The organism is Paenibacillus sp. 01T47 (genome assembly GCF_056398245.1).
Genome location: NZ_JBFTPA010000013.1, coordinates 1 through 57671, shown reverse-complemented (window position 1 = coordinate 57671; position 57671 = coordinate 1). Strand labels below are relative to the sequence as shown.

At 44.7% G+C, this 57671-nt stretch carries 40 protein-coding genes (1 of these 40 running past the window's edge); 8 read left to right on the top strand and 32 right to left on the bottom strand.

The features are described 5' to 3' along the window. From AC1DOV_RS22710 to AC1DOV_RS22680, 7 genes are all read right to left on the bottom strand, one after another. Positions 1-2865: the 5' portion of a beta-galactosidase gene (locus AC1DOV_RS22710; RefSeq protein WP_477551153.1), read on the bottom strand. It extends 267 nt beyond the left edge of the window; the window shows 2865 of its 3132 coding nt (coding positions 1-2865); it begins with the start codon at positions 2863-2865; the stop codon falls past the left edge of the window. After that, positions 2862-4181 (bottom strand): glycoside hydrolase family 125 protein, encoded by a 1320-nt coding sequence (locus AC1DOV_RS22705; protein ID WP_076269715.1) that lies wholly within the window; start codon positions 4179-4181, stop codon positions 2862-2864. The genes AC1DOV_RS22710 and AC1DOV_RS22705 overlap by 4 nt, the downstream gene beginning before the upstream one ends. A 32-nt stretch (positions 4182-4213) precedes the next feature. Next, positions 4214-5128 (bottom strand): carbohydrate ABC transporter permease, encoded by a 915-nt coding sequence (locus AC1DOV_RS22700; RefSeq protein WP_076269714.1) that lies wholly within the window; start codon positions 5126-5128, stop codon positions 4214-4216. 50 nt (positions 5129-5178) lie between these two features. Continuing rightward, positions 5179-6117, bottom strand: a complete 939-nt coding sequence (locus tag AC1DOV_RS22695; RefSeq protein ID WP_179089866.1) for an ABC transporter permease — start codon at positions 6115-6117, stop codon at positions 5179-5181. An 80-nt stretch (positions 6118-6197) separates the two neighbouring features. Continuing rightward, complete coding sequence (locus tag AC1DOV_RS22690; protein WP_441877191.1) at positions 6198-7664, bottom strand: ABC transporter substrate-binding protein; 1467 nt, start codon at positions 7662-7664, stop codon at positions 6198-6200. Between the two features lie 195 nt (positions 7665-7859). Continuing rightward, on the bottom strand, positions 7860-9380 hold the full coding sequence (locus AC1DOV_RS22685) for a response regulator (RefSeq protein WP_441877194.1): 1521 nt from the start codon (positions 9378-9380) through the stop codon (positions 7860-7862). Beyond that, positions 9373-11292 (bottom strand): sensor histidine kinase, encoded by a 1920-nt coding sequence (locus tag AC1DOV_RS22680; RefSeq protein ID WP_441877197.1) that lies wholly within the window; start codon positions 11290-11292, stop codon positions 9373-9375. The genes AC1DOV_RS22685 and AC1DOV_RS22680 overlap by 8 nt, the downstream gene beginning before the upstream one ends. A gap of 106 nt (positions 11293-11398) precedes the next feature. On the opposite strand from AC1DOV_RS22680, the gene AC1DOV_RS22675 reads away from it, so the two are divergent. The 4 genes from AC1DOV_RS22675 to AC1DOV_RS22660 all read left to right on the top strand — a co-directional run bounded on the left by AC1DOV_RS22675 (position 11399) and on the right by AC1DOV_RS22660 (position 13983). Next, on the top strand, positions 11399-11641 hold the full coding sequence (locus tag AC1DOV_RS22675; RefSeq protein ID WP_339207313.1) for a hypothetical protein: 243 nt from the start codon (positions 11399-11401) through the stop codon (positions 11639-11641). 150 nt (positions 11642-11791) lie between these two features. Further along, on the top strand, positions 11792-12100 hold the full coding sequence (locus AC1DOV_RS22670; protein ID WP_441877200.1) for a hypothetical protein: 309 nt from the start codon (positions 11792-11794) through the stop codon (positions 12098-12100). A gap of 144 nt (positions 12101-12244) precedes the next feature. Next, positions 12245-13078: a non-homologous end joining protein Ku gene (gene ku / locus AC1DOV_RS22665; protein ID WP_441877203.1), complete on the top strand. Its 834-nt coding sequence runs from the start codon at positions 12245-12247 to the stop codon at positions 13076-13078. After that, entirely contained in the window at positions 13078-13983 is a 906-nt protein-coding gene (locus tag AC1DOV_RS22660) for an ATP-dependent DNA ligase (protein ID WP_475446736.1), read from the top strand. The genes ku and AC1DOV_RS22660 overlap by 1 nt, the downstream gene beginning before the upstream one ends. A gap of 276 nt (positions 13984-14259) precedes the next feature. Here AC1DOV_RS22660 and AC1DOV_RS22655 read toward each other — a convergent pair whose 3' ends face one another. From AC1DOV_RS22655 to AC1DOV_RS22630, 6 genes are read right to left on the bottom strand one after another with little or no spacing between them, the layout of a single operon-like run. Then, positions 14260-15297: a glycoside hydrolase family 18 protein gene (locus AC1DOV_RS22655; protein ID WP_441877209.1), complete on the bottom strand. Its 1038-nt coding sequence runs from the start codon at positions 15295-15297 to the stop codon at positions 14260-14262. Next, positions 15297-17942 (bottom strand): transglutaminase-like domain-containing protein, encoded by a 2646-nt coding sequence (locus AC1DOV_RS22650; protein WP_477551152.1) that lies wholly within the window; start codon positions 17940-17942, stop codon positions 15297-15299. Before AC1DOV_RS22650 ends, AC1DOV_RS22655 begins: the two co-directional genes overlap by 1 nt. A gap of 6 nt (positions 17943-17948) precedes the next feature. Beyond that, positions 17949-18974, bottom strand: a complete 1026-nt coding sequence (locus AC1DOV_RS22645) for a carbohydrate-binding family 9-like protein (RefSeq protein WP_441877214.1) — start codon at positions 18972-18974, stop codon at positions 17949-17951. A gap of 51 nt (positions 18975-19025) precedes the next feature. Then, entirely contained in the window at positions 19026-19904 is an 879-nt protein-coding gene (locus AC1DOV_RS22640; protein ID WP_477551151.1) for a sugar phosphate isomerase/epimerase family protein, read from the bottom strand. Between the two features lie 33 nt (positions 19905-19937). Then, complete coding sequence (locus tag AC1DOV_RS22635; RefSeq protein WP_477551150.1) at positions 19938-21224, bottom strand: alpha-L-fucosidase; 1287 nt, start codon at positions 21222-21224, stop codon at positions 19938-19940. Between the two features lie 19 nt (positions 21225-21243). Next, positions 21244-22629, bottom strand: coding sequence for an alpha-L-fucosidase (locus AC1DOV_RS22630; RefSeq protein ID WP_477551149.1), 1386 nt, complete (start codon positions 22627-22629; stop codon positions 21244-21246). A gap of 135 nt (positions 22630-22764) precedes the next feature. Between AC1DOV_RS22630 and AC1DOV_RS22625 the strand changes: the two genes are divergently transcribed. After that, positions 22765-25065 (top strand): helix-turn-helix domain-containing protein, encoded by a 2301-nt coding sequence (locus tag AC1DOV_RS22625; RefSeq protein WP_477551148.1) that lies wholly within the window; start codon positions 22765-22767, stop codon positions 25063-25065. Positions 25066-25149: 84 nt separating this feature from the next. Here AC1DOV_RS22625 and AC1DOV_RS22620 read toward each other — a convergent pair whose 3' ends face one another. From AC1DOV_RS22620 to AC1DOV_RS22560, 13 genes are all read right to left on the bottom strand, one after another. After that, positions 25150-26763 (bottom strand): extracellular solute-binding protein, encoded by a 1614-nt coding sequence (locus AC1DOV_RS22620; RefSeq protein WP_441877229.1) that lies wholly within the window; start codon positions 26761-26763, stop codon positions 25150-25152. Positions 26764-26804: 41 nt separating this feature from the next. Then, positions 26805-27713, bottom strand: a complete 909-nt coding sequence (locus AC1DOV_RS22615; RefSeq protein ID WP_477551147.1) for a carbohydrate ABC transporter permease — start codon at positions 27711-27713, stop codon at positions 26805-26807. Between the two features lie 18 nt (positions 27714-27731). Continuing rightward, positions 27732-28661 (bottom strand): ABC transporter permease, encoded by a 930-nt coding sequence (locus AC1DOV_RS22610; protein ID WP_372239018.1) that lies wholly within the window; start codon positions 28659-28661, stop codon positions 27732-27734. A 501-nt stretch (positions 28662-29162) separates the two neighbouring features. Further along, positions 29163-30593 carry a glycosyltransferase family 2 protein gene (locus tag AC1DOV_RS22605; RefSeq protein WP_477551146.1) on the bottom strand — a complete coding sequence of 477 codons (1431 nt, stop codon included), beginning with the start codon at positions 30591-30593 and terminating at the stop codon, positions 29163-29165. Between the two features lie 36 nt (positions 30594-30629). Next, positions 30630-31679: a HEAT repeat domain-containing protein gene (locus tag AC1DOV_RS22600; protein WP_076269696.1), complete on the bottom strand. Its 1050-nt coding sequence runs from the start codon at positions 31677-31679 to the stop codon at positions 30630-30632. After that, entirely contained in the window at positions 31676-34834 is a 3159-nt protein-coding gene (locus AC1DOV_RS22595; RefSeq protein ID WP_477551145.1) for a hypothetical protein, read from the bottom strand. The genes AC1DOV_RS22600 and AC1DOV_RS22595 overlap by 4 nt, the downstream gene beginning before the upstream one ends. Before the next feature lie 25 nt (positions 34835-34859). Then, on the bottom strand, positions 34860-37052 hold the full coding sequence (locus AC1DOV_RS22590) for a family 2 glycosyl transferase (RefSeq protein ID WP_477551144.1): 2193 nt from the start codon (positions 37050-37052) through the stop codon (positions 34860-34862). Between the two features lie 193 nt (positions 37053-37245). Then, positions 37246-38301, bottom strand: coding sequence for a glycoside hydrolase family 88 protein (locus AC1DOV_RS22585; protein ID WP_477551143.1), 1056 nt, complete (start codon positions 38299-38301; stop codon positions 37246-37248). Between the two features lie 52 nt (positions 38302-38353). Then, positions 38354-39958, bottom strand: a complete 1605-nt coding sequence (locus tag AC1DOV_RS22580; protein ID WP_441910689.1) for a type 2 periplasmic-binding domain-containing protein — start codon at positions 39956-39958, stop codon at positions 38354-38356. A 117-nt stretch (positions 39959-40075) separates the two neighbouring features. Beyond that, positions 40076-40945 (bottom strand): carbohydrate ABC transporter permease, encoded by an 870-nt coding sequence (locus AC1DOV_RS22575; RefSeq protein ID WP_441910687.1) that lies wholly within the window; start codon positions 40943-40945, stop codon positions 40076-40078. A gap of 13 nt (positions 40946-40958) precedes the next feature. Further along, entirely contained in the window at positions 40959-41879 is a 921-nt protein-coding gene (locus AC1DOV_RS22570; protein ID WP_477551207.1) for an ABC transporter permease, read from the bottom strand. Positions 41880-42008: 129 nt separating this feature from the next. Beyond that, positions 42009-43802: a cache domain-containing sensor histidine kinase gene (locus AC1DOV_RS22565; RefSeq protein WP_477551142.1), complete on the bottom strand. Its 1794-nt coding sequence runs from the start codon at positions 43800-43802 to the stop codon at positions 42009-42011. Further along, positions 43803-44822, bottom strand: coding sequence for a response regulator transcription factor (locus tag AC1DOV_RS22560; protein ID WP_477551141.1), 1020 nt, complete (start codon positions 44820-44822; stop codon positions 43803-43805). It lies immediately after the preceding gene. 249 nt (positions 44823-45071) lie between these two features. Here AC1DOV_RS22560 and AC1DOV_RS22555 point away from each other — a divergent pair, with 249 nt between their 5' ends. Continuing rightward, positions 45072-47204 carry a heavy metal translocating P-type ATPase gene (locus AC1DOV_RS22555; protein WP_441877247.1) on the top strand — a complete coding sequence of 711 codons (2133 nt, stop codon included), beginning with the start codon at positions 45072-45074 and terminating at the stop codon, positions 47202-47204. A gap of 60 nt (positions 47205-47264) precedes the next feature. Here AC1DOV_RS22555 and AC1DOV_RS22550 read toward each other — a convergent pair whose 3' ends face one another. Genes AC1DOV_RS22550 through AC1DOV_RS22540 form a run of 3 tightly spaced genes read right to left on the bottom strand, consistent with a single transcriptional unit; the run spans position 47265 to position 49555 of the window. Beyond that, complete coding sequence (locus tag AC1DOV_RS22550) at positions 47265-47447, bottom strand: twin-arginine translocase TatA/TatE family subunit (protein WP_076269692.1); 183 nt, start codon at positions 47445-47447, stop codon at positions 47265-47267. Positions 47448-47473: 26 nt separating this feature from the next. Further along, positions 47474-48673, bottom strand: coding sequence for a ZIP family metal transporter (locus AC1DOV_RS22545; protein WP_477551140.1), 1200 nt, complete (start codon positions 48671-48673; stop codon positions 47474-47476). An 18-nt stretch (positions 48674-48691) separates the two neighbouring features. Next, complete coding sequence (locus AC1DOV_RS22540; protein ID WP_477551206.1) at positions 48692-49555, bottom strand: multicopper oxidase domain-containing protein; 864 nt, start codon at positions 49553-49555, stop codon at positions 48692-48694. A gap of 533 nt (positions 49556-50088) precedes the next feature. On the opposite strand from AC1DOV_RS22540, the gene AC1DOV_RS22535 reads away from it, so the two are divergent. Then, positions 50089-50814: a hypothetical protein gene (locus AC1DOV_RS22535; protein ID WP_477510272.1), complete on the top strand. Its 726-nt coding sequence runs from the start codon at positions 50089-50091 to the stop codon at positions 50812-50814. Positions 50815-50828: 14 nt separating this feature from the next. On the opposite strand, the gene AC1DOV_RS22530 is transcribed toward AC1DOV_RS22535, so the two are convergent. Continuing rightward, positions 50829-53147, bottom strand: a complete 2319-nt coding sequence (locus AC1DOV_RS22530) for a glycoside hydrolase (protein ID WP_477551139.1) — start codon at positions 53145-53147, stop codon at positions 50829-50831. A gap of 88 nt (positions 53148-53235) precedes the next feature. Further along, positions 53236-54648 (bottom strand): aminotransferase-like domain-containing protein, encoded by a 1413-nt coding sequence (locus AC1DOV_RS22525; protein WP_477551138.1) that lies wholly within the window; start codon positions 54646-54648, stop codon positions 53236-53238. A 151-nt stretch (positions 54649-54799) separates the two neighbouring features. Between AC1DOV_RS22525 and AC1DOV_RS22520 the strand changes: the two genes are divergently transcribed. After that, a complete protein-coding gene (locus tag AC1DOV_RS22520; protein ID WP_477551137.1) occupies positions 54800-55705 on the top strand; it encodes a DMT family transporter in 906 nt (301 codons plus the stop codon). A gap of 109 nt (positions 55706-55814) precedes the next feature. Here the strand turns inward: AC1DOV_RS22520 and AC1DOV_RS22515 are convergent, their stop codons facing one another. Further along, the gene (locus tag AC1DOV_RS22515) at positions 55815-57269 is read right to left on the bottom strand and encodes a DHA2 family efflux MFS transporter permease subunit (protein ID WP_477551205.1); all 1455 of its coding nucleotides are present in this window, start codon (positions 57267-57269) and stop codon (positions 55815-55817) included. Positions 57270-57671: the final 402 nt, after the last annotated feature.

The following is a 57671-nucleotide window of genomic DNA, read 5'->3' as shown; positions in this document are numbered from 1 at the left end:
CACGCTGCAGCCTGCATAGGTGAGCGCAAACTCATAAATGGCTGAGATCGGCTCAATACGATCATTCAGCTCTACTGGCAGCGGACACCAAAGGATGTTTCCTTTGCCGTGCGATAGCTCGATAAGCTGATCGACTTCAGCTGCAGACGTTCCTTTTTGCGCTTCCTTCCATACCTGAGCAATTCTCCGATTGCCATAAGAAACAGGCAGCAAACGATCACCGATGCGAAGCAGTTCTTCGCGGCGTACATTGACAAGCTCTCTTGATCCAAACAACTCAGCATGACGATCGACTTGACGCCAGTATGCATCAAGGCTTGTTGGACCCGTCAGCAGCAAAGTTGCTCCTGTACGTTCAACGTAACTAAGCAGCTGGTTCATTGCAGCATCTTCTATATTATGGGCACTTGGTACAATAACAAGCTTAACCGGATTTGCTTCCAGCTCGTCCAGGTGATATTCCGAAGCGCCGCGGAATGGCTTGTTCAGCTCATAAGCCAGCACTCGCGTTGCTTTAGTTGTTGCATCAAATGCCAGCTTGCGATTGGAGAAATCATTGGAATAAGGGAAAACAACTGCGGTATCCTCAAGCTCCCGCCCTCTGAACAAATCTCTGATTTCACCCATGAAGCGTCCGAAATCATACGATACATTTGCCTCAGGTTTCTCCGTGCCATCTGCACGAAGTGCGCCAATGTGCGATTCATTCGCATTGTCCATATAGAAATTCGTATTCCAAATCCATTGCACCGCACCTGCGCCACCTGTTGCAAAAGCATAGGCATATTTGCGCTCAAGAATATCGCGTAGTTCTGCTTCCGAACGTTTCGCGCGTCCTTCTGGTGTTTCCACGTACATAATGCCCGTTTCCTGCACCAAATTCGGCTTGTCTGCCGTCTTAGCAAAAATACTGTCCCAAACCAAATGATCATTCAACCACCAGGAATGCACAGTTGTATAATCGACAGCCTCGCCATAGAAGAATGGTGAAGGCCTCTGCGCGCCAAGCGCTTCATCCTGTCCGACTGTAACCATATGATCTGGGCATTCTTCTTTAATGGCCTGGTACAGCTCCTGTGCCCAGCGATTGTGCATATCCATGGAGAACAATACATAATCAAGCCAGCGCGTACCCTTCTTGCCTTGATGCATATCTTGAACGTCAAAATTGATTTCCTCTGGCTCAGGCACTTTCACCGCTTCAAAGCTCGGCAGCTGCTCTGGCGTCATATTCCATAGCTTCTGCAGCTTCTCTACAGATTCGTGACGTTCCTTAAGCCAAGCTGCATAGGCCGCCTGCTCGAATGGATCGCGTGCTGATCTTGGTCCATCAGAAAAAATACGAGGAGGATCAAACATTGACGGCTCGTTAATTAAATCCCAATCAACATGCTTCGATTGTTTGTGGCGCGAAATGATCGAGCGGATAAACCGTTTCTGTGCTTCTAAACTCCGCGGATCGAGATAAGGATTTTGGCCTTCCCAAGTTTCCGGAGTGAATGAGAAGAAAGTAAAGGTTACCTGTAAGTCATGGCGTTTGGCTGTAAGCAGAAACGCATCAATGGAGCGAAGCGCCTCTTCTGATGCATGGCCATCAACCTGCATTATATTGCGATAAGCCGTCCATATGCCGGTTCTAATCCAGTTGATGCCTGCTTTGCGCATCTGCGCCATATCACGATCCCAAACCGATGCGTTTGGCAAAAATAAAAACTTGCGCGCAACATCCGATGTCATGTAGGTCATGCCGACAACTGGCATCGGTCTGCCGTCTTTTACGAAATAATCGCGTTCGCTCGTGACCGGAGTTCCCTCTGCAAGCAGCTCAGCATCAAATCCCCAGAAGCCTTGGCGAAGAATACGTACTTCTCCATCCGTTGACTCCGCGATACAGTCCACCTTGTAGTAACCGCTCACGATTGCTAGAGGAACGGGAATACGAACGATAAGCTGTTTGCTCGCTGCATCCGCATTGATGCTGCTCGTCCACCGCTCATCTGGCTTGCTTTCATGCTGGATCGTAATCGAAAAGTTCCAGCTTACAGCTGGCAAATCTGTCGCAGAAGCAGAACGGCTAAGCTTCTGTACTTGCAGCGTCAGCATCGCACGCTCATCCAGCTCGAAGGACGCATAATTAGGTTTCAGCCACAGCTCTGTTACGCCCGCTGAGCAGAATTCCGACCAGCGGCGAAGCTCGTCCGCTCCTCCGCTTTGCCAGAATAGCTCCGTTAACGGCTGATTTACGAACAACCAGCGCGCGCCTGCGAACATTCCCTTTGTGTTCTCCCATAGTACGACAGGTGCTGCAACTTCTCTTCCTTCTGCTGAAACACCCTTTAGAAGCGGGTACAATTGTGCGTCCATCGGTCCAGCAGAACCCATCTGATGCGGCAAATCACTCGTTTTGGTTACATGAGGCACTAGATTCCAAGTACTTGAAACCTCAAACATGGATTCTTTGCCTTGCAGCAGCGGAAGATCTTCCATCGCACGCAATTTCATAATCGGTGCTGCATCTACAGGCAAAGCCTCATGAATATGAAGCTCGCGGTGATAAGCGGTTTGCTCAGATTCTGGCTCCCAAACGCCAGCTTCGTTTTTTGAAACTGGTTTTTTGAATGGAACGCCGCCGATGCTGATTAAACCTCCACCGCGCTTTAAGTAGGCTAAAATTTCAGACCATGCTTGCTTAGGGAAATACGGTGCATGCATATTTATAAAGCTTCCGCCATCTGCAGCAGCGAGTGCCGCTCCAAGATTATTCGCGCGAACGACGCTGCCGATTTGCAGAAGCTGTCCTTCCGCATCCGAGCTTATGCGAGAATCGATTGGAAACGATGGATCATAGAAAATAATCATGCTCATAGAATCTCATCCTTCATCGCTTGATAGACAAGCTGTGAGAAAAGACTGTTCGACCAAGCGAACCATTTGCGCGTGAACACAGTTGGATCATCCGCATGGAAACCTTCGTGCATGTAGCCTGTGTCCGCGTCAGTCGCTTCCAGCATCGCAATCAAATCTAGCTTTTCTTCGCTGCTAGTAGCTGTAATGCCTTGCATCGACAATGCCATATGCCAGATGTAGCCTGGAGGCGTATGCGGGCTGCCGATACCTTTTGCTGCCGTTCCTTCATAGTAGAAAGGGTTATGTTTGCTTAGAGCAAACTTTCTCGTATTCACATAAATCGGATCTTCTGCATCCACATAACCAAGGTATGGGATCGAGATCAAGCCCGGAGTTCCTGCATCATCCATCAAGCAGTAGTTGCCGAAACCATCCGTTTCATAAGCATAAATAGGTCCGAATTCCGGATGCTGATAAATACCGTAAAGCTGAATGCCATGGTTGACATCCTCTTCTAGCTTTTTCAATTCTTTAAGGAAATCCATGTCACGGAATACCCATTCCGCTATTTCCTCCATTTGACGAAGCGTAACAACCGCAAACATGTTATCCGGGATGTTGTAATGGAAATCACATGCATCATCGCTTGGACGGAAGCCTGACCAAATCATACCCGTATAATTTACAGGCATGCCTAGACCAGAATTGCGAAGTGAATCAGTTGGAATGCCATTATCACGAGTAAAACGATAAGGCGATTGTTCAAAATGGCGCTGTTCTGTCTTCCAAAGCTCTACGATGCGGCGCATCGCTGCTTTAAAGCCGGAATCGAAAATATCCGTCAGCTCCGTTTCTTTCCAGTAAGCATGCGCGAGGCGCATGGAGAAACAAATGGAGTCAAGCTCGAACTTGCGCTCCCATACCCATGGAGACATATCAGTTTCATCCGTAGTATTCCAGTGCCAATCATTAGCGGACTCATTGAACGCATTCGCATAAGGGTCGATTTGAATATAGGAAATATGGCGTTTAATCAAACCACTAAGAATTCTTTGCAAATCTTTATCATGTTTTGCGAATGGAACGTAGTGCATCACTTGCTCGACGGAATCACGAAGCCACATCGCAGGGATATCGCCAGTGATTACAAATGTCGTGCCATCGTCCATCAGCTTTGTCGTTGTTTCCAGCGTATTCGGAAAGCAATTTTTGAACAATTGAAGCAGCTTCGGGCGATGTGCCAGCTTCTGCTCCGCTTCCTTCAGCACGTCTTGAATCGCCTGCGGCAGCGTTAGCTCAGGCATCGGAATTTTCGGTAATCTAAATTGCTCCATCGTATTTGCTCCTTTAGAAATATAATTCGTAATTATTCCTTAACGGCACCAACCGTCAAGCCTTGAATGAAATATCTTTGGAAGAAAGGATAAGCGAATACGATTGGGCCTGTTGCCAGCACCACCATCGCCATACGCGAAGTATCCTGCGGCATCGACTGCAGCAAACCGGTGCTGAGCGATGCATTTTGCGAGTTTTGCATAATGAATTGCATACTATTCTCGATCCGCATCAGCATCGACTGAAGCGGCACTAAATTCGGCGTGTTAATGTACAGCAAGGCGTTAAACCAATCATTCCAATAGCCTAGTGTACTGAACAAAGCGATGGTTGCAAGCCCTGGAAGCGACAAAGGCAGCACCAGCTTGAAGAAGGTTCCAAATTCTCCCGCACCATCGATTTTGCCTGATTCTATAATAGCATCTGGCACCATGGTCGAGAAGAATGTCCTTAGGATCATAATGTAGAAAGCGTTGACCGCAAGCGGTAAAATAAGCGCCCAAATGGAGTCTTTAAGTCCAAGCAGCTGTGTAACAACAATATAAGACGGCACGAGACCACCGTTAAATAGCATCGTAAAAAAGGCGAAAAATGCGAAGAAACCGCGATATTTAAAGCTTTTGCGTGAGATTGCGTAAGCGAAAAGCGCTGTACATACAACACCAATGACAGTACCAATAACGGTAACAGCTATCGTTACCCCATAAGAGCGAAGCAGTTGATCCCCCGCTTTAAATAAATAGCTGTAAGCCTCAAAGCTCCATTTTTCAGGAAAAAGCGAATAGCCGTTTTTAGCTAGCGTCGCCTCATCCGTAAACGAAATGATGGTGACGAATAAAAAAGGAAATACACATAACAATGCAAAAATACCAGCCACGGAATGGAATCCTATATTCCAAATGGGCGTCAACCTATGAAAGTCGCGGGTTTTCGTTTGAGCGGACATAGCGGTTTTCCTCCCTGCGCAATGCTTGTTCCAGCAGTATAGCCTTTAGACTAGAACAAAGCATTGTCTTTGTTGAATTTACGAACAATTCCGTTCGATGTAATAACGAGTACAAATCCAATGATCGACTGATACAAGCCTGCTGCTGTACTCATACCGATTTCACCAGTTGATTTCAATCCGCGATACACATAAGTATCGATAACATTCGTTACGCTGTAGAGTGTTCCAGAGTCCCTTGGCACTTGATAGAACAGTCCGAAATCCGCATAGAAGATTTTACCGATTGCAAGCAGCGTCAATATTGTAATGAGCGGTGTAAGCATCGGGATCGTAATGCTGCGAATTTGCTGCCATTTATTTGCGCCATCGATCATTGCCGCTTCATAAAGGGATTTATCAATACCCATGATGGCTGCCAAATAGATGACACTGTTGTAGCCGACTGATTTCCAAAGAAATACGACGACGATAATAATCGGCCAATAGGTTGGATCAGAGTACCAGTTTATCGGATCGATGCCGAACCAGTTGAACACTTGGTTCACAACGCCTTTATCCAAGCTCAGGAAGCTGAATACGAAATAACCGACGATAACCCATGATAAGAAGTATGGAAGAAACATACCTGTTTGGTATACTTTTGCTAATTTCTTGTTCGTAATCTCAGCCAGCATAATCGCCATTGCAACGGCAATGACTAGACCAAGCACGATAAAGAAGATGTTATAAACGACGGTATTGCGTGTAATGATGTAAGCATCATTGGTACTGAATAGAAATTTAAAGTTTTGCAGGCCTACCCACTTGCTCTCGATAATGCTGGCAAGAAATCCATCCCGGCTGTATCTGTACTCCTTAAACGCAATAACCATACCGGCCATCGGCAAATAAGAGAAGAAGATGAACCAGATTGTTGCTGGCAGCACCATAATCAACATCGCTTTATTTTTATTAATATCTTTGAAAAACCGTCCTATGGCTCCCACGTGATCACCTCTCAGTTGTCAGATTAATGAGCAAAGGTATGAAACGAATGCCGTGCATTCGCTTCATACCTCCCGCATGTTTACTTGTTCGCCGCTTTCCATTCGTCAAGCTGACGTTGTGCTTCAGCCATGATTTTATCAAGTCCAGCTGCTTTAAATTTCTCATTTGCACGTTTGATGTAAGTCTCAGGATCAACTGTTCCTGTCATAAGCGGTGCCCAGAACTCTTCTCTTACGTTTTGTACGGAAGCAATTTCTGTCGTTACTTTCGACGGATCGAAGTTGAAGCCAAGAAGAGGTGCTGGTGTTCCTGCATCGTTAAACTTCTTGAACTCTTCCCACTTGTTCGTAGGATCTGTTGTATTCAAGTACGTAAGCATCACGTTGCCGAGTGAGAATGTTGGCATGTCATAGTTTTTTGACTCATCAAGGTTTTCCATAACATTGTCGCCTGTTTTCTTGTAGTGAACGTTTTCGATACCGGAATCAATCATGTTGCGAAGCACAGGATCTGTGTTCAGCAAGTTTAGGAATTCCATTGCTTTTTCAGGATATTTCGAGTTAGCCGAAATAGCTTGCATCGAGCCCATAACAGACCAGTTGTAAATAAGCGCTTTGCTTGCAGGAGTTGAAACTACTGGGTAGCCATAGCTTGCAGACCATAGGTTGTCAGCGAAAGGCTGAGTTGTCGCACGGTCTGAGAACCATTTGCCAGTCGTTTGAACATCTGTCATCGAATCCATTGTTGCTGCTTCAGTTGGAATGTAGCCAGCTTTATAATATTTGTGCATTGTAGTCAAAGCTTGTTTCATTTCTGGTGTATCTAGAACGTTAACCAATTTGTAATCCTTTGTATCGAGGGAAACAGCCATTGGCAGCTTCTCGATTACATAGTCATATGGCACGTAAGGCATTTGGTTTTTATCAACCGCGAAAGGATATACGCCTTGTTCGTTTTCTTTGATCGTTTTGAGCAATGGCTCAAGGCTCTCAAGTGTGTTCACTTTTGAAATATCGATTTTGTATTTGTCCACATACTGCTTGTTAAAGCGCCATACTTCTTGTGCTGGCAGCTCTTTGTTAGCAGGGATACCATAGTTGTGGCCGTCAATTTTGGAACCTTCAAGGAAGGCAGGATCAAGTGTATCGACGATGCCTTTACCGTGCGATTTCAACAAATCATCGATTTGCATGAATGCGCCTTTTCTTGCGTTCTGCACGTAATCAAACGCCCATGAAGACGTAAACATAATGTCTACTGCTTCACCGGAAGCCGTCATAACTTGCAGCTTCTGTGAGTAATCGCCCCAGTCGATCATGCTCATTTTAACCGTAACACCAATTTTTTCTGCTGTATATTTGCTTACTTCCTGCATAACCTTGTCCACATCTTTTTGAGGCGTACCAATTGTGTACCAGAGCAGTTCTACTGGTTTCTCGGCAGTGCCTTCACCTTCGTTTTTGCTTCCGCCGCACGCGCTAAGCACGATTGACATGACCAGCATCAGCGCAAGCGCCGGCATAAATCTCTTTTTGTTTCTAATCATTGTAAGTCCTCCCTATGTCTAGTTACGAAGCACAATTCAATTGCGTAAGCATACGCTTACTTTATTGCTCTGACCTTAATTCGCGATGCGTTTTAGGGCTAACTTAAAAATAACGGATGTAACGGTTTTCAAATAGGGAACAAATTAAAGGTATGGTGTACAAATTAAAGAAAGAAAGGACAACTCCATCTTGCATTAGAGTAGTCCTTTGTAATCAGTCGGCGAAATGCCAACATATTTCTTAAATTGCTTGTAAAAATATCCAGTTTCCCAGTAGCCGACTTGAAGCGCAATTTCCTGCACCTTCAGATTCGTCTCCTTCAACATTTCCTTAGCCTTGCCTATTCGATATTTGTTTATGTACTCGGTAAAGGTTTCATTTGTCTCCTTCTGAAACAGATGTCCGAGATAAACAGGATGGATGTTGTATTGCTGGCTGAGCGATTTGAGCGACAGCGCCTGGGCGTAGTTCTCATGCACATATCCGAGCAGCAGCTGAATGATTGGGCTTTTCACGTCGCGCATAAGCGAATCCACCGTCAAGGTAGCTGCTTCTTTGACGACGGAGGAGAGCCCTTCAATCGTCTCGGCTTGCATGATTTGCGTGAAACCTGCTTTGAACAGCTCAGGCTGATCTGCCTGCTTAATTTCTTTGAGCTCCATTTTGAACCGTATCATCATCTCAATGGCCATACTTTGAATATATTCCGGCGTAACGCCGTCCAGCGTCTGATAATGCTCAAATTCAGCATCGATTGCCGCATGAAGCTGCTCTAGATCCTTCGCCTTAATCAGCTTCGAGAATAAGGACCAATTCAGCGGCTGCGACGTTACATTCTCAATGCTGTTCTTCTCCGACAACAAGCTATAGTCCAAAATAGCCGGCTCGTCGGATAATAAGAAATATTCCTGCGCTTTCTTCGCATGCGCGTAGCTTTGCGGCGCACCCTCGCCTACCGCCTCCACACTGCCAAGCGAAATACGCATCGGGCTCGGAGCGAACCGCTTCTGCATATTTTCAAGCATACTTATCGCCTTTTCCTTACCCTGCTCCTTGTCCTCCAGCATAAACACGATAACCAAGTCGCCATCAATGTCCACAAACGGCAGCATCGACGAATCTTCCATGGCAAGCCGCTGTACGGCTTCATAGGACGGCTCGAACTGACTTTCCGTTCGAATAATCGCAGTCACAAGATAAGGAGCATCCATCCGGATTTCAAGCATATCGGTACGTTCGATCAGCTCATTAGGCGCAATGCGTCCAGTCAGCCACCGATACAATATATTATCCCTAAGAATTCGAATATCATAATCACTAAATAATCGGTCAGGCCTTGTCGTGTTCAATTTGTCGATTGTATTAGCCAGCGTCTCTTGCAGCTCGTCAATATTAATCGGTTTAAGCAAATAATTTTCCACACCAAGCTTTAGCCCTGACTTGATATAGTCAAATTCGTTGAAGCCGCTCAAAATAATGACCTTCAAATCCGGCCGGAATTGCCGTGCTTCACGAATCAATGTTAAGCCGTCCATCACAGGCATTGAAATATCCGTAAGCAAAATATCAGCCGATGACTCCTTTAACGCTTCAAGCGCATCCTGGCCATTCTCCGCTGCACCGACGACTTCAAGGCCAAACGCCGCCCAATCAATAATGTCGTACAAGCCTTCTATAATAAACGGCTCGTCATCTACAAGAAATACTCTATACATGCTGCGCCTCCTCTAGCACTGGGAATTCAATCGTTACGATCGTTCCGACGCCTGGCGTGCTGTTAATTTCAACACCATATTCCGTTCCGTACAGCAGCCTCAGTCTCTCATGCACACTGCGAAGACCAAAAGAATCGCCGCTTTCCTCCAGCATGTCCATCGACTCACGAATGGACTCGAGTCGCCCAGGCGCTATACCTCTGCCATTATCCTCGACTTGAATTTGTATGCGATCCTCTATCTGCCGAACATTTATTTTCACTTGGTTATCCGGCCTGCGCGCTTCTAGACCATGTACAACGTAATTTTCAATGATCGGCTGCAGCGCCATTCGCATTATATTTTTGCTTGCCAAGCTCTGATCGCAATGAATTTCGTAAGAAAGCTTATCCTTATAACGAATCCGAAACAGCTCCAAATAGAGGCGCGAAGTTTCTAGCTCATCCTTGAGCGTGTTTTCACCTTTGGGCTGAACGAAGCTTTTGAATAACACCGATAAGCTGTATATCATTTCGCCTACGTCCTTCGCTCCTTGCGATACGGCCCGCATCCGAATCACTTCGAGCGTATTGTACAAAAAGTGCGGATTCACTCTAGCCTGCAGAGCAGCAAGCTCTGTATGCTTTTGTTTAATCTCCGCTTTATAGACGCGGTCGATATGCTTTGTCAGCTCGCCGAGCATATCGTTAAAGCTTCTGGAAATTTGCCCAAGCTCGTCCTCTTTCTCGTCTTGGATGCGTGCGGACAAGTCGCCGTTCTCCACTTTGCGCATAAATCGTATTATTTTATTCGTTCGTTTCGCGAAATTGATAACAACCAAGGTCGGAACTAGCAGCACCATAATGATACAAATGATACTAATCAATGTAATCGTGTGCTTCAAGCCTTGATAGGCAGCAGCTACCTCCGCCTTTGGCGCTACACCAACTACGGTATAACCCGCTTCGGTTTGCGTGAACATCTTGACATAAGATTCCTGCTCAAGCATCACAGTGTCATTCAAGGAATCAATTTTATCGATATAAGGGTACCGTTTACCATAAAAGTTGTCTGAGGAATCGAAGAGCACTTCCCCTGTTGGTCCGAGGACAAGAATGTAGCCCTTTAATTGCTCTTTATAGCTCTCAAGTGCTTTTTGAATCCGTTCTGAGTTGAAATAAACGAGCAGCTGCCCTAGGTTTTTCAACGTATTTTTGTCCGTAATGGGGACACGTATCGCGAATAGCTTTGGATCCTGCTGTCCAATTGCCGTTCGTACCCATGCATTCGGCAGCGTTACTTTACTTGCTTCCATCGCCATGGCATCCGGGATATAGGAATGTGCGGCATTCGTAGATATTAACTTCGTTACATGCCCCTGCTTGTATGCGTACAAAAACTGCTTTTCCGAGCTGTATAGCAGCAGGTTCTCGATATCGGCATCATTTTCAACCTTATTTTCAAAATAATCCAGCCCCTTCGGCATGTCGATATTAATAGAAGAGGCATATTGATCCAATTGATAATTGATGTAATCCTCGAACGGATTTTGAAGAAAGTAAGTAAGATGAAGAGATAAGGCTTCATTCCGATACACATCAAGCATAATGGACTCCACCGATTCAAATTTACGAGCCATGTAACTATTCACGCTATCGATCGCTTTTTTCTGATTTTCAAGCTCATTGCGTACAATCGATTCTGACATGACATTAAACATAAAATACGAAAAGGTTACGATCGTCACTGTTGTGATCAATGCAAACAACAAAATCATTTTCATGAAAAGATTATTTTTGACATAGTTGCGGTACAAGCTTTTTGCCTTCAAAATAAGCTCCTTTCCCGTGAATGATCGTTGCTCTATAGGTTGATCGGAGTTCACGATATGGGGTACAAGGTTTAATAATACTTCAGTATGATTTGCTGGCACAAGTATGCTCCTTAATAATCGGCAATTGAAGGGTACGGTTGAATGGCGCCTCGGAAGGGGCGTATAATGTAAAGGTGAGAGAATCCGCAAGATTGGAGATGAGAGCATGACAATTGGTAAAATGCTTCGAAATGTTTCCGTCGGACTGATATTCGGCATACTGGCCATTGGATTACTGCCGTTTCTGGTCATCTTTAACTGGGCGGAGATGCTCAATCTTGTCGAACTCGAAACCTCGCCATTATTTATGCTTCTTGGACGATTTATTAGACCGACCGTTCGCAAGAAAAGCATGAACAGCGTGAACAGCATGGACAGTCAGGAACACAAACAAGAGCTCAATCAATAAATAAGCAGCAGCCTAAACCGTTTGCATGAACGGAGACCCGGGAGAGCACCTTATTTTGGTGGCATTCTTCCGGGTCTTTCTTTCTCGCTTAAACGAGCGATTTATAGTAAAATGGGGCGATGCAACACTATACGATTATGAGGTGCCCTTATGTCCATTAGCTTCACAACATCCATTATCAGCCGCTTAAAAAGAGAAATCGCTGACATGCAACAGCAAACCAGCAACGATAAAAGCAAAAAAGAGAAAGCTCTCTCTAAAATAAAACAACTGCAAAAAAACATCAAAATGAGCTCTTCCCCCACCGACCTTAGCAGCAAGATGACTCAAATTACGAAATTAAACGAAGAGGTAGCCAGAATTGATGCTTCGCAGGCTGCTTTAACTAAACAATTAGCTGCAAAAAATGCAGAGCTTCGGCAGCAGCTTGCCAAAAACGAGCAAAAAAGCGAAAAATAGCTTTAGCATAGAGACCTTTCACAAGTTCAAATGAGCTTGCGAAGGGTCTTTTTGTTATCGGCTTGATATGGTGAGATTGTCCATTCCTCGTATACTTTAACCAAACGCGCGCATCCTATGGAAAAAAAGCAGGGCGGGGATTGTATGCATACAGTTTGGAAAGGTGCGATTAGCTTTGGATTGGTTCATGTGCCTGTTAAAATGTTTACAGCAACAGAAGATAAGGATATTCATTTCCGCCAAATACATAAGGTTTGCGGCATGCCTATTTCCTATGTGAAGACTTGTCCTCACTGCGATGAAGCCGTTAAACCAGAGGATATCGCTAAAGGTTTTGAATACGAGAAGGACAAGTTTGTCCTCTTTAATGAAGAGGAGCTTGAAGCGCTAAAGCCTGAATCTGCACGGGTTATTCAAATTCTCGACTTTGTCGATTTAACGGATATCGATCCTCTCTATTATCAAAAAGCATATTACCTCTCCCCCGACATGTCAGGGGCTGGAGCTTATACGCTGCTGCTTGAAGCAATCAAGCAAACAGGTAAAATCGGCATCGCCAAAATATCGATCCGCAGCAAAAGCAGCTTGGCGGCGATTCGCGTTGTCGGAAACTGCTTATGCATGGAGACAATGCATTATCCAGATGAAATTCGGCCGCTAGCAGAAGTGCCTAACCTGCCTGGGCTTTCTAATGTCAATGAAAAGGAACTGCAAATGGCCAAACAGCTCATTGAGCAGCTGTCTGAACCGTTTCATCCTGAAAAATATACCGATGATTACCGGGCTGCCATGCTTGAAGCTATTCAGCATAAAATGGCGGGCGAAAGCGTTGATATGGTTTCGGCTCCGGCTGTTGGTCGGACAAATGTCATTGACTTAATGGCAGCGCTTCAAGCTTCCCTCGAAGCGGCCAAAACACCACCTGCTGCTCCAAAGAAAAGGAAGAGCACCACTAGAAAAACGAAGGATGCCGGATAATGAACACGATGTCTTTGCTTCCTCTGCCGAAGGTGCCCATGGCGCCAGTTACTTCACCCGATATCCCTACTGGCTCGGAGTGGGGATATCAAATCAAATGGGATGGCGTTCGCACGCTCGCTCGATTAGATGGCAGCGGCGGTGTTGAACTATTTTCCAAACGAGTAGAGCCGAGAAATACCACTTTCCCTGAAATTGTAGCTCTCTTGTCTCCGCTGCGTGTTGGGCCTTGCATCCTTGATGGTGAAATCGTCTATTTTGACGGTACTCGTCCAAACTTTCAGCGCAGCCGCCTAGGTGTACAGAAAAGGTCAGGCAATGATGATCTCTTATTCGTCATGTTTGATATGCTCAATGATAACGGTGAAGATTTGCGCAGCTTTCCCTTCCGTGATCGTTACAGCAGGCTTGCTGCCAAGTTTCCTGAAAAATCGCCGCGCCTGTTCGTCACCGACTTGTTTGATGATGGTCAGTCCTTATGGGAATGGCTTATCGAGCGGGAGTGGGAAGGGCTCATATCGAAGCGTCTGGATAGTCCTTACAGCGAGGGCAAAGGCCATAAAGATTGGTTCAAGAAACGGAAGGAAGTACGAATCGTCGCGGACGTTGTTGGGGTGAAATTAAGGGATGGCCTCGTGTCGAGCCTCGTGCTGCAATATGAGAATAAATATATTGGGCATGTGTCGGGGCTCGACAACGCGTCCAAAAAACTGCTGCTCCAGTTCATGCATGACCACCCGGGAGATTGCCCCTTCCCGTCGCTTTCGCAAGGCATGAAGAAATCCGACGTAGTCTGGCTTGCCGTACATTTCCCATGCAGGGTGACCGCACTCGAGTTTACGGATACGGGCCTGCTTCGCCAGCCGAAACTGCTAGGTTTCGGTGCGGGAGACGGCGAGGTTTAGCGCTGATGAGAAGTTTGATCGGACGATTAAAGAGGAGGTTGCCCCACAAGATCATACTACTTGCGGGACAACCTCCTCTTACACTTTACCTCCCACAACCCGCCAAATACCCCACTATTCGCTGATTGAGTAAAAATAGCGCTAGAATCTAGACCTATTTTCAACAAACATGAGCTTTTCGCGGAAATAGGTCTAGAAAGTAGGCTTATTTTGAAAAACTGACTTCCTCTTGTGCTTCAGAGCCGCACCGTACCGCAAAGCAACTTCCCAATGCAGCTACTCCTTAAGTCCTTCATATATCGCGTGGAGCAAACGGTGCGTTTCATCGCAGCTGTATTCCCAGAACATTACGCCGCCAAGCTCACTCGCTTTCACATACTCACATTTATGATGCAGCGATTGTTCGTCGTCATAGGAGATAAAGCTGCTTCCGTCGTAGAGGTATGGCGCCTTCGCTTCGTCGTCCCAATATCGAACATAATTGTTTTTATTGATGTATTCCGCAGCAAGCTTGGTGAAATCTGGTCCATATCCGCCTGTGCTGCCCGCCATTTGATGAAGCCCATTCGCACGATTAGGAACGTTATGCCAAACCCGAGTATAAAACGCCGCGCCAATAACGATCTTTTCCTTCGGCACGCCTGCTCGGATGAACAAGTTAACGGATGCATCCGTACTGATGCGGAATAAATCCCCGGTTGGAGTATACAGATTCGTATGATGCCCCGTTAAAATTTGAAATCCACCGCGCATATCATAGGTCATCAGCTGAACAAAATCCAAGTATTGCTGGACTTGATCCATTTCCGTACCGTCTACGTAATATTGGTCCGCGCCTGCCGCAATCGTAAGCAAATAATGTTTTCCGTCACTTGCGCCCTTCTCGTCCAAAGCTTCGCGGATGGTTTTGAGCAGCAGAGTAAAATTGGTCTTATCATCTGGACTCGACGCTATGCCCGCTTCACCATAACAAGGATATTCCCAGTCGAGATCGACTCCATCGAATGGAAAGTTGGTTAATACACGAACCGCCGAATCTGCGAAGCGGCTCCTCCCTTCAGCGGTAGATGCAGCTTCAGAAAACCCGCCTGCGCTCCATCCGCCGACAGACAATAGAATAGTCAGCTCTGGATGCTCGTGTTTAATCTTGCGAAGAACATCAATATTTTTCAAATGCTCTGTAATAATTTCATCATTGCGCACATGGCCAAATGCCACATTCAAATGGGTAAGCTTCGTTAAATCTTCCCGCGTCATATCTGGAAGCTTCGAATCTGATGCATAACCCGCCACAATATATTTTCGACTTGCCATTACGTATCACTCCGTTTCGTTGGCTGCTGCCATATGCTAGTGAGAATCTGCAATGCTTCTTTTCCCGTACCGATCTTATATCCTGATGCTGTATAACGAATTTGATCTTGGTTATCCAGTACGAGCAGATGCGGGAAACCCGCTTCGCTAGCTGGCGGCACTGCTATAAAGTCCGGCAAAGACGCATAAGTGGAATCACGAACAAACACGGTACGCGAAGGCAATCCCTTATAACGAGAAGGATCAAAAGATGCCGTCCATTCGGAATCACCTACGACAAGCACAATCGGCGCTCCAAGCTCGGTCAAAGGCTCAGCAAGCTCGCTAAGTTCACGGAATAAATGTTTGGTAGGCTCACGTTCTGGCTCCAGCCAAGCAACAATCGCCCCATTCATACCGATAAGCTCACCAATCGATTGGTCTGAACCATCGAGCATCGTAAACGTATCGTTTCTGTTCAGCGTCCCGAGTACTGGAATACCTTGCTTCGCACTTCGGAAAGTCAACGGAATATCCATTTGTTCTCCTGCACGCAGCTCAAAATAGGAAAAGCGAACGCATGCGGTACCATCCTTTAACCGAATACCTGTGGTCAATCGATAGCTGCCTTGCGCAAGCTCGAACGGCTCATCATATACATCTGATTTACCATTAGGGTAGACCAACGTTTTATATATGCCGTTCTCCAGCCGGGCGAACGTGAAGTTCTCAGAGTATGAAGCTGCCGGAGCTTCATCGGATGACTTGTTATCTTTAAGAAGTCGCAGCTTGCCGTTTTCCTTCTGCTCCAATTGCTGCATCGCTCGATTTGCAAATAACGCATCCTGCCAGCCACCGTTAGCCATCGCCATGTATTGCGGCTTCTGCTCACTCGGATGCAAGCGTGCTGGAATGCCTATGCTGCGGCAGATCGCCACAAACATAATATCGAGAGAAGCCTGATCCCCTTTCTTGATCTTAAAGGTACCAACTGGGTTGCCTCTGCCCTTCAGATTAGGAAGGTCCTCCCACAACGACCACTCTGAATCCAGATGGCGTATAAGCTCAGCAGTATTTTGCCGGAACGATACCACTTGGGCTTCAGTAAACACCTCTTGGAAAAAATGCTTATAAGGCACGATCATTTCATATAACACTCGCGGACAAAGGATATACCGCAAGAAGATGTCTTCGGGAAGCTCGCCGCGCTGCGACAGAGAACCGATGAGATGATCGTCAAGCTCCTTGCGGAACGAATCGGAAAGATCTTTCTCGTTCAAGCTCTCCAGCAGCTTAAGCGGCCATTCTCCAAATTCAGCGGAGCGTTCCTGCAAGAAGGCTGCGATCTCGCGGCTATTTCCCCGTGCCTTACGCAGCACATCCCACACCCGCTCCTGCGGAAGACCAGCAGCCGCGGCAATATCCGACGCCTGCGCTTCGCTTAGAAATGTTTGTTCATAGCTGCTGCGGATGTTCGTGCCTTCTTCCAGGCGGCTATTATGCCGCTGAACCTTCTCCTCGGAAAGCAAATCGAGAGCTTTACCATTACGTTCAGGAGGTGGAACCATATCAAAGTCAGTTATCACTTCGGGCTGCTGCACTTGATCCAGAACGATATCGAAGCGCACACGATCACTAACTGTAATCTTCTTTTCTCCCCACTTGCCATCCATCACAGCACGAATCAACAGATCTCCGTAGCCTGTCTTAAACGCAGCCTCACCCAGCTCGTTTGTCTTCAGCTCAGCAATCGGATAAAATTCAGCCATATTGTAGAGCTCGAAATAAACATTCGCGCCGCTGACCGGTTGGTTCAGCTCATCCTTCACAGCGACAGTGATGCTTCGAGTAGGCGCATAACCTTCAAGCAAATTAATTTCTGTAAACCAATTATCCGCAAGCGTAATATCCTCAGGGCCCGGGTAATTTGCGAATACCCGAGTATTGATCAGCATTGCCCGCCGGGCTGGAGGAGTGAACCAGCCTTGATCAAGGCGAGCTTCCGGCTCACAGGCGCCGATATAGTGCCACTGCCCGTCAGCCCAAGCTTCTACCCAAGCATGGTTATCGTCACAATGTGCCCAGCGCGGGGTGTACACTTGGCGAGCAGGAATGCCAATGCTCCGAAGCGCTGCAACAGCAAGTGTCGATTCCTCACCACACCGGCCTCGAGCATTTCGAATCATCGTAAGCGGCGAGATCGTCCGCAGATCGCTGCCAATGTAGTTCGCCTTCTCATGGCACCAGTAGTTCGTCTCCAGAATCGCATCTTCCATCGACAAATGCGCGGTACGCTCCGCCAGTTCACTGTACAAGATACCGCGTGAATCCTCGATGTTCTCCGTGTTCACACGGTAGGGCAACACAAAATGCAGGAAGAGATGATCCGGCACCCGTTTCCCCCAAGGCACTTTTCCCCGAATGTCCAGCGTCTGCCGCACATGGCTTAGAAATAACGTACCGTCATAATCAGCCATATCGTTTACAGGCATATAGGCGTACAAATATTTGAGCGCCCATGTCTCTTCATCCGTCAGCGGCTGCTGAAATATATCGAACAGCTCATGCTCTCTCGCCTTAGCTAGCAGCTGCTTCTCACGAAACTTGCGTTCAATCAGCTCCATCGACGCTTGCTCTAATGAAAATACAGAGGTTTGCAATGTCATGCGTACTCACTCCTTCCATAGCTTTCCGTCTTGCCTAATGCAGAAGCTCGACTTCCCATCGCTAGACAGCGTTGTGATTTGGAACATGGAGCGGGTCGTCTCAATGACAGGCGTTATGCTCCACTGCTCCCCGCCATGCATCAACGATCCCGCATCCGCAGTAAATTCACCGTGACTTGCGAAGTAATTGCGCTCACGATAATAGAGCTTGCGCAGCTCCCACTTTATGCGTTCATCCGGCGGCTGTTCGAACGAATCCGGGCCATCTTCCCCTGCAAACATGACATAACCCCATAGCTCAGGATAATGCATATTAATAAGTCCCATCGGAGACCATACCCAGTTGTCCTCTGGATAGGATTTGCCCGTATCCGGATTGATGATCTTGCGGTATTCGCCATCCTTCACTTCAACGCGCCATTCAACGCGGGAGAAATTGACGCGCCAAAACTCGCCATTTACTGGCGCTCTGCCTTCAGGCGCGCATTCGCGCAAGCTTTTCCAAGGCATCGCTACCTCAATGCTCCACTTCCGATTCGCTGCTTCCGGCCGATTCAGCTCGCCGTCAATATGTACGGCTGTCTGAAGCCCGTTAATGTCCCAGCCGTTAATCGGCGGACCACCGTCGCGGTATGGCTTAACCAGCAGCAGGTCCCACACGGTATTCAGCGCGTTAATTTCAAACTCATAATAATTGTGGCTGTCGCCATCGGGATCAATAAATATTTCAAAATCATTATCATAAAAAATGACCGAATCCCGCTCCGTCAACGTCGCCCAAATCTCGTCTTCAATCAATTCTGCCGCAAAATAGAAATAGTCGTCATCCCACAGCATTTTCACGCGGGTCTGCTTCGCAGGTTTGGGCCGAAGATCGCCTTCAATATCTACAAAATCATCCGTCCAGTCCGCTGCTGCCCAGAACGGCTTATCTACTCGCCCGTCAAGAATTAGCGGCTCCGCCGCGCGGCGACATACATAATGTTTGGGTGCATATTCGATGTTCGGTTCCTGCAATCCGCTTAAATTCATGTTATCCCTCCGTTTGAATTGCTATGAATCTATGAAAACGATGAAGCTCGCTTAAAGTACACATTCATGCCAGAAGCGGCGCAGGTTGTCCATCGCAATGCGGGAGGCGGATTTGCACTCTTCCATGCCTTCGAATTCGATCGTCATATAACCATCGTAACCCGATTCCTTAATAAGCTTGACGATTTTACGGATCTCAATATCCCCTTGACCTACAATCGCCCCGCGCAGGTAGTTACCGTTCGAGGTCAAAAACCAATCACCGTCACCCGGATGCTGATCATATGGACGGAAGTAGAAATCTTTGAAATGGATAAGTGATGCATAAGGCAAGTTTTTCTTAACGCCGATGATCGAATTCTCATCTACGCACATAAAGTTGCCAATATCGAGAGTCGTCTTGAAATTCGGCCGGTTTACCGCATGAAGAACACGTTGAACCCGGTCGCTGGACTGTACGCTGAAGCCATGATTCTCTATCGTCGTTGTAATGCCGTATTGCGCGGCATAGTCCGCGATGAGCTGGCTGCCCTTCACCATGAGATGCAGGTTCTCCTCGAACCACTGAATCGTCATCTTCTCCGGTGGAATGGTGAAGGCGGTTACATCATGCCGCATATGATTCATGCCGAGTCGATGCACAAGATCAACATGCAGCTTGACCCGCGTGACTTCCTCTTCAAACAATTGCTCCGTATCCTGCACGAAGTTCGCCGGCATCGAATAGTTGGAGAGGGCAATGCCAACCTCCTTTGCTTTCTCACGTACAGCATCCGCCAGCTCAGGGTTGTCAACGAGCGTATAGCCATATGGAACAATCTCCATATGCTCGCCGCCGTTACCCGCTATCCAAGAGATGGCATCAAGAATGCTCATCTCTCCCGATTTTATGGCGCTTAACAAGCTGTAAGAACTTAATCCAATTTTCATCGTTTCTTCCTCCTAAGTAGACAGATCACTTGATTAGTTATGCGTTACAACTGCGCCTGAACCACCATACATATCAAGCTCCTCATCAAATTCCAGCTTAAGCACGGTCACTTGATTGTGAGTGTCTTCCGCTGTCAGATGAATCCATGTCGTCCCCGGAATATTGAACCACGGCACCCCGCCATGAATTTCATGCGTAAGCTCTTTGCCGGAATGCAGCACCGTAATCTTTTTGACCTTGTTGCATAATCCCTTTAGGCATACATTCTCTTTCGGATCATCATACACAAACAGATACAGTGACTTTTTATCTTTGGATATGGTGCTGCCGCCCAAATAATAGCGGGTCATAATGCCTTCATCCGTCCCAAACACCGCTTCTTCGTGCGTTCGAATCCATTCGCCTAATCCCAGCAAAATATCCTCTTGCCGTTTATCTACCGTTCCATCCTCCATCGGCCCGATATCAAGCAGCATGTTGCCGCCTAGGGTAATGCAATCACAGAACATTCGAATGATTTGATTTAATGATTTATATTTATCGTCCGTCGGCACATACCCCCACGAACTATTAATGGTTGTGCAAAACTCCCAAGGCCCCTCCGGCCGCGTTATCGGAATCCCTTGCTCCGGCGTCTTGTAATCCCCGTAACCTTGCAGGCGTGAGTTGATAATAATGTCTGGGTTAAACGATTGCAGATATTGCTTGAATTCGGGCAAATTCCACTGCTCAGCGCTGCGTTCCCAATCGCCGTCGAACCAAAGAAGATCAACCTTCCCATAGTTCGTTAAAACTTCCCGCAGCTGATCATTGTTAAACTTTAGAAAAGCATTCCACTTTTCTTCATCCTGAACACCATCTATCGGGCTCGAAAATTTATTAACCTTAGACAAGTCATCCGGCACCTTGCCGCCTTCAAACACAGATGGATAATCGGGATGCGACCAGTCGATAAGTGAATAATACATCCCAAGTCGAATCCCTCTTTTCGTGACGGCTTCCGCATATTCCTTGATCAGATCCCGCTTTGCCGGCGTTTTCTTCACAACGCTAAGGTCACTGTACTGTGTATCAAACAATGCTACGCCATCGTGGTGCTTGGTCGTAAGCACTGCGTACTTCGCTCCCGATTGCTCAATTAAATCAGCCCATTTGTCCGCATCGAACTTCGAAGCCGTAAAGCCGTCCAATTGTTTCATATAATCGTCATAGCTCATTCTTCCGTTATAGAACGACCATGACTCCGATACACCATCTACTGCATAAATACCATAATGTATAAAAATACCTAGCTTAGCTTCCTTAAACCATTGCTGCATAGCAGACTACCCCTCTCGATTAACGAATCCGAAACACATGCGCGATTGGTGCTTGTTCTGAGTATTCATTCACTGGCAAACGGACAATAATGCCGTTTTCTGCTTGGCTGTACTGCAAATGGTCTTGTCCACCTACGAGATCAATCTGGCTGAAAGACTTCTGTATAGGGAGGTATAATTCCTCTTTCACAGCTTCTTTTTCATCCTTGTACAAATAAAAGGCATAAACCGTATCTCCTTTTCTCGTAAAGTGGCAATTGTCAGCAGAAAAAGGCTCACAAATTCGTGTTCCATAGATTGCCTCACCATAAACCTTCAACCAATCGCCCATCCCTTTGATACGGCTAATGGCTGTAGTCGATAACCTGCCGTCAGGCTGCGGACCAACATTCAATGCCAGGTTTCCGCCTTTCGCAACGATTTCAACGAGCAGATGGATCAGCTGTCGAACCGTCTTGTACTTGTCCTCATAACGGAAGGAGAATGAGGTGCCCATCGTAATACAGCTCTCCCACGGCACATTAAGCGGACGTTCAGGCAATGTCTGCTCTGGTGTTATGACATTTTCATAAGGGCCGCCGATGGTACGATCAGCCGAGAGCAGCCAAGGCTGAATTTCCCGCGCCTTCTCAACCACCTCGCCTAATCGGATGTTTTGATCGCGGTAATCGTTAACCCATCCTGCATCGAGCCATAACATATCGATGCGGCCATATTTCGTCATCAACTCCATAATTTGCGCATGGGTGAACTGCACGAATTGCTCCCACAAATGTGGATATTGCTTCGGGTCATAGGAAGGCCCGCGCGCGGTAAACGACCCACGCTCCATGCCTGGCGCCCAGTAATATGGCGTATGCCAATCTGCCTTCGAGAAGTATGCTGATATAGCTAAGCCCTTTGCGCGGAAAGCATCAAACAGCTGCTTGCAAATATCGGCGTACTTATGCGAATGGAAAGGACAATCAGGGCTCGTAATCCGGTAATCCGTCGTATGGGTATCCCACATGCAGAAGCCATCATGATGCTTGGTTGTAAAATTTAAATACTTAAAGCCATTCTCCGCAGCAAGATTTGCCCATAGCTCAGGCTGAAAGCGAAGCGGGTTAAAGGTTTTGTTTAGCCCAAAATACTGCCGCTTCAATTCCTCTGCGTCTACATTCCAATCGATGCCATCGCGTGACCATTCCTCATCCTTGTCACTAAGCGCCCATGATTCAACTACACCTAACTGTGAATAAGGCCCCCAGTGCATCATAAGGCCCAGCTTCTGATCCTTGAACCACTCCAGCCGCTCCTGCAGAAGCGGGTCCTCTGGCTTTACCCATTGCTCTTCACTGCTGTAATTGTGGACACCTTGCTCAACAACTTGCTCTATTTCGTCTGTCGTCTTTATTTCGCTCATGGTTACCTCCAAGTATAGTAGGACTTTCGTAAGCTTTACGTTCATTGCCTTCTTCTGCTCTATGTCCAAATTGTAAATTTGTTGCTATGATTAGTAGCGACGAAAAGGATTGATCGATCATAGGGGGCAGACGATATGAAACGAAACTACTTCAAATCCAAACTGTTTTTAAAATACATCTGGTCCTACTTGTTTATTTTACTTATCCCATTAGTACTTATGACGATATTTATCTATCAAAACGCAGTAACCAATCTACGTACTGAAATTGAGCAATCTCGCCTCGGCCAGCTCACGCAAGCCAAAGTTATTGTTGACGGGCGGATGAAAGAGCTAAGTGAAATTGCTTCACGCGTCTCGTATGACAAGAGGCTGACTCCGTTTCGGGTTCACGATTCTTATTACAGCGGTGAAGCGATACAAGCACTGGATCAATACAAAGCGACCAGCTCTATCATTAGCGAGATGTTCTTGTATTTTCACAAGGATGCAAATATTTATTCCGCGAAGGGTCTATCGAGCATGGATGTATTCGCAAACACCTTTACCTTTCACAATTGGAGCAAAGACACTATTTTTCAAGATTTGAATACGGTTAAATATCCTACGATGCGTCCAGCTGACACCGTAGTCCTAAGCGCTAATTTGCAGGATTCGATGCTCGCTTATCTTGTTCCCATTACGCCGTACAACCCTAATCCACATGGAACGATTATGTATCTAATTAAAGAATCAGAGCTTACGAGTTTAATTGATTCGATTCTAGGCAATTATCAAGGCTTGACTTATATTTTGGACAACAAAGGTCAAATTCTAGTAGACAATCGCCAGGGCGAAGCCTTAACGAATGCAGAGGCGCAGTCTCTATATAGTCTCGCGCCAGGCATTCACGATAAAACCTTAAATGGCAAGCCGCATTCCATCGTATCCGTAAAATCGGAAAATAATGGCTGGACTTATGTCACCGTCATGCCAAGTTCCCAGTTTCTCAGCAGCGTAGTGCATGTCCGCAGCTTCATCGTCATGCTGTTCCTCATCGTTGTGGTCGTTGGAGCGGCGATTGCCCTCGTGCTTGCTAGAATGCAATACCTGCCGATCTCTACGCTTGTAGAGTTCGCAAATTCCAAATCCAAGCCGAAGCATTCCGCTGATCAATCAACCGAAAACGGGAACGAGCTTGATCGAATCCGAACAGCGCTGCAGCAATACAGCTCGCGAGTTGATCTTCAAGAGCCATACGCTCGCAATCACTTTTTGTCCATGCTGCTGAAATATGGGAATGCGCAAAGTCTTTCACCAGAGCTGCAAGAGGCCTTCGATCTTCATTTCGACCAATCTCATCACTTTGTTATGGTGATTGGCTGGGATGAAATCGAAGATACGCAAGAGGAACGACAGGAGCGGCAAGAAATGATAGAACTGCTCTCCCAAATCGAATTCCCGGAGCTGGCTGCTCATGCCTATGGCGTAGAGCTCCCTCAGCTGGATCAGCTTGCACTCATTATTAGCTTTAATAGGGATCAAGCCGAGCAGGAATTGGTTCCTGTGCGCCACATTGCTGAAGCGGTGCTCTACACGATACTAGAGACGTTTGATGTTACGCCTACGATTGGCGTTGGAACCTGCTATTCAAGCCCTGACCAGCTGAATCAGTCCTTTATTGAAGCTTGCTCAGCTTTTGAACTGCAAGCGACAAGCGGTCATGGCACGATCACTTATTTCGAGAAGCTGCAAGATACACCGGATCATACCTTCTGGATACCGAATAATTCGCTGCTCAAGCTTTCTCAAAGCTTGAAGCAAGGAAGCTATGATGTAGCTGCGCAAATGATCAGCCCATCGATCCGCAGCCTGCAATCATCCGAGCTGTCTGCCCTGCTCAAACGCTGCATATGCTTTGACATTTTGAATACGATGCTAAAAACCGCATCCGAGCTTGGCATTCAAAATGTGATTCAAGACATGGCTCCTAATATGATTTACAGCCATTCCTTGGATGAAATCGAGACTGGCTTTCTGAATCTCGCCTCCCGAATCTGCAATCAAGTGGAGCGCAACAATCAGAAGGAGGAGCAATCACAGATTGATCGGATCGTTTCCTATATCGATGAGCATTTTAGAGACCATACGCTCAGCCTAGAAACGATTGCATATGAGTATGCCATTTCGCCATCACATGTGAGCCGTTCATTTAAGGAAAAGATGGGCCTTAACTTCATCCAATACATTTGGCAAAAAAGAATGGAAGAGGTTATGCATCATCTGAAAACGACAAACGCACCGCTTAAGGACATCATTATTCAAGTCGGCTATTTGGATACGCCTAACTTTATACGCAAATTTAAGAAAGAAACCGGCTATACGCCTGGTCAATATCGCAAGCAATTCTGGGAGAACGAACAGGCGCAATTGCTTTCTGATTCAGATGATGAATAATAAACAAAACCCGGTCAGCATTTCGCATGACCGGGTTTTTGCTGTTTCTGGGTTCATGCTCTTGTTCGTTTATTTATCTGTCAATTATCTGTCGTATGCGCTTTGGTAAAGCTCAGCAATACGGTTTCCGCCCATTTTTTTAATTTGCTCTAAATACTTGTCCCAATTGGAGAGCGGCTCCTGTCCCGTTACGAACTTCGCTTCCATCTGTGTAACGTAAGTGTTCAGATCAGATAACAAAGCAGAGGCCTCAGTTTGCTCTTCATTTGTCAAATAAACGTTAGGGTAAGGCGGTTTTGCGATTGGCGTAAGCTTCTCTGCATTTTGCTTATCGATCCATAGATCGAATTCGCTACGAAGGCCTACGGCAACATCGCTTGAGTTCATACCCGGCGTTAGAATACCATAGTTTGGTGTCATCGTTCCGCGGTATTCTTCACGGTCGATGCCGCCTGGAACAGGAAGCCATTCCTTTTCATGCGTTTCCTTGTTTTTATATTTCCACAGAAGGTTCTCAGGACCTTGATTGAACAAGGTAGCGCCTTCATAGCTGTATAGGTAATCTACCCAACGCATAGTTGCCTCTGGAGCCGGATTGCTGCTTGTGATGGCGAAGGTACCATTCGCTGAAATACCAGGGTGCTTGCCATAGACAGGAGAATCAGCAATTTCACTTTTCACTGGCGTCATCAACGGGTTGTCTTCGCTTGGTTCGCCGCCTAACGTAAAGTAAGGGTAATAGTCGTTGAACAAAGCAATTTGATTGTTTTTCCCTTTTGCTTTCTTCTGTTCACCTGTTTGCGAGAAGGTCTCGTGGTCCAGCAATTCCTCTTTCCATAGACGGTTGAGGAACGTTAAATATCCTTTGTAACCCTCTTCTTGTGGCGTGTAATGTACTTTGCCATCCTTATCGGCATAAACGACCTCATCATAAATGCCCCAGAAACCGAGGAAGTACATGCGCAAATCGTTCAGTTTGTCGGATGTGAGCGGAATTTCATCCTGCTTACCGTTTCCATTCGGGTCTTCAGTCTTAACACGCTTCAGATAGGTGTACAGCTCTTCTGTCGTCTTAGGCTCTGTTGCCCCAAGAGTTTTCAAGAACTTGCCGTTGTACCACATCGGACCGCGGTACCAGACTGCTGCTAAGTCAACGTTCGGCAGCGCATAAATATGTCCATCTGGCGTGGTGAACGACTTGCGGATGTCCGGATTATCATCAAAGATCTTTTTAATATTTGGCGCGTAGCCTTCATCAATATATTTTTCAAGAGGAATAAGAACACCTTGAGTTCCGTAAGTGACTTGTTCTGCAGGTTTCAGATCCGCAGCATAGAACATATCCGGCAAATCTCCGCTTGCAAATACTAGATTTTTCTTGGTCGCAAAGCTGTCGATCGGGGCGTTCTGGTATTCCAGCTTAATGCCTGTCAGTTTCTCCATCTCTTGTAGTACAGGCATTTTGTTCCAGTCAGCAACGCCAACGTCCTGTGACATCATCTTCAAGGTAATCGGTTTACTGACAACCGGAAACCCTTCTTTGTTAACCCCGTCAGCCGTATTGGACGCGGACGTTTTGGAACCTGTATTGCTGCTATTCGTTTTCTCCTCATTGTTCGGCGAACCACATGCCGCTAATACGGAAGCAAGCAGCGTAATGCTGAGTAACAAAGATGATGCTTTTTTTAGCTTTTTCATCCTAAACCCTCTCCCTTTTTTCATATTATTTATGAGCAAAATCAGCCCTTAACGGAACCAATCATGACACCTTGCACAAAGTAACGCTGAAGAAATGGATAAACGGCGATAATCGGTGCTGTCGCTACGATAATAACCGCGTATTTGACCAGCGCCGCAATCTCTGCCTTACTGTTGAGAGCCGACGCCGTAGAAGCATCCATTGCGCCGCCGCCCTGAGCCGACATCTCCTGCAAAACAAGAATTTGCCGCAGCACGAGCTGCAAAGGATATTTTGCGGCATCATTCAAATAGATGAGTGCCGAGAAGTAGCTGTTCCAGTTGCCAACACCATAGAACAAAGCCATAACGGCAATGATTGGCATTGACAGCGGCAAAATGATTTTGACGAACAGCCGCAGGTTGGTGCACCCGTCAATTTGGGCAGCCTCTTGCAGTTCTTTTGGTATAGAGGATTGAAAAAACGTGCGCGCTACAATGATGTTCCAGATTGAAGCGGCCGAAGGAATAACGATCGCCCATATCGTATTCACCATTCCGAGTTCCTTGATGAGCAAGTAACTTGGTACGAGCCCTCCTCCAAAAAACATCGTGACGAGGAACATCCCCATAAAAAAGTTGCGTCCCATAAAGTCTTTGCGGCTTAGAGCGTAGGCAGCAGGCAGTGTAACGAATAAATTGATCGACGTACCTACTACCGTATAAAGAATGGTGTTGCCGTAACCTGTCCATATACTGGAGTTTTGGAACACCCTCTTATAACCTTCAAACGTAATGCCTTTTGGCCACAGCCACATCTCGCCGGAACCCACCAATTTCGGATCGCTTATCGAAGCGCTAATCATATAAATGACAGGATAGGCGACTACAATAAAAGCGAGAAATACATAAATATAGTTGCATATCAGAAACACTTTATCTCTTCCGGACTCTTTAACGGCGGAAATCATCGGTCATACCCCCTTCTTCTACCACAGGCTGTTTTCGTTGGTGCGTCTTACAATCTGATTGACAAGCACTAAAATAATGGCGTTAATGACGGAATTGAACAGGCCGATCGCCGTCGAGAAGCTATACTGGGCATCGACAAGCCCTGATCGGTATACGAAGGTTGAAATGACATCGGATGCTCCCATGTTAAGCGAGTTTTGGAGCAGCAATATCTTCTCAAATCCAACCCCAAGCAAGCTTCCCATGTTCAGAATTAAAAGAATGGTCATCGTAGGGATAATCGTCGGAATGTTAATATGAAGCACCCGTTGGAAGCGTGAAGCTCCGTCTATAATGGCTGCCTCATGCAGACCCGGGTCTACTCCTGAAAGCGCAGCCAAATATATGATTGTTCCCCATCCTGCGCTTTGCCAAACACCAGAGAATACGTACATCGTCTTAAACCACTTCGGGTCCGTCAAGAAATCTGGAGCATCAAATCCAAGCCACTCAATAAGATGTGTCACTATTCCCGATGAAGGCGACAAGAACGTAATGATCATGCCTGCCATAACAACGACTGAAATGAAATGCGGCGCATAAGTGACGGTCTGAGCCATTTTCTTGAAGGAACCACCCTTCAGCTCATTGAAGGCAAGCGCCAGTATAATCGGTATTGGAAACCCAATAGCGAGTTCATACAGGCTAATACTTAACGTGTTCCATATCAAGTCCCAAAAGTAATAAGAATGAAAAAATCGGACAAAATGGTCGAAACCGACCCAAGGGCTTCCGAAAATCCCTTTCGTTGGTATGAAGTTCTTAAATGCGATTTGTATGCCGTACATCGGACCGTAAGAGAAGATTAGAAAGTAGAAAAATGCGGGTGCAATGAATAAGTACAATTCCCAATTTTGAAGGAGTCTTTTCCACATTCTGCTCTTCTCTTTCGTCGGTTCCGGAAGCATATTTGGTGCGTTCATTGGACTTGCTTCCTGCATAAAATCACTCCTTTCCCGTTTCGTTATAATTGCTTTTGTTTGGTGATTAGCGACAGGAATTTCGGAAATGCTATCGCTTACATTCACAACAATACGGAACATAACAATTCTCGTAAATATGTCATTTCCCGTATCGCATGATAGCGCTTTATATTTATGGAGAAACATCAATTCGCGAACTACTGCGACTATTCAGATAACTTCTCAAATGTGTCATTTTTGTTGATAAATCGCCTATTTATCGGCAACCGCAAGATTTACCAATCGATTTTCGCCCCCCATACAAGCCCAAACCCCCTCAAAGAGTGGTCTATTCAAGAATGACATGTATGCGTTTTCATTGTTTCTAAGCCCATTGGTCCTTTTTCTTATTGCGGTTGCCTATTTAGAGAATTTCCTATCGTTCAATTGCAAAAAAAAAGAGCATCCGCATCTGCACGCAGCTACTCTTCCATTGCCATTTCAGCATCACTTATCGTTATCATTTTTCTCTTTGCTTGAAACAAAATTCTTTCTGTTCATTGCTCCCCATGAATGACGGCCTCTTCTAAAATTAAAAATACCTTCAACACGGAACAGAACAGTAAGCTGACGATAACCTAGGTTTTCCAACACACCGAACAGCACAAGCAGCAAAGTTTCTTTAAGCGAGCTGTATTTGCGAAATGTAATTTGCTCCAGTAAGATGCTGCCCATTGATAAGGTAGTGCCGAGTAAAAACGCGATAACAAAAAAAGTAATAAAGCTGTCAAACGCAAGCAAGCCAAATAAATAGGCAAGTGGGATAAAGATATAGCCGAGTGCCTCAACAATTGGCCCGATTAATTCGAATATCCAATAATAAGGCAGTGTCACCATGCCAATCTTGCCATATTTCGGATTAAAGAGCATTCTCCTATAGCTTATCAGCGTATCAAAAAGACCAATTTGCCATCTTCTCCGCTGGCTTCTTAGATCCTTCATTGTTTCTGGAGCTTGAGTCCAGCAAATCGGGTCCGCTAGAAATTGTATTTTGTACTTTCTCTTCTGATCTTTCATCGCCTTATGAAGTCTAACGATAATATCCATGTCTTCACCGATCGTATCCACTTTGTACCCGCCGCACTCAATAACGACCCTTTTATTAAACGCACCGAATGCACCGGAAATAATGAGTATGGAATTAAGCTTGCTGAAGCTCGTACGGCCAGTCAGGAAAGCTCGGAAATACTCAATAATCTGAAATTTTGCCATATTGCTTTTCGGAATATTCATCTCCATAAGCTTGCCGTCTTTAATGATCGAGCCGTTGGCAATTCTGACGATCCCTCCAACAGCAATCGTTTCAGGATTCTCCACAAATAACATCGTGAGCTTGATAAGGGCATCATTTTCTAAGATGGAATCGGCATCGATGCATGCAAAAATTGGATAGACAGACACATTAATGCCCGCATTAAGGGCGTCCGCTTTGCCCCCGTTTAATTTATCTACAAATATTAATCGCTCGTATTGATTGCTTCGGTAAATGCCAGCTACTTCATTCGTAGGCAAGCTCTGCATAATGGGTTGGTTTACCTTTTTTAAATTGAACTCGTTTATAATCTTTTCTTTTGTGAAATCGGTGGAGCCGTCATTCACAATAATAATCTCATACTCAAAATAATTTAAAGCGAGCAGCGATTTAATATTATCAACTATCGTTTTCTCTTCGTTGTACGCAGGGACAATGATAGAAATCGGAATCATATTTTTCGAATCGATATATCTTTTATAATCCGAGGCTTTCATTTTTCGTAAATAACTAAACATATCTAGCGAAGCGATCAGCATTTGCCCATTATAAAAGATGTTTATTCCAATCGTATACAGCATACAAAACTCGCTGAAATAAATAATAAACATTCTGAGAATATACATGTTGTTAAAAACCATCCTCGTTTTTCTAAGTTGTCATTAGGAAGTCATTTCGATCACACTAATCACGGCATCCCGAGCAAATTTATCGTCTCCATCGATGATCCTTGAAGCGTAAGCAATACCTCCAGGAATGAGAACAAGTGCACTGGCGGCATGATGTCTTACCCACCACACACTGTCGCCTGTTGTTTTCCCTAAATCCGCTAAACTATTTTTAGTCCCAATCTTCTCAAGGCCCTTAGCAGCAGCAGCTCTAACCTCCCAATCATGATCATCAAGCTTGGTTAGCATAGATGCTTCATAATCTGGATTATTAAGCTCGCTCAGCGCTCTTATCGAAGCGATTCTAAGGTTCTTATCCTCACTATTCAAATATTTAATATAATGCTCGCTTAAGCCTTCAATACTATAATCAGCAACCGCTTTTATTAGAATGCCCTTCATATAGTCATCACTTCTATCAATTGTTTGTCGAAACAGCTCTTCCTTTGAGCCGTCAAAAGCAGAAATAATTTCGATAATAGCTCTATGGGACAAGTTCATATTTTGGGAGTCATAGGTTAGAACATGAACTAGCCCCTCCAAATCACCTAGCTTCGCAAGAGCCAGCATCATATTATAAATCACATCATTATTTTTGCTTGAAATAAGCGTAAGGATAGATGCCGTTGTATCTCTGAGCTGCAATTCCCCTAGATGCCGACAGGCTAAGGACTGAATATGAACGCTGTTTGATTGCAGTCTTTTGAGCAGAAAAGCTTTCGTTCCCGTTAATTCGTATATGTTCATCAACTGATCATGATGGGTATGGATAAAATCAGCATCGTGATTAATGACGATATTAATGAACAGCTCTTTTTTTCTAGCACTTTTTCCGACGATTTTATTCAGTTTTTGCACGATTGTTCGTTTATTTTTATTTTCAGTATAGAAGTAGGATGTGAATACTTCTTCCAGCTGCTTCTTCAATTGGCTCGTCGCGGACTCGCTAAAGTAGCGGAAAAACCATATGACGATAATCGATATGAAAAAAAATGAAAATAACGCTGATGAAATGAGCAGCAAATATAATGCTTCTTTTGTCATATATCCTCCTGCGCAAAAAGTTGTTTAAGCATGTCGTAGCTTTTCTTATTGCGAGATACGTATTCGGGTTTCGTCCATGTATTCCATGTAAAGGTTCGGTAGCCGGATGACGTAACGCTTTCGGGAAATTGATAATCGACCTTCTGCGTTTTTTTATCCATAATAACGAGTGAAGCGACTATGCCATCCGTCATTCGAACAGCAGCGCTGTCTCTTATGTTCTCGATTATCCCTTGTTTCTTCTCATCGTCTAATACGAGCAAGCTGGACGGGTCAGTAAAGTTCAAGCTCGCCCATGGAATTCTAAGATACAGCGTCTTGCCCTCAATATAAAAATGGCTGCTGCTGTTGTCAAAGCTGCCTGCATTCAAGGTTGATCCATCCTCATAAGCAGCGGGAACCTTTTTACCTTCGGGAGTTTGGTATGCTTTTGAGAGCTGACGCATCATTTTCTCATAAATGCCGTTAGACGATACGGAAGTGTAATAACTGCCTTTGCTCGCATTATATTGCGGGATTACGAGTAATTCGGCTTGCTTCATATTTTGAATGCTGATATTAAACTCTGCACCAGACCAGTTTTCATTCACGTCAGGAGCCAGCATATATTCGCCATTTTTTCTGTCAACGGTGTCCAAATAGATCATAATGTTCTTCTGATCAAACTTCGGCAGTTCACTGAATTCGGCTGTTATATAGAAATAAGATTCGTTAGCAGCATAAGAAATGGTGCGCAGAGGATCTGTTCCCCGCAAGGTCATTGCATACTCTGTCGGCGTAGGTGATTCTAGCGCTAAAATACCGTATCGCTGAGCAGGATCAATGACATTGTGCCAGAGGCTTCCATGCTCATAAGGGATCATCAGGGAAGAGGTGAACCGGCTGCTTTTTCCCCATTGATCCGCCCATTCGTAAACAAGCCCGCCCATACTGCCGCTGTCCTTTATGATTTTCATCATCGCAACGATGCCTTCTCCTTGCTCCGCCTCGCTGTTTTGACCATCCTTATGGCCAGAAGCGGATATTTGCGATGAGCCTAGGCTTGTAGACAATCCAAATTCACTAATAAGTACCGGATACTTTTTTTGAGTGCTCATAAAACGATCCAAATACTGCTTATAACCTGCATAGTCAGGTTTTGCTTCCTTCGTTTCCCCAGCTATAAATGCCGGATGATCGGGAAAGATATTGTACGCGCCAAAAAATCCGCTGATCACTTTGCTAGAAATAACAATATGATTAATATCCACTGAAACCGCGTCATCGAGCGTCTCTGGATTTGATGCAGCATGTTCGAGAATGTCTAGCTCTGGAATGCTGGTAATCGCTGCTGGATGCTGCATGTTGTAATTACTTTGCTCATATTGAAAGATACGATCCGATAGGGAAGCAAGCCACGACTCGGTAGGCGTTGCGTCTAAACCTGATGAAACATAGTTCCCATTATAGTTGTAAGAGGGATGTGCTTGATCCGTTGCCTTTACCTTTTGAGGGGTTAAGCCTGGGTCAACTAAAAAACCAAGGATATAGCCTGACACATCATTCATGTACAGATCGGAGTTCATCCCCTCTTTTGTTTTTAACTTGGCATTCCCATGAACTGCGTTAATGGTATCTTGAATCGCTTGTTTGTAGGCCGCATTGTACTCTTGATTCAGTAAGTCGCCTGATGGCGGCTCACTGCTCGGCGATATATTTTGAAGCAAATACAGCGGTTTATCTTGATGATTCGTATTGTAAATATCAAGCGCTCGATAAAAGCCTGACGGCATCAACGTGTATACTCGTATCGTATTGGCGTTCATTTGACCAATCTTCTCAAGCCACTCTGAATAAATAGCCGTATCCTCTGGGAAGCTTCCTTCAGGAATACCTGGTATTGCTGTGCCAATATTCATCCCTTTTACGAACATGCTCTTCCAAGCTCCGTTTTCATAAACGGAAAATGTATTGTCGACTATTTTGGATACGAGCTGTGTACCATTTGAAGCTGTCTCTGCTTTCGCCTGGAATGTAATGCTTTCATCTAATGGCTTTGTTTCCTTCAACAGCTTGGACATAAGCGGCACATAAAAATGCCAATAAAAATACGAATGATCCCCTTCGCTGTTTACACTAAATATTTTGTATAGCGTAGAAGCACCCCAAAACCGTTTAATCTTCTCCGGTTCCTTATAATCACTAAAATCACCGGCAAAATAATAGGAGCTCTTCTTGCCGGATTTATTTGCAATGATTGCTGGGAATCTAGTATTTAGCCCTAAGACCTTCAATTGCTCCTGACCTGCTTCCGTAGCGTTTAAGTCATACCATGCGATTACCGACTTATCGTCTGCAGGCTCAATGATTTCAAACCAGTTATAGTAATCAATCGTGTCCGTATGATAGCTGCGAGCATGATCCTCAGTCATGAATAGATTGATCGATTGTCCTGTAAAGTCTTTGCCGCGCTCCAATATGATGATTCTATTGTTACCCGCAATAACGATTCCCGCTCCCGTTAAGCTCCACTTTTTCCCATATTGCTGCTCATAGGTTGCTCTTATCCAATTCGGTACATCTTCTGCCGACGATAATTCCGAGAAAAACTTGCCTGCCCACCCCTTAAAGCCGACGTTAAAAATAGCTTCAAGCTCCTTGGATACGTTTGGCGCAGTAGGCTCGCCTGCAATATTGTATTCGCCAATAACCGTTGTCCCTTTGGCATAGCTGGTAGCTATTATACTAACCTCATCCATCGTCAGACCTGAAACCCCTACTGGTTCCACACCATTCACCTTTGAATTGCCAGTGCCGTACGCATCCGAAATATAGATCAGATCTGGCACATTAGCCCGTTTATCAAAAGGAACAGCCGTTAATTTCCCATCAGCGAGGAAATTCCCATAATAATCCTTCGTGGCGTCATAAGCTTTATTCGTTAAGGGGTTATTTATGCGCAGATGATCCATGATCCAAAACAACCCGCGCTGCTTGCTGTAATCCAGCTCCCTTATGCCGCTCGTTTCAGATGCTTGAGCCGGAAAGGTTTTATTAATGACAATGACATCAAGGTTTTTGCTTGGTGTAAGCAGCCAAACGATGAAAGGAATCGATAAACCAATTAATAAAGCTATAAAAATGATATAGCGAGCTTTCATATTTCTTTTTTTCATTTGTATTCCTCTTTTTATATATGAATTAATTCATCGCTTGAAATCCCTTTTGCAAAATGTAATAGGAAGGCTTCAATCGTTCATGAAATGTCGGCTGCTCCCATTCCTTCCAGCTATATTCCTCCATTGCTATAGGCTGCTGCGTCGTTCCCGGCGTGCTGCCCGTCTTGATATGCTGTATGCCAAAGCTCATTCCATCTACCTTCAGCTTTGATATTTTTCCACGAGCATACATATCATCAATGACATATTTATGGGAAGGGTCCATCACATTCAGCAGCTGCCACGGAATTCTCATTTCCACTTTTCCATCTTTATAATAAAAATCACTTAATGAATTAAAATCAGGGTTATCCGGATTGCCTATTCCGTATTGGAGCAGCCCCGTCTCATATCCTGCAAAAGGAACGACCGTGTTCAGCTGCGGAACTACATAGCTTTTATTTAAACTAAGCCGGATGGGGTTAAAAATACCCGTGTTCTTATGATGAAAGGCTGGGGTCTTGTCCATGAGGCTCGTTTGAACCGCATATCTAAAATAGTAGTTGTCGTAATAGGCATCTACTAACACATGTGAGTCCGTTGGTCCATGAATTTTCACTACAAAGTCTGCATCTTTGCTAAATGTGGAGCCAAGCTGTGAGAAGCTTGTGTTCCCTTGTTCCTTTATCGTATCGATCGGTATGATCAACGTGTCCTTATTAAAATCATAATTTTCAGCATCAATCTTGAGATAGACATATCCCTCATCACTCTTAACGTATAGCTTGGTATGATCGTCAGCATACAGGGGAGTATCGTTTGCCCAATCATCGAACGAACCATCGATATAACGGATGCTTTTGTCGTTGCCAGGATCAAGCGCTAATAAACCAAAATGCTGCTCATTCGTTTGAGCATTAAGCCAGTATGGCCTTGAATCAGGCAAATCCAAATCATTGTTGTTCCATGTTCGCTTAAACCATTCATCCTGCCACGAAAAAACCAATCCCCCTGCTAAATTAGCAGCGTGAATATCCTTCATCATTTTCATCAGCATATCGCCTTGCGTTTGTTCATCTATAAAGCCCTGGTTAAAACCTGTAATTTTATTTTCATGCGCCTTGCCGCGAGAGGCTGGAATGCCAAATTCCGAAATAAGAACAGGCATGGAATGGAACTTCTTAATTTCCTCTAAATAAGCCAAATAAGGATTTGGTTTGCCATCGGCATCTTTAAAGTGAATATAATCGGTCTGATAGCTAAATGTATCGGGGTAATAGGGGTACACATGATAAGAGGCAAACATACCGGCTTTATAGCTGTCATGCCATTTAATATGCTCGACGTTTACTTCTACAAGGTCTTCATTTTTATAAGGCTCGTTAGGATGCTTTAGCGGATCTGTCGTTACCCAATTGGAAAAGGCAACCGGACTTTGCATGTTATAGGTTGTCATTTCATAATCAATCAACTTATCTCCTACTTCAGTGAGAAAAGCCTCAAACGGAGATGCACCTACGGTATAAAGGTATTTGCCATCATAATGGCTGCGCTTTGCGTTATTTTCATTCGTGCTGACGACGAGCGAAGGCTCCCATTCAATACCAACTATCCATCCGATGACATACTTCGAAACATCCGAGGTATAATTGCCGTCCGCATGGCCTTTATTTACTGGCAAATAATGATTGCCATGCAAAATATTAATCGTATCTTTTACCGTAACATTCATATCATTTAGAATCTTGTCATTGCTGCCAAAAGCATCATCGATTGTTGCTATATCGCTCTCATTAACCCAAACGCCATGAAACACATAAATAGGCTTCTTGCCATTTTTCACTGCATTTTGATTAAAATCAAATAAGGCATTATAAAACTGCGGCCGCTGTATCGTGTACACTCTGATCGTGTTTGCATTCATATCCGAAATATAGCCAAGCCATCTATAGTATTCATCGTATGTAATGGCAACCTCGCCGGGAAAAGCGCCTGGCTTTCCAGCTCCAAGGTTCACACCTTTAATAAATGTTTTCGTCCATTGTCCATTTTCTAATACATAAAAAGAGTTTCCATCCACCTTGCTTACATACTCCGATGCCATTGGTGATGTGGGGTTGCTATGATCTGTTGCATTTATTTTATTTTTCAAAATAAATATGCTTGAATAGGCTATAGCGATTAAAATAATGATAATAATTGAACCATACATATAGTTCTTGCTCGAAATTTTCATTTTCAGCCCCCCGAAAACATTATAAGTATAGATTTGTTTCACTGTCTATTCGGCGGTATACCTCAAATATATCCAATTAAAAATTTAAAAGGTTTGAAATCCAATCATTCTCAATTCGATCATAAAATTTCATAAAAAAGAGGCTACCCATAAGTTCAATGAACTCATGAGCAGCCTTGTAAACAATGGCTGTTTAAAAGATATGATTTTTCCAACCGTTCAGCTTGGCGACCGCCTCTACAAAATAGTAATCGCCATAGATTAACGAAACATTCACATTCGTACCCGATGGACGATTTCCCGTTGCTTGAAGCAAGATTGCCTCATGATTCGGCAGATCCCATGCAGCATAATTCTCATGAAGGGATATAAGCATACGTTCAGCTGCATCACGGTAAACATTCCCCTCCTCAACTGGCAGCATCGAAGCAAGATCCAAGAGGCCGGATGCTGCACAAGCGCCAGCTGAGCTGTCTCTTGGTTCATCTGCCCTATGTTCCGAAGCTCTAAAATCCCAGTGCGGTACGTAATCAGAAGGCAAGTTAGCTATAAAAAAGTTCGCTACTCGCTGCGAGGCACGCAAATATTTTTCATCGCCCGTATAGCGATAAGTATTCGCCATACCGTAAAGAGCCCATGCTGCTCCGCGGCTCCAAGCGGAATCCGCTCCCGCACCTTGCCCGCCGATTGCCCCGAGTAACTCGCCTGTTTCCGGATCAAAGCTCACAATATGCTTAACCGATCCATCCGCGCGAATGAAATGCTCTACAACCGTGTCGGCATGCGCCCTTGCGATATGCTTAAAGCGTGGATCATTGGTCGTTTGGGCAGCCCAAAACAACAAGGATAAATTCATAGATGAATCAACGATGGACCAGCCAACCTTATCTTGGTTCCAAGCCCGCAGAAATCGACCAGCCATATTGTATCTGCCTGCTAAGAAATTAGCAGCGAACAATCCGCGGCGCAGCCCATCGGCATCGCCAGTCAGCTTATGTTTAATGATTGCTGTCGGTAAAAATTGAAAACCTACATCATGATGAAAATTGTTTTCCTGCATCATTTTAGCTTCCAGCTTCTCGTCCCAGCCCCAGGCCGCGTTCTTATATGCTTCCTTTCCCGTCATATCGTACAAAATCCACAGCATGCCGGGCCAAAATCCCGAGGTCCACCAATCATGCCTCATATCGTCATAAATGCCGTCGGCCTTTGCAGCATGCGGTGATTTATCTCCGATCTGCTGAAGCATGCTCTCTCCTCTTTGCACAATCATCGCAAACACCTTTGTAAAATCATAAGATTCAAGCATTAGCATCTGGACCTACCACAACGCCTGATTTACTGTTAAAACGATCTGTAGCTTCTTTTATAATTTCATTGCCGCCGCTTGTTTTCCACTCTTCGATAACCTTTGGCCAATCCGCAATATTTTCTTTGCCGTAAATCATTTTGACCATGTGATCAAGGATGAACTTAGACGGCTCGTCAAACTTTGGAGCCAAGTCTGGGAATTGTGTATAGCTGTCTAGGTCGGGATCAAAGAAAACGCCGGCACGTCCCTCGTTAGGCAACAGCTTCTCAAAACCATTCATCATTTCTGCGCCCTTCGTTTCCAGCGGAAGTCTATCCTTATTGAAGGCCCCGTCTTTAACCAGCCATAACCAGTCACGACGTTGTTCAGAATAGCGCTGCTCCTCGTCAGCAGGAACCGTGTAGTTTACTTTGTCGCCCTCTTTCGTATACGTCTCACCCTCATTGCCAAAGGTAAAGAACGTATTCGCATCTGCGCTAACCATGTAATCAAAATAGCTGACAATGGCTTCTGCTTTTGCTTGATCCATCTTCGCGTTCAAATACGATTGTTCAAGCGTCTTGTTGTAAAGCATCATACCGCCTTTGCCGTCTGGACCAGTCGGTGAAGCGATCATCTCAAGCTTTCCGTCAGGCACGGTCTTTGTCAGTTCCCCTTGGTAGATTCCTAGTTGATTGGCATTGGCATTGTAAATGCCTAGATTTCCAGCGTCGCGGCTTTTCGTCCACATCGCACCTGTAATCGTTGCAAAATCTTTGGCCATCAAACCTTCATCGTACATCGCTTTATACATTTCCAGCGCCTTCATCATGTTCTCTGAATCAAAAAATTTCGGAACGATTTGGTCGCCTTGTTTCTCATACATCGTGCTGTAAGGAAGCACATCGTACGCTCCCAATATGAAGTCGGCATATTTGAAGTTTTCACGGAATCCAAACGGTTGTTCAATGCCGAGCTTCTTAAATTCACGAAGCATAGGCAGCAGCTCATCAATCGTTTTTGGCGCCCCAATTCCAGCTTTCTCAAGAAGGTCAGCTCTTACAAATGTTGCACGGCGCGATTGTACGCTTAAGTATTGCGGAATGGAGTAGATTTTTCCTTGATAGGTTACTTCATCCCAAGCTTCTTTCGGAATAGCAGTAAGCAAGTTTTGCCCATGTGATTTGAGAAGATCATCAAGCGGCATGAACAGTCCAGCTTCTACTGCGCCTTTCATATCTTTGCTTGCCGGTGTCATAGACTGATAAGCAGTCAGTACGTCCGGCAATTCACCGCCTGCGAACATAAGTGAAATCTTTTGTTTAAAATCCTTATGCGGAAGCAGCTGGATATTCATATCGGTGTTTGTCCGCTTCTCCAGCTCCAGAACCCACTTGTCTTTATTAATGTCTTCTACCGATTCCACCGCTTTCAAAGCTAACGTGCCTCTTGCGATCGAAAATTTCGTAGGCTCTGCTGGCTTATCCGTCACATCTGTTTCTTTGTCAGGTGCTGGGCTAGTTGTCGATTCTACTTTGTTGTTTGACTCCGAACAAGCTGTGAGCAGACCCGTAAGGAGAATAACACACAGTAAGCTAAGCATTCTTTTTTTCATAAACAGATCCCCTCTCATCAAATTTATAACGCTTTCATTTTCATAGACAAAGCTTATCACGCTCGAAAAATGGTTAATATGTGTTAACTTATGGTGCAATGGTTTTTTTTACGTTGCCTATGATTTTACAGATCCGACCATCATTCCTTTCGTAAAATGCTTTTGCAGGAACGGATATACCATCATAATCGGGATGGTTGCAATGACAACGACAGCCATTTTGATGCCTTCCGGTGAAGACAATAAGGCATCCTCGGCTGGCGCAGAAATGGAGGAGCTGTCCGTAATAATAAATTCTCGCAGCCTTACTTGGAGCGGGTACAACAATCTATCGTTGATATAATAGAGCGCATTCGCATAGCTGTTCCAGTGCGATACCGCATAGAAAATACCGAGCGTCGCCATAACGGGCTTTGACAACGGCAAAATAATGTTCCATAAAATCCGCATCTCGCCACAGCCGTCGATTCGTGATGAATCAATCAGCTCCGTTGGAAGCCCCATAAAGAAAGAGCGCATAACAAACAAATTAAAAGCGCTTATAGCTCCAGGCAGCATCAATGACCATAACGTGTCATGAAGGCCCAGCTCTTTTACGAGCAAATAGTTCGGAATAAGCGGTGCAGTGAAAATTAACGTCAGAAGCACCATAATTAATACAGGCTTGCGGTATACATATTCGGCACGCGACAACGGATAAGCCAGTGTTGCCGTCATCACCAAATTAATCAGTGTCCCTACAACTGTAATGTACACGCTAATGCCAAACGACCGCCAAATGAGCTTTTCCCCAATAACCGCCTTAAAGTTGGTCAGCGTTGGCTCAACCGGCCATAAATAGACTTTGCCCGTGTTAATTGCTGCATTGCTGCTGAGCGATTGCGCTACGACATGAATGATTGGCAAAATCATGCTTAAGCCAAGTACGATAAGAAAAATATAATTGAATACGTTAAACCACCGCTGTCCGGTGCTTATTTTTACCATGGGGGTCTCCTCCTTAATATAAACCTTCACCAGTCATCTTCTTGCTGAGTGTGTTGCCTGTCATAATTAAGACAAGTCCGACCACGGATTTAAATAGACCGATGGCTGTCGTGTAGCTATATTGTCTTTCGAGAAGGCCCACTGTATAAATATACGTGTCCAAAATCTCCCCCTTACCCGCATTAAGCGTGTTCAGAAATACCGAAACTCTTTCAAATCCAAAATCCATGAAATGGCCGATCTGCAGCAAAAACAAAATGGTAATGGTCGGCATAAGCGCGGGCAAAGTGATGGACAATGTCTGTCTCCAGCGCGTCGCTCCATCCATTTCTGAAGCCTCGTATAAATCTGGATTAATGCTCGTTAGCGCTGCCAAATAAATGATCGTTCCCCAGCCGGCGTCTCTCCATATGCCAGAGGAAACCAGTATCGTTCGGATATACGACTCTTCCCCCATGAAGTAAATCGGATCAAAGCCGATCATCGTAATGATATTGTTTACAAACCCGCTTCGCGGCGATAGAATCTCAATGGCGATGCCACCGATAACGACCCACGATAGAAAATGCGGCATGTAAATGATCGTCTGCAGCGTCCGCTTAAAGAACACCTTGCGAATCTCATTTAGCAGCAAAGCAAGAATTATTGGAATCGGAAACGAAAAGCCTAAGCTGTAAAATGCGAGAATAAGCGTGTTTTTCAATATCCGCAAAAAGTCAGGATACTGAAACATGCGCTGAAAATGGTCAAACCCTACCCATGCACTTCCCAAATAACCTTTGAAAATATTGTAGTCTTGAAAGGCCATAACCGAACCTAAAAGCGGCACATACTTAAATAATAAGAAATAAAGAATGCCTGGGATGGATAGAAAATATAACGCTTTATACTTATTTAAATAAGCCCACCGCTCCTTTCCAGTTCGAAACAGCATGAGGCCGGGCTCAGATTGTGAAATATTGCTTTTAGCCATCGGAGTCAACTCCTAACATAGTTTGTACGACAATCGTACACTATGGCACAGAGCTCTACGATGGCGCCATCTTTGTCGGTATGGTTTTTTTTACGATTTGGGCATGATCATTCGAATGACCGTTCCGACTGCTAATTCACTCTCTATCTCTAATCCGTATGCGTCGCCAAATACGAGCTGAATGCGGCGGTGGACATTCAGGACGCCGATTCCTCCCTTGCCTTCCTTCACTTCGGTCAGCTTCTTCGTCTCCAAGCGGCTTCGAAGCTGCAGCAGGGTAGATTCGCTCATACCAGAGCCATTATCTTTAACCGACACAACAAAAAAGCTCTCCGTCTCTTCCGTCCGTATTTCGATCCGATGCTTGTCCTCGATGCCTTCAAAAAAAGCATGTTGAAACACATTTTCGATGATGGGCTGAAGGGTAAGCCTGACCATCTTCTTCAGCAAATAATCTGGCGGAATTTCCACATCGATCTCGAACTCCTTGCCGAACCGATGCTTCAGGATCGCCATGTAATTCAACACATGCTTCAGCTCGTTGACGACCGTAATTTCCTCCAAACTCGTTTGGACAGCATAGCGCAGCATATAAGCCATGTTTTTTACAATTTCCGATACCTCATCCGAATCCTGTACAGCGGGGAAGCAAACAATCGTCTCCAGCGTGTTGTACAGAAAATGAGGATTAATTTGCAGTTGGAGCGCTTGCAGCTCTGCTTTCTGCCGCTCAAGCTCCGCTTCACGTTTGGTGCTTTCCGCTGTATAGACCTGCTCGATCAGGTCCGATAATTTATTGACCATAGAATTGTAGCTTACAACTAGCTCGTCCACCTCATCCTGCTTTCCATTTAACGGAATTCGGGTCCAGTCCCCTTTCTCCGCTTGCTTCATGCCGCGTCTAAGCTTTTGAATAGGCGTTGTGATCGAGTAGCTGAACCGATAAGCAATCAGCAGCCCTAATATCAATGTTACAAAGCCGATCCATATAATGTTCGTTCGAATGCCGATGATCGGTTGGCGCAAATCCTTCATCGGAATCGATATTTGCAAATCCCAATTCGTATAGCTGGAATGGCGGGCAATCGTAAACCTCTCTTCCCCGGCTTCCTTGCTTATGAAGGACACAGCCTTTCCTTCTGGCAGTTCACGCTTCGCTTGAGAGGACAGCTTTTGGCCAATCTTGCTAGAATCGGTATGGTAAACAACTTCTCCCTGCCGATCCTCAATATGAAATAAGCCTTGGGGACCTAAATCAATGCCTTTCCAAAGCGTAGATAACTCCGTGCTCTTGATCTCAATGGCGAGAACACCTTTATAATCCATCGACCGAAGTCCTCTTACTTTACGGGCAAGCGTGATAGATTGGCCTTTCTGCACGGAGCTGATGCTATCGTTCAAAATGACGATTTGGCCATTATCTGGAATGTCTGAGAATCGATTTTCTACATATTTTTTGGCAGAGGGGCTTGTAAAGTCGAGGGATGCATTATTGTTCACGCCGACAGAGCGTCCGTCCTTTCCAACGACGTACAAAGCGAGCACCTCAGGGTGACGAATCAATATCGGTTCAAACGCATACGTCTTGATTCTGGATGAGTAAAAATAATTTTCATAATTGAGCTCCGGCGCCACATCCAAATACTCTTTAATATCCAAATTAGTAAGCAGCGACAACGTTGAGTTCTCATAACTCCGAATATATTGTTCCAAATGGTGCGACGTAATGTTGACGACCTGTGCCATGTTCGCCTCCGCCTGATCGCGAAGTCTCTCTGTCGCTCCATAGTAGGTGTACACACCTAGAACAAATAAAGGTACAAGGATGACGATGATGAAATACATATACAACCGGAAAAATAGTCCCTTTCGCCGCTTCATCATTTATTTAATCCCCAGCTTGCTGCGAAATTCGGTTGGTGTGATGCCCTTCACTTTCCGAAAGGTTTTTGCAAAATGAGAATAGTCCTCGTATCCGATCTCATGCGCGACATCGACAATTCGGTAGTGAGGCTGCGCGAGCAGCTGCTCCGCTGCTTCTATTCGTTTGGTCATTCGGTAGTTCACGAAGGTGACCCCTGTCGTTTTTTTAAAGTACAAACTAAAATAATTAGGCGTCAGGCCGACCAGATTGGCAACCTCTTCGAGCGTGACTTCCTTCGCAATGTTCTTCTCGATATAAGCTCTGACCTCAGTCATTAAATCCTTAAAGCCGCCTCTTCGCAAAGCAAGCTCATCCGTTACAGAGTGGATTTTGTCGCGAAAGCTTTGCTTTCCATCAGTTAAAGTGTTTTTCTCTATAGCAGCGGCAGCGATCCCTGTGTATTGATGGCCCTTGTCCTGCAATCGATCCAATACCGCTTGAAAGGAATCCTCCAATAGCTCATTTAACTGCTGTGGATGATCTGTTCTTTCTCCGCAATAGCTAAGCCAATCATCCAAACATTTATCCAAATCGGGCAACCGCAGCTGCCAAATATGCTCCGTCATCTCATCGAGCCATTTCTTCGAGTGCGTCGGCGCAACGACACCTTTTTCCATAGCAGGCAATATTTTATCCAGCATTTCATGAATGTCCTTTTTCACAACGGGCTTAAGCATATACTCCTTCACACCGTACGCCATACATTGTTTCGCATATTCAAACTCCGCAAAACCGGAAATAACAACAACTCTAATATAGGGATAGATATCATGAATGCGCTTGCAAAGTTGCAGTCCATCCATCCTTGGCATCCGAATATCCGTAATGATGATATTGGGGGGATACTCAGCAATGAAAGCTAAAGCCTGCTCCCCATTCTCAGCTGTACGGATGCTTGTAAATGGCTTGCTGTACGACAGCATCATATTTTTTATGCCATTACGAATGATCATTTCATCGTCCACGATCAATATTTGCATATTCATTCCTCCGATTGAAATACTGGCTAGCCGCTTGCCTTTATGATAACAACGTTGGTTTCATACTATTGGAATTACCATTCCTTGTCTACTTGAATTTATGGCGTTCAGATGTGTACGGATTCTAACAAACCGAATGGTGTTTACATGAATTTATAGCGGAATGGAGAAAATACGTTTGACATAAATGTTGGAATTGCATATTATATGAACAAGTATTCATATATTCAACTGGAAGAAGGATGTCTTATGAATGAGTATCGAATAAAGGGACTCTCTTGTGGCGGCTGTGCCCTCCGAATGGAGGAAGAGATTAAACAATTGGAGCATGGCTCGGATGCAAAGCTCAGCTACAACTCAGGAAAATTAACGGTTGATCCGCAAATTTCCATGGCTGCAGTTAAGAAAATTTTAAAGTCAGACAATGCCTATATCGAAGCAAGCTCGGAAGCAAATACGGGACACGATCATAGTTCCCATAGTCATGCTGGACATGATCATGATCACGATCACAGTCATTCCGAAGGCCATTCAAATATGCTCAAATTGCTCATCGTATCGGGCATCATCTATGTTGCCGCATTATTCCTTGATGGTGTGCTCGACAAACAAGCAGTCATTCTATTATATTTGACCGCAACGATTATTAGTGGCTACACCACATTTTTCCGCGGACTTAAAAATTTAATTAAAATGAAGTTTAATATCGATACCTTAATGACGATTGCGTTAATCGGAGCTGTATCCATTGGTGAGTGGAAGGAAGCTACTCTCGTTGCCATCTTGTTTGGACTAAATGAGCTGCTTGAAGGTTATGGTATGGAAAAGGCGCGCCGCTCCATGGAAGCTTTATTTCAAGTTGCGCCTAAAGAAGCTTTAAAAGTAGAAAATGGCCAAGAGATTATCGTTCCGATTGCTTCTCTTCAAATCGGCGATCTTGTAAAAATTAAGCCAGGTGAAAAAATTCCTTCGGACGGCATCGTCTCTGAAGGAAAAAGCTCGGTGAATGAATCGGCAATCACAGGTGAATCACTGCCGGTTGAGAAGGAAGCTGGAGAGCCCGTTTACGGGGGAAGCATTAACAACGAAGGGCTGCTTCTCGTTCAAATTGATAAAGCATACAAGGATTCCTCCTTGGCAAAAATTCTTCATCTCGTTCAAGAAGCACAGGAGACCAAAACGCCAACGGAGCTTTTCATTAATAAATTCGCTAAATATTATACGCCGCTCATTATGATTGTTGCTGCACTTGTTGCCCTTATTCCTCCGCTCCTCTTTCAGGGAGACTGGATTACATGGCTTTATCAAGGTTTATCCGTATTAATTGTAGGCTGCCCTTGCGCATTAATTCTTTCTTCGCCAATTGCTATTGTATCGGGCATTACAAGAAATGCACGGAACGGCGTACTCGTCAAAGGCGGCGTATTTCTAGAGCAGCTTGGCAAGATCGACACGCTTGCTTTTGACAAAACAGGCACGTTAACAAAAGGCGAACCGCATGTTGCCAAATTGGAAGCGTATGATGAAGAACGGTTTTTCCAAGCAGCTGGAGCTATCGAGAAATCGTCCTCCCACCCGCTGGCGAAAGCGATTATGAAGGAAATAGCGAGCAGAAATATGACAATACCAGAACCGGATGAAATTCAAACGATATCAGGTCGAGGAATTAAAGCGAAGGTTAACGGCATTGCATACTGGCTTGGAAATGAAAAAAGCATCGAGCATATTACGATTCCGGATTCTGTCCAAAATCGCATAGAACAATTAAAAAATGACGGTCTTACTCTTGTATTGGTGGCAGACGAGCAGCAAGTACTCGGTATGTTTGGCATTTCAGACGAAATTCGCGAGGAAAGCCGGTCTGTAATCGCATCCTTACACAAGCTGGGAATCAAGCGTACCATTATGCTTACCGGGGATCATCAGAAGACAGCGGAGAAAGTCGCTTCCGCCGTCGGGGTATCCGAGTTTTATGGCAATCTTCTGCCGGAAGATAAAGTGAAGAAGATTAAAGAGCTTTCAGCAAGCCACCATGTGGCGATGATAGGTGACGGTATTAATGACGCTCCTGCTCTAGCCTCTGCGCAGCTCGGCATTGCGATGGGCAAAGGAACAGACAGTGCGATTGAAACAGCCGATATCGTCCTCATGCAGGATCATTTGGGCAAGCTGCCCGAAGCCGTTTCCATTGCCAAAAAGGTCAATCGCGTCATCCGCTTTAATATTTGCGTCTCGCTCGGACTGAAAATAATCGCATTATTGCTTACCATTCCCGGCTGGCTCACCTTATGGATTGCCATTCTCTCCGATATGGGAGCGACTATATTTGTTACACTTGTCAGCTTGACCATATTAATTGAACGAAAAAAGCGTGCAGATTAAATTCATACGCAAATAAACAAGAGCCGTTAGCATTATGCTGACGGCTCTTCGCTTGTTTGATCATTCGCGCTCCTTCGGCTGATCGGGTTTTTCATCCGGGTCTATCAGTCCTTTTGCCCCTTTTTTGAATTCTGACAGCGTCGTTCCAATCGCTCGCCCAAGCTGAGGCAGCTTGGATGGTCCAAACAGCAGCAAGCCTAAAATCACAAGCAATACAATTCCTGCAACACCTATATTCGGCATTCTGAACTCCCCATTCCCGTTTGGTTCTAGAAGTTAACTAACAAAGCTGTTACATACATCAGCAAAATGCCAAGTGTTAAACCTGAGAAATTGAGCCACGAAACGGCAGGTGCTTCTGCAGCCTTTGCATCCCTAACCATCATTTTAAAAATGACATAAATAACTTGTATAATGGCCCCTGCACCAATACCGAAGAATAAGGCCGCCAGCGTTTGATTAAATACAAATCCACCGATCCACGTTCCGATAATAGCAGGACCGCCGCCTAAGAGTGCTAATGCGAGGAAAGTCTTGTACGTTGGTTTTGCTTTTAAAAGCGGCGCCGCTATGCCAATCCCTTCAGTAATGTTATGCAGCGTAAACCCAATAATAAGGAAGGATCCAAGCGCAGCCTCACCCGCGGCAAAAGCAGCACCTATCGCAAGCCCTTCACCGAGATTATGGAGACCTATTCCACTCGCGATTTTGAAGGATACCTGCTTGCCAGGATCATTATGCTGGATTGCCTTTTTGGATTTCGTCTGATCAATGGCTATTAGGAATAAGAAGCTTAATGCCGCACCGAACCAGACTAGGCCTGTGCCTTGAAATACGCCGGGTGCTTCCGCACCAAGCTCTAATCCTTCTTGTATGGTATCCACAGCAAGGAAAAATAAAAGTCCAACTGTAAATGCCAATACCGCCTGAATGCCTTTGCTTGAGAAGCGACGCATAAAAGGATACCATAGCAATCCCAGCCCAACTGGAACGACACCGACATAAAAACCTATTAGTGAATATTGCAGAAATCGATTGGTATCGGCAGTTGGCGTTTTCATTGCAGCAGGTACATCCCCTATAAATATTAGTCCGTTAGAGGTGATAAGCTTAATTTGATGAGGATCTCCCTCCACCCAAGGATAAGGAATATAGATCGTCGAGCTGCCGAATCTCTCAAGCGTAGAACTAGGTGAGTAGGAAGCATTCCAAAAAGAATCATCGACAACAACTTGAGCAACCGTCAGCTCCTTTGGCCCAGAATTAAGTATACGAACTTCAAATCCATCATCCGTCAAAATAATACGTTCAAAATTGAGCACTTCAATCGGGGCCGCTTGCTGTTCTTCTACACCTGTACCCCATGAAGCGATAACAGAAATCAAGCCAGCCAGCAGCAGCAAGGGCATTATGCCAAGCAGCCAGACTGCTTTTTTACCCAGCTTTTTATTTATTATTTCACTTTGCACATCGCACACCCCCTCTACTTAACCGACTTCAAAAAACCCCATCCAGCCGAGCTCCGTAAACTCACTTTGATGAGCATGGAACATATATTTTCCAGGAGCGGGAAACGTAACTTCAATAATGCCTCTCTCCCCTTGGCACTGCATAATCGTATCTGTATATTGCGGCCTCGCATCTGGGTCAGCGCCGGTGGCATAATAGTGAAAGAAATTAGCATGCAAGTGAAAGGAGTTAATCGGATCAAATTCCGTTAAATTACTTAAATAAATACGAACCAGCTCACCCGTTTTCACCTTAATCGGTCTAGCTTGGTACGCAAATGCGTAGCCATTGACCGTGTAAACCTCGTTCTCGCCATCTAAGTCCAGATCAAAGCCATTCATGACCATACTTAGCTCTTTTGCAGGTTTCCTTGGTTTCTTAGGATCAATAATGAAGTGACCATATAGGCCCTTGTGAATATGTCTAATCAGCGGAGGAACATGACAGTGATAGGGCTGCAGCCCTGCTGGCTTGGCTTCAAATTCATACACAAATTCACTGCCCGTCGAAATAGGCTCTAAACCATCCATGTGGGTTGGATGAATACCGTGAAAATGTATGGAATGCGGGTGCGCGGACCCGTTCCCGAACTTGACTCGTACGATATCTCCCTCCGTACAACGAAGTGTCGGCCCTGGAATCGTGCCGTTGAATGTCCATCCTGGAAATTTAATGCCCTTCGCTATTTCCACCTCAGCATCCCATGCCTGTATATCGTATTCTCTAATCGTCCTGCCATCTGGAGAAGTACTAACGACCCCGTAATCAAAAGCCGTTAATGCTTTTACTGCCGCTTCAAGCCCCGGCGTTGAATCGGTTCCCGGATCATAACCATGCGCCATCCCTTGTTTCATCTGGTCTTTGAGCGTATGATGCATTTCTTCCTTCCCCATCGCATGAGCAGACCTGCCAAATAATGCACTTGTATTTAAGAAACTGCCTCCGATCACACCTAGTACGCCGGCAGCTCCGACCTTAAGGATGTTTCGTCTTGAGAACTGCTGATTTGGATCAAATACCATTCGATTCACCTCCATGTTAATATAAGGGATTAATTTTGCCCTAGAGCAAAATTATTAATAAAAAAAATTTATTTTACTTAAGGACAATTAGTTTACCTTAGGAAACTTTTTTGGTATGAGTAAAATATATGCTAACCTAGGCATGTTGTAAAGTGTTTTTTATGAAGCTTGTATTTGCTCGGGAGAATACTGCATCAATGAAAAAAAGGCTTCCCTCGAGTTCGATAAACTCACGGGAAACCTCTCTCTCCTATTTCGTAGAAGAATATGAATCACAATAGCCTGCAACATACGAGCAAAAATCTTCGTTTAGAATTGTAGTTCATTATTAATTAAAGTGGAGACAAAACTAGATGAGAAAAAAATTACTGCTACCTCTTCTTATTCTTTTGATAATCGCAACAGCTGTGTTATTTATCATAAAAAGTCTTCAAACTGATCCATTAAAAAAGTCCATTTCCATTGAACAGAAACCATCCGAGAATTCATCTGATACACTCATAGTCAAAGACGAAAATGGAGAAAACTTAAAGCTAAAGATTAACGCTATTCCTCCGTATAAGCAATATTTACAATCGCAAGAGGATAGCAAGACCGAAATCGAGCGGACCCAATCAGAAGCGCTCACTCTCTCCACTCAAGAACATTTCATATTGTTAAAGTACAGTTGTGGAAATAAGCAATGTTCAACCATTTTAGTGAAGGAAAGCAACTCCACAATTACAAGTCTCGCTTTGGGTGACGGCATTTTTCAAGACTATCAACTATCTCCGGATAAAACAGAGCTGCTGTTACGATACGGTTATAGCGAAGGCGGAGAAATTGTTCGTCATACGCTGATTGCTGTTGATTTATTAACTATGGAAAAAATACCTTTTGAATCTACAGCGTTAACGAACGAATACATGTCTACTCCAATCTGGCCTATACTCGGCTATCAATGGATCGAGAAAGATCGGTTTATGATCGAGTCGGCTGATTTAGCATCATCAGATTATGAAGCCGTGAAACACTGGTATACTTCAACTGAAAAGAAAACAAAAATCGTTGAAATCTCTATAAATAAAGCTGAAAATTAGAGCCCATTCCTTTTTTATTTCTTTGTGGGCTCTTTCGGTGTATAAATCGTTTTATCATTTCCATCAAGGATTAGCGCTGATTTCGCTGGTATCACCTCGCCTTGAAAGTTAAAAGAAGCTTCCGAGAAGTTAGCCACTACTTTCAACGCTTTACCATATTCCGTCATCTGAACGAGTTTGTCCTCTGTTAGAACCTTATAATTCGTCATTTCTTCTTTTATCGCTTTTTTACTAAAGCTTGACCATACCTTAGAATGATTCACTATGGTTTCCTTATGTTTTTCCCACTCATGTTTATCTAGATGATATAACGGAGGCACATTATAAAGAATTTCATACAGCATTCGATTCGAAATTTCATCTTCTATTTTTAAAGTTCCCCAGCCCCACCAATAAGTCGTGATCACGGAATTGTTGTAAACTAACTTATACAATGGGATCGTGTAGCTAGAATCCAAAAACAGTTTCTTGTACTTGTCCTTTAACGGTATTTGTTTAGCAAATAATTCAGGAACTCCGCCGTTGCTCGAATAATATCTTCCTACATAATATTCGCTTTCTTTATTTGTGCTCATATCCTTATCCATCCATGAGAATGATGGCGTCTCTATTCCATGCGCAAAAGCAACCGTTTGGTTAGCAAAATCGTTGCCACCCTCTGTTCCAACGACGAGCTTCCATTCTTTTTGCAAATACGCCATTCGCTTTATTCTAGCCTGAATATCTTCTTCTTCCGTAGTGATATGCTCTGGCGAATAGTCATCGAAGATTTCTCCAGTACCATCCGTATCTAGAAACCATGAGTTAAAAGCTAAACCTGTATTGAAAATCGATGTTACTCTTTCTTCGACACTAGGCAAGGCAAGCGTTGGGTTGAGCTTTCTGCCTTCTCCTTGGAACCCTACAATTTTTTTCCCATTCTTATCGGTCACCGTCGCATGCTCGTAAAGGAAAGTATCCTTAAACTTTGCCGTCGTCCATTTCTCTTTTCCTGGTTCATGGATTGAATGATACGAGTCATAGGTGCCAATTAAATAACCAAGACTTTCTGCCTCTTTGACAAACGCAGGTTTAATAAACCCTTCCTGCCAATCATCCAAACCAATCCACATATTGTCGAGCCCAGACTGCTTCATATCCTTTATGACATCAATCGTATTGGCATCTGCCCACTTCTCAATGGGATCAACTGCAGCACCAAGCACGCTTTTTAACAATCGTTTATTCAGATCTATCAATTCAACAGCGTTCAAATTTTCTATACCGCTGCTTAATAATCGCTGAGCTTCTTCATCTAAGTCAGTAAATATTTTGGAATCATAAAATTCTTTTAGCTGCATGACCGCACTTAAACTTTTTACGATTCTGTTTATCGTGTATTTGTCTACATAGTCTAAACGATTTAAATCGTCAAAGGCGGATGAAAGCTCTGCTCCATCTTCCACTTTAGTTTTTAATAGCTCCTGAATCCATAATCTCAGTTTTTCGGGAAGATTGCTCCTCAGCTTTGCCCATTGTATATTTTCTTCTGAAATGACCGTTCTGTCCCAAAAATAAGCATGCGGTGCTCCGTAAAGCTTTTCGATATTGCTATTTTCTTTAGCCTTATCCGCCAAGCTTTTGAATTCACCCTGTTCAATCAAATAATCTTTGTACGTTTTTGCGACAGCTGTTGGATTTTTTTTCGTTACATAAATTCTAAAACCATATTCCTTTTGTTTATTAATTACTGGAAATTCATGATGAAAAGTAAACTGGATAGCGTTATCGGTATTAAAAACAATTTCATTGTTATATGCGTTTTTAATAATGTACATCAACGAGTATTCGCTTTTATCAGCTGCAAAAAATGGCATCGAAAAAGACTCAATGACCTTCATTTCTTGATCGCTCAAATACTCTTTCCACGTCTGATCATCGCTTGGAATATACTTTCCTTGGTTTAATGGAAGCATATACCCATCACCCGTTACGATTGGCCATGCAAAGCTATTTTCCTCCGCCTTGCTAGATTTGATCGTTACATCTACATAGTTCGCTTTTTTTTCAATTTCAACGTCCATTTGTTTCTCTGGATAGGTCCAGCTAATTTGGTCTCCGCTGTTTTTTACATTTGAAACTTTCATTTTGTCCAGTGGTTCCGATGCTTTTTCAGTCATTCCACCTGACTCGATCTCAAGCGCGAAGGTTTCTGGATCTACGTTAAAGCTAAAATCCACATCTTCTATTTGTGCATTTACTTCTCCGTCTCGCGTATTATTGTCGTCCTTGCACCCCGCAAGAACACTTGCTGTGATTGCAGCCAGTATAATGATGGCTATTATTTTTTTCATGTCTCGCACCTCCTGAATTAGACTACATCAGGGGTGTTACGCCAATGTTACAAAAAATATTTTAAGCAACTAAATATATTTTTTCCAATCATAAAGTCCGCGATAAAGCCGTTAAGCGCTGCATTCCTTCCCGCAATAATGCCTCACTCGCAAAAGAATAACTAAGCCGGATCCACGATTTCAACTCGCCGAGCGGATCAAATATTTCTCCGGGAACGAAGGAAATGGATTGCTCCCTGCTTTTTTTTAGAAGAGCTTCTCCTGATATATCGCTTGGCAGTTTAACCCATAAATTAAGCCCGCCCTGTGGTGCCGTCCATTCCCAGCCTGCTATGGCAAGCTCCTCTTCCATAATCTCTTTATGAACCTGCAGCGCAATACGAAGCTTTTCCACATGCTGCTGCAGCCTCGGTGAAGCGAAATAATGCAAAAATATTTTCTGATTAAGCTGCGGAGTCCCGTTATCCGCAAGCGCCTTCGCTTTGATTAACTGCTCCATGAATGGATAGCGGCAGGCTGCAGCACAAATCCGCAGACCGGGCGCAATATATTTGCTGAAGCTGCTAATATAGATGACCCAGCCCTCCGTGTCATAAGCGAATAAGGGAAGCGGGGGCGGCTCAACAAAATACATATCTCGGAATGGATCATCCTCCACGATAAGGCAGCGGTAACGCTCCGCCAATTCCACCAGCAATTTGCGCTGCCAAGCTGGAACAGTATAACCGGTCGGATTTTGGTGGGTTGGATTCATATAGAACATACGCGGCTTATGCTTGCGCATCAAGGCTTCTACTTCTGCCAAGTCATAACCTTCCGGTGTAATCGCAACAGGAATAAGCCGCGCGCCTTGCCTGCGAAAAATATCCATCGCTACGCCGTAGGTCGGTCGCTCAATCAACACCGCATCCATCGGCCCAAGCATAATCTGTGCAATCAAATTTATGGCCTGCTGAGCACCTGATGTGATTAACAATTCCTCCGATGACAGCTGTAATCGATGATGCTCTCTGAAATGCTGGCTCATCGACTCGCGAAGCTCTTCATCGCCCTGAACACTGGCATAAGTCCCCATAACCTTAGGATATAGATCAAACACTTTTTTCACATAGTCCGATAAGAACAAATTCGGCAGCAAATTAGGATCAATTAGCGCTTGAGAGAACTGATACTTAGCTGGAATTCGGTGAATATCAGATAGCGAGTTATTCACTGCATAAGAGGTAACAACGGCGCTCTCTTCCAACCCTTCAGAAAAAGCATCGTCCTCCGATACGTAATATCCCGATTTGTCTTTTACATACACTTTGCCGTCCTCAGCTAGCAATCTATAGGCTTTAAATACCGTCAGCCGATGCACATTGATTTCTTCAGCAAGCAATCGTATCGACGGTAATTTTTGATGGGCTTTCCATTCCCCTCGCTCTACTCGGTTCAAGATATAATCATACACCTGCCGGAATAACGGATGGGCTTGATGCGCTCCCGCTTCTTTTTTCATCTGTTCATAACCCCCCTTCGCCGCTACCTATTTCCATTATTGTACACGAAATATTTATCCTTCTGTTCTGTTCCATACAATCTGTTCTGCCTTACTCCCTATATGATTAACAAAATACAATCTCGATCCGACATCTAAAGGGGAAATGAACATGATTTTTTTGGCTTATGCGCTCGTATGTCTTATATTTGGCACAACCTTTCTGGCAATTAAAATCGGAGTAGATGCCGGTGCTCCCCCTTTCTTCTCGGCAGGGCTTCGCTTTTTTCTGGCTGGCGCTATTCTGTTTCTTTGGATGGTTTGGAAACGCAAGGCAAGCTTCTCCCTGCTGCTGCGCAAAGAAATGCTGTTCACTGGGGCTACGCTGACGTTTGGAACCTTCTCTACGCTGTACTGGGCAGAGCAATATGTATCTTCTGGACTCGCGGCTGTGTTATCGGCTACGGGACCAATCATGATTTTGCTGCTGCAAACGGCTATTCTTCGTCAAAAATCTCCCAAACACTCGCTATACGGCTGCATTATCGGCTGCATCGGCGTACTGCTGTTAGTTTTGCCCAATCTTTCGGTGGATGTCTCACCCTTGTGGCTTGTCGGCTGCGGGGCCATACTGATAGGAGAATGCTGCTATGCAACAGGAGCGCTATATTCCAAAAAAGTAATCAACCGTATGTCCGATGTTTCACCGATAGCCATGAACGCGGCACAAATGATGGTTGGCGGAGCGATGATGTTCATTTTATCTTTGTTCACCGAAGAGGTGCAGCTTGAATCCTTTGCATCATTTCAGACGGCAGGCTCATTAATTTATCTGATTGTGATTGGTTCCATGGTTGGGCATACCTTATTCTACTGGCTCGTAGCAAAGACGAATCCCGTTTTCCCATCTACATGGCTCTATATCTCCCCCCCGATTGCTGTAGGAGTCGGCGTACTCTTTTATGATGAGACAATCTCTTGGATTACACTTCTTGGTATCATTACGATTATTGGTGGAACCGTCCTTGTAAATGCAGGTGCACTCAGACAGTTAATTGTTAAGCGAAGATTGCGGTAGTAAAGCGTTTTAAGGATAAAAAAAGGCAGCCAATAAGTTCATTGAACTTATTGGCTGCCTCTGATTTTTAAAAAGATGTATTTTGTCCAAGTTACTCGAACAAATCTGATTAAGCAGTCTGCTTCTGCTCATCCTCTAGTGGTGCCTTCGTTTTGCGAATGAAGAGACCGATAAGAATTGCGAGGACAGAGAGAATTCCGCCGACGATAAACGCACTGTGAAGACCAGCTACCATTGCAGGTACTCCTTCAGCAGGGTTGGTCGGATCCGGGGATGTAGACATATAATCTCTCATGCCGGACGACATAATGCTGACGAACAAGGCTACACCAACCGCACCTGCCACTTGCTGTAGCGTGCTCATAACCGCCGTACCATGCGCGTACAATCTGCGCGGCAGCTGATTAAGGCCTGTCGTCTGAGCAGGCATCATCACAAGTGAGATACCAATCATCATCAAGATATGCAGGAATACAACATATCCGCTCGTCCATGCTGCATCAATTCCAGAAAACAGCCAAATGGATACACTCATCAAGATGAGACCCGGTATAACGAGCACTCTTGGTCCAAATTTGTCAAACAAAATACCGGAGACCGGTGCCATAATACCATTCAAGATACTGCCGGGCATCATAACAAGACCAGCGCTAAGTGCAGTAAGCATCATGACATTTTGCAAAAATAGCGGAAGCATGATCATTGTAGAGAACATAGCCATCATAAGTACAAGCATTAGCACCGTAACGAGCGAAAACATGGGGTAACGGAAAACACGCATATCGAGCATCGGTTCCTTCACCGCAAGTTGACGCCATACAAATGAAATCAAGCTGATTCCGCCTACAATCAGGCACCAGACAACTTTAGGATCTGACCACGAGCCTTCTCCTGCGCTGCTAAAGCCATAGACGATGCCCCCAAAACCGATGGAGGAGAGCAGGATGGAAATAATGTCTACCTTTGGTTTCGTCAATTCACTTACATTTTTCAAATAAATCGCTGCATAGACGATAGAAACGACCGCCAAAGGAATGACCAGATAGAAAAGCCATCTCCAGTTAAGCGAGTCAACGATAAGACCAGATAAAGTAGGCCCAATAGCCGGAGCGGACATCATGACCAAACCGATCAATCCCATTGCGCCGCCCCTCTTCTCTGGAGGGAAAATGATAAGAATCGTATTCATCAATACAGGTATCATTAATCCTGTTCCCAAAGCTTGAACAACACGTCCAACAAGCAGAAACTCAAATATTGGTGCTGTCGCACATATCACCGTACCCGCAAGGAATAAAATCATTGCCCCGAGAAACATTTGACGTGTGCTAAACCATTGTTGCAAAAGTGCTGTTATAGGGACAAGAATACCGACTACGAGCATATAGGCTGTAGCCAGCCATTGTACAGTCGTTTCCGTGATGCTGAAATATCTCATGAGCTCTGGGAAAGCAATGTTAAGCAAGGTTTCATTCAGAATCGATACAAATGCGCCAATAATGAGTGCGGCAACGATCGGTCCTTTCTTGATTTTGCTAAAATCTAGGTTAGAATTAACCTCCATAGTAGGGCCGTTCAAGAATACTCCTCCTCCAATTTTCTCTTCTCTTTTCGGACAATTGTCCGCATTACTTACAAAATATACCGAACATTTGTCCTCATTGTCAATAACCTAAATTATGACACTAACGAAATGAACATTCAACTTCTTTGCTTCATGAATTCCGTCGCATATTTCAAAACTTCACAGCTTGATCCCTCAAGTTAGCATCTATGCTGAAGGCATAAAAAAAAGAGCCCTAATCTTTCAAAGGCTCTGTGAAGTGCACCCCTTAGAATAGACATTGGAAAAACCCCTAGGTTATTCCGATGAAATTCTAGGGGGTGTATTTTTGTGGCGGTTAAAGGGCAAAAGTTTAAGCATTATGAAGATACAACGAAAGTGGAGGCAATCCGCTTACATGTT

Bases quoted from the DNA above. Each gene is read 5' to 3' on its own strand.
- AC1DOV_RS22550 (WP_076269692.1), bottom strand. From the start codon at position 47,447: ATGCCGAATATAGGTGTTGCAGGAATTGTATTGCTTGTGATTTTAGGC.
- AC1DOV_RS22565 (WP_477551142.1), bottom strand. From the start codon at position 43,802: ATGATGAAGCGGCGAAAGGGACTATTTTTCCGGTTGTATATGTATTTC.
- AC1DOV_RS22630 (WP_477551149.1), bottom strand. From the start codon at position 22,629: ATGAGCGAAATAAAGACGACAGACGAAATAGAGCAAGTTGTTGAGCAA.
- AC1DOV_RS22535 (WP_477510272.1), top strand. From the start codon at position 50,089: ATGAGAAAAAAATTACTGCTACCTCTTCTTATTCTTTTGATAATCGCA.
- AC1DOV_RS22520 (WP_477551137.1), top strand. From the start codon at position 54,800: ATGATTTTTTTGGCTTATGCGCTCGTATGTCTTATATTTGGCACAACC.
- AC1DOV_RS22575 (WP_441910687.1), bottom strand. From the start codon at position 40,945: ATGGTAAAAATAAGCACCGGACAGCGGTGGTTTAACGTATTCAATTAT.
- AC1DOV_RS22595 (WP_477551145.1), bottom strand. From the start codon at position 34,834: ATGAAAAAAAGAAATATGAAAGCTCGCTATATCATTTTTATAGCTTTA.
- AC1DOV_RS22580 (WP_441910689.1), bottom strand. From the start codon at position 39,958: ATGAAAAAAAGAATGCTTAGCTTACTGTGTGTTATTCTCCTTACGGGT.
- AC1DOV_RS22615 (WP_477551147.1), bottom strand. From the start codon at position 27,713: ATGATTTCCGCCGTTAAAGAGTCCGGAAGAGATAAAGTGTTTCTGATA.
- AC1DOV_RS22670 (WP_441877200.1), top strand. From the start codon at position 11,792: ATGTCCATTAGCTTCACAACATCCATTATCAGCCGCTTAAAAAGAGAA.
- AC1DOV_RS22660 (WP_475446736.1), top strand. From the start codon at position 13,078: ATGAACACGATGTCTTTGCTTCCTCTGCCGAAGGTGCCCATGGCGCCA.
- AC1DOV_RS22690 (WP_441877191.1), bottom strand. From the start codon at position 7,664: ATGATTAGAAACAAAAAGAGATTTATGCCGGCGCTTGCGCTGATGCTG.
- AC1DOV_RS22600 (WP_076269696.1), bottom strand. From the start codon at position 31,679: ATGACAAAAGAAGCATTATATTTGCTGCTCATTTCATCAGCGTTATTT.
- AC1DOV_RS22585 (WP_477551143.1), bottom strand. From the start codon at position 38,301: ATGCTTCAGCAGATCGGAGATAAATCACCGCATGCTGCAAAGGCCGAC.
- ku (WP_441877203.1), top strand. From the start codon at position 12,245: ATGCATACAGTTTGGAAAGGTGCGATTAGCTTTGGATTGGTTCATGTG.
- AC1DOV_RS22525 (WP_477551138.1), bottom strand. From the start codon at position 54,648: ATGAAAAAAGAAGCGGGAGCGCATCAAGCCCATCCGTTATTCCGGCAG.
- AC1DOV_RS22705 (WP_076269715.1), bottom strand. From the start codon at position 4,181: ATGGAGCAATTTAGATTACCGAAAATTCCGATGCCTGAGCTAACGCTG.
- AC1DOV_RS22645 (WP_441877214.1), bottom strand. From the start codon at position 18,974: ATGAATTTAAGCGGATTGCAGGAACCGAACATCGAATATGCACCCAAA.
- AC1DOV_RS22540 (WP_477551206.1), bottom strand. From the start codon at position 49,555: ATGGCGCATGGTTATGATCCGGGAACCGATTCAACGCCGGGGCTTGAA.
- AC1DOV_RS22640 (WP_477551151.1), bottom strand. From the start codon at position 19,904: ATGAAAATTGGATTAAGTTCTTACAGCTTGTTAAGCGCCATAAAATCG.
- AC1DOV_RS22530 (WP_477551139.1), bottom strand. From the start codon at position 53,147: ATGAAAAAAATAATAGCCATCATTATACTGGCTGCAATCACAGCAAGT.
- AC1DOV_RS22650 (WP_477551152.1), bottom strand. From the start codon at position 17,942: ATGACATTGCAAACCTCTGTATTTTCATTAGAGCAAGCGTCGATGGAG.
- AC1DOV_RS22635 (WP_477551150.1), bottom strand. From the start codon at position 21,224: ATGCAGCAATGGTTTAAGGAAGCTAAGCTAGGTATTTTTATACATTAT.
- AC1DOV_RS22555 (WP_441877247.1), top strand. From the start codon at position 45,072: ATGAATGAGTATCGAATAAAGGGACTCTCTTGTGGCGGCTGTGCCCTC.
- AC1DOV_RS22560 (WP_477551141.1), bottom strand. From the start codon at position 44,822: ATGCAAATATTGATCGTGGACGATGAAATGATCATTCGTAATGGCATA.
- AC1DOV_RS22700 (WP_076269714.1), bottom strand. From the start codon at position 5,128: ATGTCCGCTCAAACGAAAACCCGCGACTTTCATAGGTTGACGCCCATT.
- AC1DOV_RS22625 (WP_477551148.1), top strand. From the start codon at position 22,765: ATGAAACGAAACTACTTCAAATCCAAACTGTTTTTAAAATACATCTGG.
- AC1DOV_RS22655 (WP_441877209.1), bottom strand. From the start codon at position 15,297: ATGGCAAGTCGAAAATATATTGTGGCGGGTTATGCATCAGATTCGAAG.
- AC1DOV_RS22605 (WP_477551146.1), bottom strand. From the start codon at position 30,593: ATGTATATTCTCAGAATGTTTATTATTTATTTCAGCGAGTTTTGTATG.
- AC1DOV_RS22675 (WP_339207313.1), top strand. From the start codon at position 11,399: ATGACAATTGGTAAAATGCTTCGAAATGTTTCCGTCGGACTGATATTC.
- AC1DOV_RS22590 (WP_477551144.1), bottom strand. From the start codon at position 37,052: ATGAAAATTTCGAGCAAGAACTATATGTATGGTTCAATTATTATCATT.
- AC1DOV_RS22685 (WP_441877194.1), bottom strand. From the start codon at position 9,380: ATGTATAGAGTATTTCTTGTAGATGACGAGCCGTTTATTATAGAAGGC.
- AC1DOV_RS22620 (WP_441877229.1), bottom strand. From the start codon at position 26,763: ATGAAAAAGCTAAAAAAAGCATCATCTTTGTTACTCAGCATTACGCTG.
- AC1DOV_RS22515 (WP_477551205.1), bottom strand. From the start codon at position 57,269: ATGGAGGTTAATTCTAACCTAGATTTTAGCAAAATCAAGAAAGGACCG.
- AC1DOV_RS22610 (WP_372239018.1), bottom strand. From the start codon at position 28,661: ATGCTTCCGGAACCGACGAAAGAGAAGAGCAGAATGTGGAAAAGACTC.
- AC1DOV_RS22570 (WP_477551207.1), bottom strand. From the start codon at position 41,879: ATGCTGTTTCGAACTGGAAAGGAGCGGTGGGCTTATTTAAATAAGTAT.